Consider the following 57,671-nt stretch of genomic DNA (forward strand, 5'->3'; position numbering starts at 1 on the left):
TTAATTAGCTGGGCATATTTTTGCCCTGCTCCTTCAGCTCTTCTTGATATTCCTTTTGCATTTCGCGCAGACGTGCATCAATACTAGAAGCCTGATAAAAGTCAGCGCCACCAGAAGATCTAGCGATCTTGAGTTGCTCAATGGCGGATGGCCAAGCACCCTCTAACGCATACTTTTCTCCAAGAGCGTAATGGCGCATTGGCACATTCTTTGCCTGATCATAGGCATTCGATAGCATGGTCCACCAAACTACCTCACTAGGTTGCAACCTAGTGCGCGCCTTTAACCAGGTAATAGCGTCGTTAGTACGGCCTAGTTTCAGGTAAGCATTCATCATCGCTGCGCCAGCAGCATAAGATTGTGGAAAAGCCTTTAAAGTTGCTTGAGCAATTTGCAATGCCTCATCGCTTTTGCCTCTAGCTAATGCTAATTCAGAGGTAGTAATGTCTAGGGAGAGGCTCTGCCTCAGTATGGGAGACCCCGGTGCACTTGCGCTATTAGCTAGATTGCGTGCTTGCTGCAAATAGCCTGCAGCCTGATCAAACTTACCTTGCTTTTGAGCAACGAGCGCTAGCCCATAAAAACCTTCCATCTGTTTGCCTGGAGAAGACTGCTTACTCAAACTATCAAAGGTGTTTCTTAAGTCATACATTTGACTAGAGCTTCCAGACTGCTCGATACGAGCACGCGCTTTGATGAAATAAAACTCGACCGCAGTGGGCACATTTCGGCTGGTGATATTGCGAGCCCGATCTTGCATATCCGCAATACGATCGGTAGTTAATGGGTGAGTGCGTACATAGGATGGAACGCCGCTATCCATAATGCCAGTAGCTTTTTGTAATCGCTGGAAGAATCCCGGAGCACCATTCACGTCGTAACCGCTTGCCGCCAGAATCTGAAATCCAATGCGATCAGCCTCGCGCTCAGCATCTCTAGAGTAGGAGAGTTGATTATTCACTGCCACCGCCTGGCCACCCTGCATCAATCCAGAAGCAGCGCCTGGATTACGTGAGGCGGCTAAGGCGCCCAACAAGATACCTGCAAGAGCAATCATCGTGTTGGTGGTTTGCTTATCCATTTGACGCGCTAGATGACGCTGTAAAACGTGGCCGGTCTCGTGCCCCATCACTGAGGCTACCTCTGAATCTGTTTCAGCACTCACCAACAAGCCTGTATGAAAACCAATAAATCCACCAGGCAATGCAAACGCATTAATACTGCTATCTTTAACAGCGAATACCTCAAAGTTATAGGCGCCACTGCCCTGCTCATTAGCCCCACCCAATTGCAAACGTTTTGCAGCTTGCAATAAGCGTCGCTCCATTTGATTTAAATAATCATAGATAGGCAAGTCATTGGAATAATCTGGATCCGGACGAATCTGGCGCATGATCATCTCACCATACTTTTTCTCGTCCATACGACTTAAGCTATCGCCACCTGGATCACCCATATCTGGGAGCACAAAGCTTGGCTGAGTTAGGGGTGTGTTGCGTGAGGGCAGATTTGAAGAGCGGGCGTCGGGCGACTGAACTGCTCTACCCAGGTTCTGCAATGCTGCAGACTCACCTTGAACCGAGACATCCCCTGTGATTGAGGAAGTGGCAGGACCAGCGGCATAAACAAAGCCAGCGCTTGGCCAAGCTAAGCTCAGAATGAGCTGAGCAGCCAAAATTCGCTTAAATAGCGATGATTTTTGCGATGTCTTTATGACTTCCATCCCTATATGGTAAAACCTATTCCATGAACAAACTAACTCATTTTGATGCCTCCGGCCAAGCCCATATGGTTAATGTGGGGGACAAACCCAATACCCACCGAATCGCCCTTGCTGGCGGCAAGATTTCGATGTTGCCGAGCACCTTCAAAATGGTAGAGGAAGGAACGCATAAAAAGGGTGACGTTCTCGGTATCGCCAGAATTGCAGGTATTCAGGCATCTAAAAAGACATCTGACCTGATCCCGCTTTGCCACCCCTTGGCCTTGACTCATGTAAGCCTAGAATTTCTCCTACACCCAGAATCCAGCAGTATTAGCTGCCAAGTGAGAGCTGAAACCACCGGACCTACAGGCGTAGAAATGGAAGCCCTCACTGCAGTCCAAGTTACCCTCCTCACTATTTATGACATGTGCAAAGCAGTAGACCGAGGCATGGTCATGGGTGATGTCAAGCTCTTGGAGAAGAGTGGTGGCAAGTCTGGCGAATGGAAAATTGCCGAATAATTTTGGAGGATATATGGCAGGAAAACTCAGTAAAAACGGTATTGCAATCCTTGCCAGCTTAGGTGTTGGCATCACCATGACTATTTTGTACTTCAACGAAAACATCAGCTTATTTTTCGCTATTGTGTTTGCCTTGGTATTCAGCACAATCTCAAATTACGTCATCCTCGGCAGGGAAGCCTTCAAAGACAAATATGGAATGAACAAGAAGAAGAAATAAAAAATGCCCGTCAGGGCATTGATTTAACTCTTCTTTCTACCCCAAGGCTCCATATGAGCATGGCGGCGAATAATAAAATCGAAAATAATCTTCATCCACAAGGTTGAACCAGCAATTGCTGACCAGGTTTCATAAGGTAAACCTAAAACCACGACGCCAAAAATGGCGTAAGTCATGATTAAGCCCCCGAGCAAATTGAGAGCACCAACAATCAGGGCAAATTTATGAGGATTTTTAGGCGACTTGCCGCCCTTCAGCGCTACCTCTGAGTAGTCTTTCTTGACCAGCACCCTCCAGGCGCGGCGATACCAGTAAAACGCGATAGGGAACATGGCAAGAAATAAAATCCATGTCAGGGCTGTACTGATATCAAAAACCATTGAATACCTCTTTAATTAAAGTCGATTCATTTTAGACTAATAAAAAAGGCCCTCTTGCGGGGGCCTTTTTTATTAGTCGGCACTAGCGAACTAGTACCGACAATGACATGCACTCTAATTAGTGTGCGCCATCTACTGCTTTTGAACCACGTGGAATACGTACAGCTTCAACCATTGCTTGGATGTGTGCTGGTGGCTCTTTAGTAACTTTATCAACCATGAAGGCAACGATAAAGTTCACACCTGCACCAATCGCACCAAAGGCTTCTGGAGTAATACCGAAGAAGCTATTCGCACCACCAATGAGACCAAGATACTCAGTACCCTTGATGAAGAAAAGACCTTTGTGTGCGAACACATAGAACAAGGTGATGAATAGACCAGCAAGCATACCGGCAATTGCACCTTCTTTGTTCATCTTCTTGGAGAAGATACCCATCATGATTGCAGGGAACAAGGAGCTAGCAGCAATACCGAATGCTAAGGCCACAGTACCCGCCGCAAACCCTGGCGGATTCAAGCCGAGATAACCCGCAATGACGATCGATACTGCCATCGCAATCTTACCGGCCATCAACTCGCCCTTCTCACTAATCTCAGGCATAAATACGTTCTTGATCAAATCGTGAGAAATCGCAGCAGAAATCGCCATCAACAAACCAGCAGCTGTAGAAAGCGCGGCAGCTAAACCACCTGCTGCAACCAGACCGATAACCCAGTTTGGCAACATCGCAATTTCAGGGTTAGCCAACACGATGATGTCAGCATTCACTGTCAACTCATTGCCTTTCCAACCAGCAGCAGCAGCTTTGTCAGCAGTAGCTTGATTTTTGGTTTTGTCGTTGTAGTACTGAACACGACCGTCACCATTCTTATCTTGCCACTTCAACAAGCCAGTTTTTTCCCAACGAGACATCCATGCTGGACGAGCGTCAGCTTTGATGCTTGATTCAACAGCATATAAATCACCGTTAGTTGCAACAGCTGTATTTACTGTAGCAATCAAGTTGTACTTAGCCATTGCTGCAACAGCAGGAGCAGTTGTGTACAAAGCGGCAATAAAGATCAATGCCCAACCAGCAGATGAACGTGCATCAGCAACTGTTTTCACAGTAAAGAAGCGCATGATCACGTGTGGCAAACCAGCAGTACCAATCATCAATGAGAGTGTGTACACAAACATATTGAGCTTGCTACCAGCAGTTGTGGTTGTGTATTGACCAAATCCAAGTTCAGTTACCACCGTGTCAAGACGTGCCAACAAGGAAACATCTGAACCAGTCAAGTTTGAACCCAAACCAAACTGTGGAATTGCAACACCAGTCAATGCCAATGAAATGTATACCGCAGGGATGATGTAAGCAACGATCAACACCATGTACTGAGCTACTTGGGTATAAGTAATACCTTTCATACCACCGAACACAGCGTACGCAAACACAATACCCATACCGATATAAATACCAGTCTCAGAAGACACTTCCAAGAAACGAGCAAATGCGATACCTACACCAGTCATTTGACCAATAATGTAAGTTAAAGAAGCTACGAGTAAGCACAGAACTGCCACTGTAGACGCTGTCTTAGAGTAGAAGCGATCGCCAATGAACTGTGGGACTGTGAACTTACCGAACTTACGCAGGTATGGAGCCAGCAAAAGCGCCAAGAGAACGTAGCCGCCAGTCCAACCCATAAGGAAGAGACCGCCGCCGTAGCCCATATTGGAAATCAAGCCAGCCATCGAAATGAAGGAAGCAGCAGACATCCAGTCAGCAGCTGTCGCCATACCGTTCATTACTGGGTTAACGTCACCACCGGCAACGTAGAACTCACTAGTAGAGCCTGCACGTGCCCATATCGCAATACCGATATAGAGCGCAAAGCTCAGACCAACCATGAGATATATAGTTGTTTGTAATTCCATGAAAATCTCCTGTTAGTCTTCGTGAACGTCGAACTGACGGTCAATTTTGCCCATACTGCTCTTGTACCACCAAATTAAGGCGATAAAGATCACTATGGAACCTTGTTGAGCAAACCAAAATCCAAGTGGGTATCCACCAAGATGAAATGCATTCATTTGTTCAACAAATAAAATGCCGGCGCCGAAAGAAACTAGGAACCAAACAATCAGGATCTTAGTCAATAAGCTCAGGGTTGCTTTCCAGTAGCCGTGAGCGTCATGAGAATGTTGCATATTCCCTCCAGAGAATCGCTTTAGTTATAACCATAATTCCAGGTTTCCCCAGAGTCCTATCCGATCAATAACCGCAAAATACGCAGCTATTTATCATTAATCGCTAATATCGTGGGTATTGGCAAAAGAAATAACTAGTATTAACCCTAAAAATTGCTAGGTATTAACCCCTGATTTCCTTATAAGAAACAAGTACTTAATTGAGTCAAATCCCAGCCCTTCAGGGATTGCGCGGGGTTTACTAGTGACGAGGTAATTTGCGCAGACGTTTCTCGAGCTGCTCAATCTCTTCAATTGAGCTGGCATGCTGTCTTAATAGTGGCCAAATCTGCATCATGATTTCTGCAGTGGCAAAGGTATCAGCTGCAGCCTGGTGACGTACTGCACACTCAATCCCTAAAAACTGCATCCAGTCATCCATGTATTTAGCCTTTACTTCAGGGTGGCACTTCGCTACCAATGGCTCAATGTCAATCCAGGGATTCTTTAGCTTTCGCCCTAAGAATTGCTTAAAGGTTTTTTGAATCATCGCCTCATCAAATACCGCATGAAAGGCAAACAATGGAGCATTACCAATCCACTCCTCAAACTGGAGTAGCGCAGTAGCTGGATCAACACCCGCCTTTTGAGCCTGCACCCCAATGCCATGCAGCAAGATATTTTCTTTATCGGATGTTTTGCTGGCTTGCTGCTTGAGCACAATCTCAAAGCTATCAGCCAGGTCAATTTTTAGAGTTTGGGTCACTGGATCTAAATGAATGCAGATGGCAGCAATTTCTATCAAACTGGCTTTACGGGTGTTTAAGCCTGTCGTCTCTACATCCAGTACAACCCAACGGTAAGGATCCATGGGTGCCGCGCCCCACAAGCCCTTAATCCAATCGATATTCATGTTTATTGACCAAATGCGCGCTCGAGGCGCTGCTGGAAGTTTCGTGTGACGCTCAAGGATTCCTTCAAAATACGTCGATCAATATTATTCAAGCTATTGAGCTCAATGGCATTTGGATTGCCATCGATTTCATGACCATCAATCTGAATCGATAAACGCAGCATCTGCAGATATTCAAATGCCGTCACCCAGGACATGTACTCTGCCTCAGGGATTTTTAAAGCCTGGCCCACTGCTATGAGACGCTCTCTGGTATTGGTTTCAGGTATGGCGTTTGCCAAAGCATAAATTCGTGCCGCATCTACCAAGATAGCAGTGCCATGTTTTTTCAAATCGATGCACTGCTTACCATCGAGCTTAATCGTATCCAAACCGCCGTGCCAGGTAATAGGCACCTTCATACGTAATGAATTGTCTGCCAACTGCTTCAGGAAACGCAGATTGGGAGGGGCATGAGTCAGAATGATTTCCTTCATTTTCAGAAGTAAGTCGGGATTGCCCGCAACTCTTCTAAAGTCAAAGTAAATGCTGGCGTTTAATAAATTCTCACCAGAACCTTCATCAATCCAATGGGCAAACTTACGATTCCACTCGGCCTCACTTAAACAGATCTTCGGATTACTTGCCATCACATTGCCCTTGCACAATGGATAGCCACAAACGTCTAAGGCCTTATTCACATCTAGAGCAAAAGCAAGATACTTTTCCCGTACAGCATCGCTAGCCTCTCCCGCAAACACCAGGGCGTTGTCTTGATCGGTTGCAATGGTTTGCTCAGAGCGGCCCTCAGAACCCAAGGCAATCCAAGCAAAACTCTTCATATCAATGTTGTGCTGGTGTGCGTATAGCTCAATCAACCTGTCACACACTAAATCATTCAAATCGCTAATTAATCTGGTTAACTGCTTAGCCTGAACCCCTTGACCAATAAGGTTCTTCGCAAAACGTCGAACATCTTTTGCGCACAGCGCTACGCTCGCTAAATCTGGTGCAGAGCGGATCGCCATACTGATGTGCTTTAGCGAGAGTCTCTGCATCGCAAATAAATCTCTCTCCGAGAGAATATTGACCACCTCACTACCATCCATTACCGGAATATGTCTAATACCCAGCTGCAAAAATATTAAGGCTGCATCCTGAGCAGTATCGCGGATAGTGAGTGATTTCACCCCTTTGGTCATCACATCTTTTATGGGAAGTTGCACATCAATCTGAGGAATCGTCACCCTCCCCAAGATGTCATAACGCGTCAAGATGCCCTGCAGACCTTCTTCTGAGTCACCTACCAATATCGAACCAACTCTGCGCTCATGCATTAATGTGAGCGCCTCCTTGATGCTGGTATTAGGAGTGACACACAATGGTTTTTTACGAGGCAAATCTCCCAAAGGGGTTTCTAAAGACTGCTCTGAGAAAATTTGTGATGTATAGGTTCTCTGCAATACCTGCCAAGAACGCTCTAAGAATTTCATAATGCTTTGACTTAGAAAGTCAGCAAACTGGGGCGACATTTCTGCCAAGCGCCGCATCACATCGGTTGAAATGCTTAAACAGAAACAATCACCAATTGCGGCATATGTTGCAGTTGGGGGGCGCCCAGCCATTGCAGTACTGACCGGAAAGAGCTCGCCCGCTTCAAACTCATGCGCCTCGCCAGCTTCATTGGAAAGACCGCGACGAGAGACAACGCTGCCCTTACGAATAAAAAATAATCTATTGACAGGAGGGCTTTGCGGAGAGAGAAATACCTCTTCTGGCGCAAAGTACTCCTCCTGCGAATTTTCAATGAAGAAATCTACATGCTCTGGCTTCATTTCAGAAAACGGCAGAACCTGCATCATCTGCTGGGTCAGATTCACAATCAAACTGCGAGATGGGCTAGTTTTCTTCAAGGCTTCCTCTGTTCTTTGCTTCACTTTAACCACTCAATTTATCGCGTCATTAGGCTACTGTCTATACGATCTGACCTACTTATTTGATTACGATCAAATAAGTAGGTCATTCTCTTGTCCAAACCCCGATACCCTAGCTCTATGCAGCAAAGAAAGTTACTTAGTGAGTCGGCACTCTGAGGGCACTAATTGGGGAGATAAGTTGCTATCTGGGCTTCTACAAGACCATCCTCCTGACCATGATGAGGACTCAGGCCTCGATAAATCCATGGCACTTGGGATGATCGCATCCGGCTCATTTGTGGGAATGAGATACAAGGTGTTTTTACCCACAGGTGCCACATTGGCTTGATAACCAATGGCAATGGTTCCAGAAGGATCAATTTCAATGAACTTGACATTGCGAGTTGGTGCAAAAGTAAAGGCTCCTTGAGTTGCCTCATCCATTGGAACAGCGCCTCGACTGGAGAATACCTCCGTGACGGCGAGCTTAGCAGTGGAAGCAAGATTCAGACCCTCCACAACGCGACTTCGGGCAATGTAATCTTGATATTTAGGAACAGCTACTGCAACCAAGATGCCAATGATGGCTACCACTACCATCACCTCAATTAAGGTGAAACCGGATTCTTGTTGTTGATCTTGCGTAGACATTTTTATAAGCTCCTGAGGTTAAATACCCCATCATCCAGTCTATACCCAACAAGCTCAACACGTCCAAATGTAAGAAAAGCCGGCTTTAAAGGCCGGCTTTTTCTGATTAATGCTGAAGAAAATTAGTGTGCCTCTTTAGCGGCATTCTTTTTCTTAAAGTAGCTACCAACTAAAATCACAATCGCAATACCAACCACTTCAAAGGCTAGTTTTGCATCACCTAGTGCAGCTTGAATGCTATCTTTAATAGCAGGGTCATCAACTAACATGCCGCCGGCTAAGAAACCTAAAAGTCCAGCACCAAGAGTGATGATGATTGGGAAACGCTCCATTACTTTGAGCAACATTGCGCTACCGAAAATAATCAACGGAATAGACATTGCCAAACCAATGATGAGGAGCAATAGGCGAGTTTCTTCAGGTCCCTTTTGGGCTGCTGCTGCAACCGCCAAAACGTTGTCCAAGCTCATTACTAAATCAGCAATTAAGATTGTGCGGATAGCTGCCCAGATACTAGTCTTTGCTTCCATATGCTCTTCGCCGCCGCTATCAGACAAAAGCTGAATACCGATGTAGAGCAATAGCAAACCACCGACGATTTTTAAGTACGGTAAGGTTAATAAAGCAACTGCAGTAATAGTGAGCACCACACGCAAAATGATGGCTGCAGCGCTACCCCAAAAAATGGCTTTCTTTTGTTGAGCGGGCGGCAAATTGCGAGATGCTAAAGCAATCACAACTGCGTTATCGCCAGATAACAAAATATTGGCGATGATGATTGAGAGTAATGCTGCCCAAAAAGCGGCATCTGAAAATGCTGAAAAATCCATAATGTCTCCGTACTTTTATATTTTAGTTTTAACTACAAGGTGCTACAAAAAACATGCCGACGAATCGGCATGTCTCTTTGATTACAACATGGCTTTGAGCAAAGCAGCCATTTCTGAAGGGTTTCTTGTTACTTTAAAGCCACATTCTTCCATAACGGCAAGCTTGGCATCGGCCGTATCTGCACCACCAGAAATCAATGCGCCAGCGTGGCCCATACGTTTTCCAGGAGGCGCCGTTACACCAGCAATAAAGCCAACAACCGGTTTCTTCATATTGGCTTTGCACCAGCGAGCCGCTTCGGCTTCGTCCGGCCCACCAATTTCACCAATCATGATGACTGCATCTGTCTCAGGGTCTTCGTTGAACATGCGCATCACATCGATGTGCTTCAGGCCATTAATTGGGTCGCCACCAATACCAACCGCTGTGGACTGTCCTAAACCAATCGCTGTTAATTGACCAACTGCCTCATAAGTCAAAGTACCAGAACGGCTAACAACACCGATACGTCCCTTTTTATGAATATGGCCAGGCATGATGCCGATTTTGATTTCGTCTGGAGTAATGATTCCAGGACAATTTGGCCCTAGTAATAATGTCTTCTTACCACCAGCAGCTTCTTTTGCATGCATCTTATTACGCACTTCCAACATATCCTTGACTGGAATGCCTTCAGTAATACAGATAACAAAATCTAAGTCAGCTTCAACAGCTTCCCATATTGCAGCAGCAGCGCCAGGAGGCGGAACATAAATTACAGAAGTAGTAGCGCCAGTTTGTTGAGCGGCTTCTTTTACAGTTCCATAAATTGGAATGTTAAAAATAGACTCGCCTGCTTTTTTAGGATTTACACCCGCCACAAAACAGTTTTTACCATTTGCGTATTCCTGGCACTTCTCAGTGTGGAATTGGCCAGTCTTACCAGTAATACCTTGAGTAATTACTTTAGTATTTTTATTTACCAAAATAGACATATTGAAGTTCCTTGATTATTTGTTTTTCGCAACAGCAGCAACTACCTTGGTAGCAGCCTCTGCCATTGAATCGGCACTAATGATTGGTAAACCAGAGTCCGCAAGAATCTTCTTGCCCAACTCCTCATTGGTACCCTTCATGCGAACAACCAAAGGTACAGTCAAGTTCACCGCTTTACATGCTGTCACTACGCCATCGGCGATCACATCACAACGCATAATGCCACCGAAAATATTCACCAAAATAGCTTCAACACTCTTGTTTTTGAGCATGATCTTGAATGCTTCAGTAACCTTCTCTGCTGTTGCGCCACCGCCAACGTCCAAGAAGTTTGCTGGCTCACCGCCAAACAATTTAATGGTGTCCATCGTAGCCATTGCCAAGCCAGCACCATTCACCAAGCAACCAATGTTGCCGTCGAGTGAAATGTAAGCCAAGTCGAATTTAGAAGCTTCAATCTCAGCCGCATCTTCTTCATCGATATCGCGGTAAGCCACGATCTCTGGATGACGATAGAGAGCATTTGGATCAAAATTGAATTTAGCATCCAGAGCTTTGATCTTGCCGTTGCCTTCAAGAATTAATGGGTTGATCTCAACCAATGAAGCATCAGTTTCCCAGTAAGTCTTGTACAAATTCTTGAACACGTCACGTGCCATTGGAATAGAAGCATCAGGAACGCCAATGCCTTTAGCAATGATGTCGCAATCTGCATCTGTCAAACCAATCAATGGATCAACAAATACTTTGATAATTTTTTCTGGGTGAGATTCAGCAACCTCTTCAATGTCCATACCGCCTTCGCTGGACGCCATGATCACATTCTTTTGTGTTCCGCGGTCAGTAACGATACTGAAGTAATACTCTTTTTTGATGTCAGCGCCATCTTCAATCAAGAGGCGATTTACTTTTTGACCTTCTGGGCCAGTTTGATGGGTCTTCAACTGCATCCCCAAAATTTCAGAAGCGTACTTTTTCACTTCGTCCATACTGCGAGCTAATTTCACGCCACCACCCTTACCGCGACCACCTGCATGAATCTGTGCTTTAACAACCCAAACTGGGCCGCCTAGCTTTTCGGCAGCTTTAATAGCCTCATCAACGCTAAATGCAGGTATGCCATTTGGAACAGGCACATTAAATTGGCGCAAAAGTTCTTTGCCTTGGTACTCGTGAATTTTCATAATTACTCCGAAACGGTGTCTTTTTTAGCAAGCGATAAGAACGTATAAAACCAGCCGCCTGCTTTTGGTTTTTTCTTTCCAACCAAAAAATGGCGAGCGTTTTACCCGACTTTGTAAGTCTATCATGCTGCAATGCATCAACTTGGGGTTTTTGGCTCCGTAATTGCCCTAGTCAGGGCGTCCTGCGACCACCTTGGAGACTACATCAGAACTGAAGCCCTTGGAGGCCAGAAATCGATATTGCCGAGCCCGCTCTTTTTGTTCAATTGCCAATGCACCAAACTTGCGCAACCACAAGTCATGGGCACGCTGGTATTCGGTTTCCTTGAGATTCCTGAGGAGATCGATGGTCTTTGCACTATCCACCCCGGCCTGAGCAAGTTCGTCCTGTATTTTTCGTGTTCCAAAGCGCTCGCTACGGCGTCGGACCAGAGCCTCTGCAAAGCGCTGGTCAGACAACCAACCGCGAGCCTCAAAATCATCTAAAACGGCTTCAATTTGTGTGGTCAACGGAATGACTGGCTCAAGCACCTCAGAATCCTCTGCGGGACTCTGAAACTTCAACATCCTTGCGGCAGACTCTTCGAGCTTTGCGGCCAGCCCTTTGCGACTGTACTCTCGCATAGACAAAAGGCGCAAAGCCCGAGCTTTGAGACTCGGGCTTTGTTTTTTATTTTTCTTAACAGTGCTACCTAATTCTGACATTGAAGAATTACGCTTCCTCTTCTTCACTCAAAACATCGCTCACTACTGCTGTGCCAGCTTTGACACCCAATTTCGCACGAATCTTCGATTCAATATCTTGTGCAATGGCTGGGTTCTCTTTTAAGAACTCGCGCACATTATCTTTTCCTTGACCAATGCGATCACCGTTATAGCTATACCAAGAGCCTGATTTTTCTACGATATCGGCTTCAACACCCATATCAATAATTTCACCTTCTCTAGAAATGCCGGCGCCGTACATGATGTCGAAGATGGCTTCGCGGAATGGAGGTGAGACCTTATTCTTCACTACCTTCACGCGAGTCTCGTTGCCGACCACTTCGTCGCCCTTCTTAATACTGCCGATGCGACGAATATCTAGACGCATAGAGGCATAAAACTTCAGCGCATTACCGCCAGTAGTGGTTTCAGGGGAGCCAAACATCACACCAATCTTCATTCGAATTTGGTTAATGAAAATGACTGTAGTGTTCGTACGCTTAATTGCGCCAGTTAATTTACGCAATGCCTGACTCATCAAGCGCGCCTGCAGACCTGGCAATGAATCGCCCATGTCGCCTTCAATTTCTGCTCTTGGCACCAAGGCTGCTACTGAGTCGATCACGATTAAATCGATTGAGCCTGAACGCACCAATGCATCTGCAATTTCCAATGCCTGCTCACCAGTATCAGGCTGAGAGATCAATAAATTATTAACGTCTACACCTAAGCGCGAGGCGTACTGAACATCTAAGGCGTGCTCGGCATCAATAAAGGCGCAAGTTCCACCAATTTTTTGCATCTCTGCAATCGCATGCAGGGTAAGTGTTGTTTTGCCTGATGATTCTGGGCCGTAAATCTCAATCACGCGCCCACGTGCCAAACCACCAACGCCAAGGGCTATATCTAAACCCAATGAACCACTAGACACTACCTGAATATCTTGATGAATCTCTGCATCACCCAATCTCATGATTGAGCCTTTGCCAAATTGCTTTTCAATTTGCGCCAAAGCAGCTGTTAATGCCTTTTGCTTGTCTCCACTCATGCCGTCAAACTCTGATGAGGCTGATTTCTTCTTATCATCCAAGGCCATTTTTTAATTCCTTTTCGCTATGTATTGGGCTTTTTCCCGAAGTTTCTGTACTTTTTAACAACTTAGAAGTCACTGTATATAAAAACAGTAGTATTTGCAAGAAACTTTTTTGACTCTATGGCTGATTTTTATCTAGGGTCACTCTTACGCGATCCCAATATAGGAAAAGTGGCATTGCAGCGCCCCAAATAATTGCTAAAAATATGAGGCCGCCCACCTGCCCTTGTGGCCCCCATGCTCCAGCACCCATTTGGATGCCTGCCTCATAAGACATTGGGCCTGCAATTGCACCTAATACTGCTGCCAGAATGGGTCTTCCACGCAACCAGGATAGTGACCCGTTGATTGTGCTGGCAACCAAAGCCCAGAGCACCCACATCCAAACGGGTGACAAATAGCTGCTTGGCCAAGCATCCTCAAAGATTAAAAATCCTGCTAAAGATACAAGTGAGTCAGCGCTTACTCCGTATAAGGTTGCCTTTGATAATAGACTCATCTCCAACGATGGTTGATTGGAGCGTGCAATGTGGATAGTCAGATAGAGTAAGGTAATGACAACAGGCCAAAACACCTGATGATTGGCGGCGCCAATAATGCAGGCAAACCAACCAAGTTGGAAAAGCACAAAGTTCCAAAATTTAGCCATCGCTTACGCCCAAGCAGTCACACCTAAGAAAAAGGCCACTGCCGCTGGGCAATGGCCTGAAGATATGGTGGCGAATCAGGGATTTGAACCCCGGACCTGCGGATTATGATTCCGTCGCTCTAACCAGCTGAGCTAATTCGCCGAAGCTAAGATTTTAGCTTATTTGACTAAGTCGATCAATTTATTTAGTGCTGTGAGAGAGTTTTTTAAAGACCTCTTTCATGAAAATCCAAAGAGCTGGTAAGCCCGGAATGACAATCATTGCCAGCGCCACTAGAGAGAAATTGCTTTTTACCCAGGGGTGATCGCCAATGAAAAAACCAAGGCTGGTCAAACTGCAAACCCAAACAATGCCGCCAATCACGTTATAGAAAACAAAGACGGAATAGCGCATATGCGCCACCCCAGCTACAAAGGGGGCGAAAGTACGAATAAATGGCATAAAACGCCCCAGAACAATAGTGATTGGGCCATATTTTTCATAAAAAGCATGTGCCTTATCAAACGCATTCCGATTAAACCAACGTGAGTTTTCCCAAGAAAAAACCCGGTTACCAATCTTTCTACCGATGGAGTAATTCAGAGCATCACCCGTTACTGCAGCTGCAGTTAGCAGGGCCATCAAAGCAAATAAATCTAAGCCCCCTACTGCTGCAATGGCGCCTGCAACAAATAGCAGAGAATCACCGGGCAAAAAGGGCATCACTACTAAACCAGTTTCAACAAAAATGATGGCGAATAGCAGGGCATATATCCAAACGCCCCACTGGTTAGCGACTAATGCCAGATTTTTATCTAGATGTAGAAATAGATCGATGAGGTATGAAAAGTCCAAAAGGGCTCCAGAGTTTTAATAGGTGAGCTGATGTGAGGTCTGAGCTAGGATGCTACTTGATTTGAAAAGTGCTGGTGGCTTCATCTCGGTTATACCGAACAAAAACTTCAATCTTCTTAGCCAAAAAGAGTTTTTTAAGCACCTCATCCTTATTCTCAAAAGTAATTGCGGTTTGCTCAGGGTAGCGTGAGAAAGGATCGCTCATCACTTCAATAGCTTGATCGTCGATCTTGATTAAGCGGATTGTGCGCTTATGAAGGCGGTCGGGCCGAATAAAAATGAGGCGCTTAATATATTTATCGAGTACGAGCTTTTGCCCCTGCTCATTGGTTTTAAAGTAGTAGACAAGCTCATCTTTGCCGTTGACGGTGAGGTCGCGCTCTTCCTCCCATTTTGCTAGGGCGGACTGACTCAGACAAATACCCAGAATCACCCCTACTACGATCCTATACAGTTGCATTATTTGCTTTCTTCATGTGATCGTTCAATCTTATCAGCGAATCTCTATGCGACTACTATCAATCTCTATTGGCAAATCAGGCCCCTTATTTGGACTAAATCATCCCGATTACTCAAGCGTAGCTTCTGCGATCAATAAAAAGCCAGTGAGCACGCTAAGCCAGGCAACCCCAGTAGAAATCAAATCCTTAGGTGTTGTGGGCGACGAGCAAGCAGATTTATCAGTTCATGGCGGTCTTGAAAAAGCGATATATGTTTATCCAATCGAACACTATGCATTTTGGAATGAACTTCTCAATAGGGAAACCAAGAAAATAGTCAATCTCCAGCCAGGCTCTATGGGTGAGAACTTCACCATAGAAGGGCTTCTTGAAGATGCAGTATTTGTGGGGGATAAGATGACTATTGGTGAACTTGAATTTACAGTTGTCAAACTCAGAGAGCCATGTTTTAAGTTCAACGCAAAGATGAAATACAAAGGCGCAGCCAAGGCAATGCTGCAGTCCGGAAAAAGTGGCTGGTACTTGCGGGTTAATAAGCCAGGAATGCTTGCAGCAGGTGACAACATTACCCTCACTCCTGGACAAAGACTGACCTCGATAGCCAGTCAAAACAAAGCCCTCTTTCAGCGCGGCAATCAAAAAGATCTTTGGGATTAATTTGACAACAAAAAACCCGACCATAAGCTGATCGGGTTTTTGACAGAGCAAAAGATTAACTAATCGTTCGCATAAATATCAACATCTTTTGTCTCACGAATAAATAAGGTGCCAATCACCAATGTAATGGCAGCAATGATGATCGGATACCAAAGACCATGGTAGATATTGCCGTTTTGAGCAACCAAGGCAAATGATATTGTTGGCAGCAAACCCCCAAACCAGCCATTACCAATATGGTAGGGCAAGGACATTGAGGTGTAGCGAATACGTGTTGGGAACATCTCGACCAATATTGCTGCAATAGGGCCATAGACCATTGTCACCAAAATAACTAAATAGGCTAACAACAGGAGTACTGGAACGTAACTGATTTCTTCAGGATTAGCTTTCGCTGGATAGCCCGCATAATTTAGAGCGTTACGGATAGCATTTTTAAACTCTGCGTCTCTCGTCTGACTCTCTTCTAAAGTCATTCCTTTTGCTGAATACGCCTGAATTTCAGTTTCACCAATTTTGATGATGGCAGTACTTCCCACAGACCCAGGAATTGTTTTGTAGCTGGCAGAGTTTGATGCCATAACCTGCTTAGCAATGTCACATGAGCTCGTAAATTTAGCTGTGCCAGTCGGATTAAACTGGAAACTACACTCGCTCAGATCCGCAGTAATTGTTGCTGGCGCAGTAACCATTGCTTTTTCTAAGGCAGGATTTGCAAAGTGGGTTAATGCATTAAACACAGAAACTGGCGTGCCCGGAATGTAAGTCACAACAGCTAACAACAGGCCACCCATAATGATGACCTTGCGACCAATCATGTCTGACAAGGTTCCAAAAATAATAAAGAATGGTGTACCTATGATTAAGGCAGCAGCGATTAAGAGGTTAGCTGTCGTGGGGTCTACTTTGAGTACCTGAGTAAGGTAGAACAAAGCATAAAACTGACCCGTGTACCAGACCACTGCTTGACCAGCCACTAAGCCAAACAAGGCCAAGAGAACGATCTTTAAATTCTTCCATCGGGCAAACGACTCTGTCAGCGGCGCTTTAGATAGCTTGCCATCCTCTTTCATTTTTTTGAAAGCAGGCGATTCGTTCATGGACAGTCGAATCCAAATCGATATGCCAAGTAATGCAATGGATACGACAAATGGAATGCGCCATCCCCAAACCTCAAAATCAGAACCCGTTAACTCACGAGCGCCCAAGATCACTAACAGGGATAAAAACAAACCCAAAGTAGCCGTTGTCTGAATCCAAGATGTATATGCACCGCGACGACCATGGGGTGCATGCTCGGCAACATAAGTGGCGGCACCACCATATTCACCACCCAAAGCCAAGCCCTGCAGCATCCGCAATGCGATGAGGATGACTGGGGCAGCCACACCAATCGAATCGTAATTTGGCAAGATGCCAACAACAAATGTTGAGACACCCATTAGCAAAATAGTAACTAGGAAGGTGTACTTACGACCAATCAGATCTCCGAGCCGTCCAAATACCAAAGCACCAAAAGGTCGCACGATAAAGCCTGCAGCAAAAGCCAACAAGGCAAAAATAAAAGCGGAACCCTGATCTAGCCCTGAGAAAAACTGTTTAGCAATAATGGCGGCCAATGAGCCATATAAATAAAAGTCATACCATTCGAAAACCGTACCCAAAGACGAAGCAAAAATAACTTTGCGTTCCTCAGCAGTCATGGGGGCGACCTTAGTTGATCGTGACATCTACAACATTCCTATTAATTTTTTTCAGTTGCAGATTATCTCTTGGAAAATTACTTTCATTTATCAGAATTAGGGTAATTCCCCATCAAAGTAAAAAAATTTTGATCAAAAAAAAAGAGGAGGCATAGCCCCCTCTTTTCTTTAATTTACTTCTCTACCAACCAATTACTTTAGGCAACCAAAGTGAAATTTGTGGGTAGTAGAAAACTAAGAACAATGCTACGCCCTGCATAAACAGGAATGGCAAGACACCAATGTATAAGTCCCTAATCTTCACCTCAGGTGGAGCAACCCCTTTGAGATAAAAGAGTGCCCAACCAAATGGGGGAGTTAAGAATGATGATTGCAGGCAAACGGTGATCATCATTGCAACCCAAACAGGATCTGCACCTTGCGCCAAAAGAATGGGGAGGAACAATGGCACAGCAATATAACTAATTTCAATCCACTCAATAAAAAAGCCGAGTACAAAAATTAGCAAGAGCATGAACCAAATATCGCTATTAATTCCGCCAGGTATCACCTCAAACATCCCAGAGATAAGCTCTTCTCCGTTAAGCCCCCTGAAGGACAAGGCAAATACTTGTGCGCAAATTAAAATAAACATCATTAACGCGCTGATCTTGGTGGTGTCTATTGCAACTTGCTTCAAAATATCCCACTTAAAGCGACCAGATAAAAAAGTTACCAAAATTGATCCGACGGCACCCATCGCTGCAGCTTCGGTTGGCGCAGCAACACCACCAACGATAGAGCCTAATACTGCAACCACCAACATAATTGGCGGGACTACGACTTTCCAAAAACGCACCCAGAGTTCTTTACCCGAAACACGGCTGCGTTCTTCCTTAGGAATAGGTGGCATTAAGTCAGGCTTAAGCCAACCTAAAATCAAAATGAAGACTATATAAACCACTACCAAAATGAGCCCCGGTCCTACTGCAGCGGCAAACAAAGTACCAACCGACAACTGCATGATGTCGGAGAGCAAAATTAAAATGAGACTAGGTGGAATAATTTGACCCAAAGTACCAGAGGCGCAAATTGCACCGCAGGCAATACTCTTGTTATAGCCACGTCGTATTAAGGTTGGTAGGGTCAACAAGCCTAAGGTGATGACGGTAGCACCAACAATGCCGGTTGTAGCACCCATCAAAGCCCCGAACAAGATAATGCCAACTGCCATACCGCCCTTAACACCGCCCGCTATGTGCCCAATCACATCAAGCAAATCATCTGCTAGCCGAGATTTTTCCAGCATGATTCCCATAAAAATAAACAAGGGAATTGCAAGCCATTGATAACCCGCCACAATGCCAAATACTCTGGCTGGCAATAAGTTAAACAAGGATGTTCCGAATCCTAAAAATCCAAATACGAATCCGACTGTTGCCAAAGTAATGGCAACTGGAACCCCAACCATCAATAAAATGAAAAAGCCTATCAGCATCAGAATGGCCATCACATGCATATCAAACATGCTGACCTCCTTTGGTGCTATAGCCATTCAGAATCACCCGACAGAGCTCCCCGACGCCTTGCAAAGCCAGTAAAGCAAAGCCAATTGGAATTAATCCCTTCACAATCCAGCGATAAGGAATACCTCCTGGATCGGGCGACATTTCTCCAATCGAGAAAGACTGGACAACATATGATGAGGACAAGTAGATAAATAGCAGCGCCACAATTATTGTGAGGACTGCAGAAATAATATCGACACGATATTTAGTCTTAGGAGAATAATTGGCGTAGAACAAATCTACCCGAACATTATCGCCACGCAATAAGGCATAGCTCATACCGAATAAGATTAATGCCGCCAATAGATGCCACTCAAGCTCTTGCGCCCACACCGAACCAATGCTCATGGTGTAGCGTAAAAAAACGTTAACTGTTATTAATCCCACAATGGCCAAGGCCACGTAAGACGTGGCCTTGCCAGTGAAATCAATTAAGCCTTCGATACGCAATGCGATTTTTAATAACAAAGGATGCACTGATATTCCTAACTTAAATGATTAAAACGAAAATCAACCGCGAACTTTGCTGTGGTACGTTGCCTCGCTGTAAGAAGCCCAGGAATCGTAATTGCGCTTAAAGGCAAAATAAGAATCATGTACTTTTTTAGTCATAGGATCAGCAGCGGCAGACTCGTCCAAAATCTTTTTCGTTTCAGTGCGCATCGCAGCTACTACTGAATCTGGCAATTGCAGAGCAGTAACGCCTTGCTTCTCAACCAAATCTTTCATTGCCTCGGCATTGTTACGCTGACACCATGCCTCACCAATAACATTACAAGCAGCAGATGCGTTTTGCACAACTGCTTGAAGATCTTTAGGTAGCTTTTCCCAAGCTGCTTTATTAATCAAAAGCTCAGAAGTAGTTGCTGGCTCATGCCAACCAGTGGTGTAGTAGAACTTAGCTGCTTTTTGCAATCCAAGACGACGGTCTTGAAATGGGCCAACGAATTCAGCTGCATCAATCACGCCACGCTCAAGCGCCGGGAAAATCTCACCGCCCGGCAATACCTTCACATCAACACCCAACTTGGCATAGACCTTACCAGCAAGCCCAGGAATACGCATCTTCAGACCCTTGAGATCAGCAACGCTATTAATTTTCTTTTTGAACCATCCAGTCATTTGCACGCCGGTATTACCGCAAGGCATTGCAATCATGCCAAAAGGGGCATAGGTTTCATTCCAGAGATCAATACCGCCACCGTCATATAGCCAACCATTCATCCCTTGGAAATTCAGGCCGAATGGCACAGCTGTAAAGTACTGAGCTGCAAATGTTTTGCCGGTCCAGAAATAACTATTAGCATGATTCATCTCCACCGTACCAGAGCGAACAGCATCAAAACCCTCAAATGCGGGAATCAATTCCCCAGCGCCAAAAACTTGAATCTTTAAGCGACCATTGGACATTTCGCCAATCCGTTTCGCTAAGTCAGTTGCGCTACCTGGGCCGTCCATATAAAACGGTGCACCCTTTGGGTAGGCGCTGGTCATCTTCCAGTTAAAAGTTTGTGATGATTGCGCTCGCACAATGGCTGGAGCGCCCAAGGTAGCCCCAACAACACCTGCACCAATTCCTGTACTGAGAAACTTACGACGGTTTGTTTTCATAATTGACTCCTCCTAAAAAAATACTAACTACACACATATGGTTAAAAGTTGATGGACATCAAGATTTCCGAAATGACTTGTCAGCATTGCAATGCAATAAATGATATTTTTCCTACCAATCCAATGTAGAGCATATTCAACATGAGAAGGTCAGTACATTCCCTAATGCAGTGCATAAAGTGCACTTTATTTGGGATGATGGGATTTGATGCTTCAATTTGGTGTCTGCAAGAATCTAAACTACCTTTACTAAATTAATAACTCAAACCTGCAATAGGAGATATACAAATAATGCAACCAAAATGGGGTATTCGCGGAATGGCTGTAGCGCCACACTCACTTGCATCTGAGTCAGCCCTAGGGGTTCTGAAAGAGGGTGGGAACGCTTTAGAAGCAATGATTGCTGCTGCCGCAACGATTGCAGTGGTCTATCCCCACATGAATTCGATTGGTGGAGACTCATTCTGGGTAGTGCATTCACCCGGAAAGGCAATGGGGGGCATTGACGCTTGCGGAGCTGCAGCTGGATTAGCCACAAAAAACTGGTACGCAGAGCGTGGCATTACCAAAGCGATTCCATTTAGAGGTGCTGTTGCAGCCAATACTGTTGCAGGCACTATTTCTGGCTGGGGTGCTGCTCAGAAACTTTCTCAACAAGGTCTTCGCGGCAAGCTTCCGCTCTCCCGCCTCTTGGCAGATGCCATCTACTACGCAGAAGCTGGTGTGCCAGTTACCCACAGTCAATCAAGCTTAACTGCCAAGAAGCGTGCAGAGCTCATTGATATTCCAGGTTTTGCAAATACCTTTTTAGTAAACGGCCAAGCGCCTGCCGTTGGCAACATCTTTAAACAAGATCGCCTGGCTAAGACCTTGCGCCAAATTGCCCGCAAAGGAACTGAGGATTATTACCGCGGAGACTTAGCAGAGCTATTAGCTAAAGAACTGACTGAGCTAGGTAGTCCATTAAGACTGAGCGATCTGCATCGTCACCATGCAAAATTAATTGATCCACTGGAGTTAAAACACAGCCTAGGGAATGTCTACAACATGACCCCGCCAACTCAAGGTGTCGTGTCGCTGATGATTTTGGGAATCTTGGATCAACTCAACTTAAAGCGCTTCAAAGTAGACAGTGCCGAGTATGTACATCATTGTGTTGAAGCTACCAAGCAAGCTTTTAAAGTTAGGGATCAATATGTCACTGATCCGGCTTACATGACAAAGCACGCACAATCTTTCTTAGCGCCCGCTTTCTTAAAAAAACTCGCTAAAAATATTGACCCTGAAAGAGCCTTGCCTTGGGGTCAAGGTAAGGGCCCTGCCGACACGATTTGGATGGGCGTAGTCGATGGTGAAGGCAACTGCGTTTCTTTCATTCAAAGTATCTATCATGAATTTGGCGCAGGAATTGTGTTACCGAAATCCGGCGTCAATTGGCAAAATCGTGGCTGTAGTTTTTCATTGGATCCTAAAACACTGAATCACTTAGAGCCCTATCGCAAGCCGTTCCACACATTAAATCCAGCCATGGCTTTATTTAAAGACGGACGTTCCATGGTTTATGGAACGATGGGAGGCGATGGACAACCCCAAACACAATGTGCAGTATTTACGCGCACAGCCACATATGGACTTGATCCTCAAGATGCAATTAGTCGTCCTCGCTGGCTATTGGGACGAACCTGGGGACAAACCAGCGATAGCTTAAAACTCGAGTCGCGTTTTAACCCTTGGGTTGCTAAAGAGCTCCATGCTCTTGGACATGAAATTGAAATGCTAGATGCTTTTGATGAAACTGTAGGGCATGCAGGCTGCATTATTCGAGAGCCCTCTGGAACCTTGCGTGGCGGCTGGGACCCACGTAGCGATGGAGCAGTTAGCGCTTATTAGTAATAAATAATTTGGGTACGCGTAGATCCCAATGAATGGCAGCTACGCGTAATCCAAATATGGCGAGCATGCAAACAACCGAAGCTTCTAGCGTGTATTGCGGCAAATAATTCAGCGCTAATACATAGAGGGTGCATCCAATAGTCACAGGGATAGCATATAACTCATGGGACATGAGTAAAGTTTTTCTACCCGCCAAGATATCTCGCAATAGTCCACCGCCAATAGCAGTAACCACACCCAAAATGACAGGGGCTACTGGTAAACCGAATCCTAGATTCCAGACCTTATCCGCTCCTTGAATCCCAAATAAAGCCGCGCCTAGACCATCTATGTAAAGCATCGTCCGATAGATCTGCGGTTGAGTAAAAAACGATTCCGCCACAAACGTCAACACACAAGCACCAAGAGCAACCCAGATATAAATTTGCGAAATTGACCAAAAAGCTGGGACATCCAAAATCATGTCACGAATCGTACCGCCACCAATTGCTGTAATCACGCCCAAAACTAAAACGCCAAATAAATCGACGCCACGATCGGAAATTGCTAGAACCCCTGTAACAGCAAAGGCGACTGTGGCGATCATGCCAATCCAGAAATTAATTTGATCCATGACATTAAGTCTAAAGCACTCGAGTGAGACGAGCAATGAAGTCCTGAATATACTGAGACTTACGATCACAGGAAATTCTTATGAAAACCCAACTTTATAGTTTTTGGCGTAGCTCAGCAGCTTTTAGAGTGCGCATTGCCCTCAATTTAAAAGGGGTCGATCATCAAATCATTCCAATTCATCTTCTCAAGAATGGTGGCGAACACACTAGCGCTGAATACACCGCTAAAAATCCTACTCGCCTAGTGCCTCTTTTAATTGAAGGTGATCATGCCATTCATCAATCGCTAGCAATCATTGAGTATCTTGAAGAAACGCATCCCAACCCGCCACTACTCCCTAAGCATTTAATCGATCGGGCTTGGGTGCGCGCTTTAGCAATGGATATCGCTATCGATGTTCATCCTATTGGCAATTTGAGAGTACTGCGCTACTTAATGAAAAACTTAGGTGTTAGCGCTGAGAACAAAGATATCTGGAGTCGGCATTGGATGATGCTGGGTTTAGAGAACCTGGAGAAACAATTAAGTTCAGATTCTAGAGTAGGTCGCTTTTCTTTTGGAGATCAACCGGGCTTGATTGATGCTTGCCTTGTCCCGCAAATCTTTAATGCGCTCAGTGCTAAGTTGGATATGAAAACCTACCCCACACTTATGAAGATATTTGATGAATGTATGACCCTACCGGCTTTCATTGATGCAGCCTGGGAAAAACAAATTGATGCGGAGGGATTAAACCCCTCTATTCCACCAAAGGAATAGCGAGAGGGTCAGTAGTGATCCAACAGTAGTAACAAGCACTACACGAGAAATCACTCTGCCATCTGCCATGTAGTACTGAGCCAGCATGTATGGTCCTGTGCCAGTTGGCATGGCCGCTAAGATCACCGCAGCATTGACCCATAGCGTAGGCAATTCCAAAAGAGGGCCAGCAATTAACCAGGCAATGATTGGCTGAATAATCAGCTTGCCAAAGCTAATACCCCAAACTTTGCTCGAAGCATTTTCATCTTTACGAATTAGAAATAATCCGATTGATACCAATGCGCAAGGAGTTGCTGCTGCCGCCAAAAATGAAAGCACTTGCGCCAATGGATCGTAAATCACCCAACCAGAAGCAGCCCATGCTAGACCTAATACAGGTGATACCAAGAGCGGATTAGAGGCTAAAGATTTCAGCACACTAAAAACTATTTCATGGGACTTTTTATGCGACAACATGTCGATCTCAATCAGAATCGTCGCCAATGCAAACAGAATAAACACCAGGAAAGTAGCAATGATGGCGGGGGCTAGACCATCTTGACCAAGCGCTAGTAGACATAACGGAATACCCATGTAACCAGTATTCGAATAAGAGGCACTCAAACCAGCAAAGCTTGCTGCTGCCAAGTCGCGCCCTTGATACCAATAGAAGCTGAGTGCGAGAACAAAAACAATCAAGGCGCTAATTAAAAAGGCAGCAATAAATCCAGGCTGCCAGAGCCTCTCCCAGCCACTATTCGCTGCGAAGTTAAAGAGCTGCGCGGGTAACGCAAGCCAGATAACAAATCGATTGAGCTCAATAGATGCATTGGCGCCCAACTTACCACTTTTGCCACTTAAGTAGCCCAATGAGATGAGTGCAAATACGGGGAAGAGAACGTTAAATACGTAGATCACGGGAAAAGTCTTAATTACGCAATCTTGCGTAGTGTCGCTTGATAACGCAGAGCATTTTGTACATAGCGTCCTGCGATATCGTTAATGCCTGCAATTTGCTCTGGACTGAGTGACTTCACCACTTTTGCGGGCGTGCCCAAAATCATCGAACCATCTGGAAACTCTTTTCCCTCGGTGATTAAAGCGCCTGCACCCACAAGACAGTTCTTACCAATTTTGGCGCCATTCAAAATAACTGCGCCAATACCAATCAAACTGCCGTCACCAATCTGACAACCATGCAGCATCACTTTGTGACCAACAGTCACGTGTTTGCCAATGACTAAGGGATAGCCTGGGTCAGTATGCAAGACAGAAGCATCCTGCACATTACTACCCTCACCAATCTGAATATGGTCGTTGTCCCCGCGTACCACTACCTGAGGCCAAACGCTCGCATTTTTTTGGAGCTCAACCATGCCGATTACTTCAGCGCTCTCGGCAACCCAAGCCCCCTCAGCTAACTGGGGGGCATTTCCGTCTAGTTCAAATATAGCCATGACCCATTATAGGTAATGGCTATATTTATGAAAGCCTACCAGTTAGGCTCTCGATCCGGCGTAGAAGAAATACGATGAATACTCAAATCAGCACCGTCATATTCTTCTTCATGTGACATACGGATACCCAAGAATGCTTTCAAGAGGCCGTAAACCACAATACCCCCTACCAAAGCAATTGCCACACCCAGGAAGCTACCAATGAACTGTCCTAAGAAGCTAACGCCACCCATCCCACCAAGCGCCTTACTTCCAAAAATACCAGCCGCTAAACCGCCCCACAAACCACACAAACCGTGTAATGGCCAAACGCCCAATACATCGTCAATCTTCCAGCGGTTTTGCACCAAGGTAAACATATAGACAAATAGACCGCCAGCAATTAAGCCCACGACTAATGCGCCCAATGGATGCATTAAGTCTGATCCAGCGCAGACTGCTACTAAACCAGCTAGGGGGCCGTTGTAGGTAAAGCCAGGATCATTACGACCAATCACCCATGCAGCCAAAGTACCGCCAACCATTGCCATCAAAGAGTTCATCGCTACCAAGCCGCTGACCTTATCAATGGTCTGCGCACTCATCACGTTAAAGCCAAACCAACCTACCGCCAAAATCCAAGCGCCCAAAGCCAAGAAAGGAATGCTTGAGGGTGGGTGTGCAGCAATATGACCTTCTTTGGTGTAACGTCCACGACGCGCACCCAGCAAAATAATTGCCGGCAACGCAATCCATCCTCCTACTGCATGGACCACGATAGAGCCCGCAAAGTCATGGAACTCTTCGCCAGTCAACCCCTTAATCCAAGCCTGAATGCCGTAATGCTGATTCCATGCAATGCCCTCAAAGAATGGATAGACAAAGCCTACCAAGAGAAAGGTTGCAATTAATTGCGGATTAAATTTCGCCCGCTCTGCAATACCACCAGAAATAATGGCTGGAATTGCAGCAGCAAAGGTCAATAAGAAAAAGAATTTAACTAACTCATAGCCATTTTTCTCGGCTAATAATTCTGCCCCTGAGAAAAAGTTCACGCCATAAGCGATGCTGTAACCAATAAAGAAATAAGCGATGGTCGAAACAGCAAAGTCGACCAAGATTTTGACTAAAGCATTGACTTGGTTCTTTTTGCGAACTGTACCGAGCTCTAAAAAAGCAAACCCCGCGTGCATTGCCAAAACCATAATGGCGCCGAGCAATATAAATAGGACATCACTGCCTGATTTCAAGACTTCCATTGAAGTACCTCCCTGATATTTTGTGCATCATTATGGGGAATATATAGGGCACATTTTTCTGGAATTGCACTCATTTAGTGCAATTTATGCGTAGCAATATGGTTTATGATCAAAATATATACACCCGAGGGAGAACCCATGAAAAAAGTTTTATCAATTTTGGCTATTTTGGCTGCTTTTTCTGGCTTGGCACAAGCACAGGAAAAAATTCCTGTTCTGAGTACGCAAGAACTGGCAAAGGTCTGCAAATTACCAGCCAGCCCAGAATCCCGTAGCTTTTGCATTGGTTACACAACAGCTATTTATGACACTTACTTAGCAACACGTCACCCACAACGTGCCAAGCCTTACATTTGCGTTAAGCAACCAGCTCCAGCCCGTGATGAGGTTATTGGTGAGTTTGTAAAATTTGCTGATGCTAACCAACAGGCTGCAGACAAACCGGCAGCTGGCGTTTTCTTGGGCTTCTTGGCATCACGCTTTCCTTGCGCCAAAAAATAATCCAAGCTACTCAGCATATTTAATCTATAGACATAAGGAACAGTTGATATGAAAAAAATTATCGCTATTACTGCTGCAACCCTAGCAATCGCAGGTTGCTCAAATATGAGCAACACAGAACAACGTACCTTATCTGGCGCTAGTATCGGCGCAGCTGCAGGTGCAGTTGGTACAGCTATTTTTCACGGCAACCCAATTTGGGGTGCAGTTGGTGGCGCTGCAGTTGGTGCAGCATCTGGCTATGTATACGATGCCTACAAAAAAGAGCAAGCATCTGAATACAACTCTGGTTACAACGCTGGCAAAAATAATCAACCGGCTAAAGCACCAAACTAATCCGACATCATTCGTATTGGTAGTGCTGTAGATTTAGAGTGGTTAATAAAAAACCCGACTTGTTATTCGCAAGTCGGGTTTTTCTTTTAAAGCCTCAGTTACAGACTTAACTTAACAGCAATTGATTAATCCGTTTTACATAAGCAGCAGGATCATTTAATTGACCACCTTCTGCCAAGAGCGCTTGATCAAACAAGACCTGCGTCCACTCATCAAAATGTTGGTCATCTGATTTCAACTTGAGGAGCAAAGGATGCTCAGGATTGATTTCGAGAATAGGTTTTGTATCTGGCGCTTGCTGGCCTGCAGCCTTGAGCATCCGTAATAAATTACCGGAGAGCTCATTCTCATCAGAAACTAAACATGCTGGAGAGTCAGTCAAGCGGAAAGTGACACGCACATCCTTGACCTTGTCTTCCAAGGCAGCTTTCATTCGATCGAGCAAGTCCTTGAAATTCTTTTCAGTTTCTTCATGCTCTTTCTTTTCATTCTCATCACTAAGATTACCCAGATCAAGTCCGCCCTTAGCCACTGAAGTCATTTGCTTGCTATCAAACTCTGTAAAGAAAGAAAGCATCCATTCATCCACACGGTCAGAAAGCAGCAAAACTTCAACGCCCTTCTTGCGGAAGATTTCTAAGTGGGGGCTGTTCTTGGCAGCGTTAAATGAATCGCCAGTGACGTAATAAATTTTGTCCTGACCTTCTTTCATTCTGGATATGTAGTCTGCTAATGAAACTGTTTGATCAACTGAGTCAGAGTGCGTGCTTGCAAAACGTAAGAGTTTCAAAATACGCTCTTGGTTCACTTGATCTTCGCCAACACCCTCTTTCAGCACTTGTCCAAACTGCGCCCAGAAAGTGCGGTACTTTTCTTTTTTGGCCTCATCATCGCTATTAGCTAGCTCTTCCAGCATGCTCAGCACACGCTTAGTTGAACTCTCCCGAATAACCTTCACATCACGCGACTCTTGCAGAATTTCACGAGAGACATTCAATGGCAAATCTGTTGAGTCAATCACACCAGTGACAAAACGTAGATACATAGGCATCAGTTGCTCAGCATCATCCATGATGAATACTCGCTTTACATACAACTTGATCCCACCACGTTTATTTCGATCCCATAAATCAAATGGCGCTCGCGCTGGAACATATAACAGTTGTGTAAATTCGCTGCGACCCTCTACCCGATTTAATGAATAGCAGAGTGGGTTTTCATAATCATGGGATAGATGCTTGTAGAACTCGTTGTACTGCTCTTCGGTAATTTCTGATTTGGAGCGCGCCCATAAAGCACTGGACTGATTAATACTCTCAAGCTCATCCTTGATTACCTGCTCTTTTTTATCTGCATCCCACTCTTCTTTATTCATCTGAATAGGTAGCGAGATGTGATCGGAATATTTGCGAATAATTGACTTCAGCTTATGTGTAGAAAGGAAGTCATCTTCGCCTTCGCGCAAATGCATTGTGATGGATGTGCCACGTTGTGGGCGATCGATACTTTCTACAGTGAATTCACCGGAGCCATCAGACTCCCAACGCACACCGTCAGCTGCTGGTAAACCAGCTCGACGAGTTTCTACAGTAATGCGATCAGCAACAATAAATGCTGAATAAAAACCAACACCAAACTGACCAATCAAGGCTGCATCTTTTTGCTGATCACCGGAGAGTTTTGAGAAAAACTCTTTTGTTCCGGAACGAGCGATCGTTCCTAGATTGGCAATCACCTCATCTCGACTCATGCCAATACCATTATCAGAAATGGTGACGGTTCTAGCCGCCTTATCAAAACTGACCTTAATCTTTAAATCAGGGTCATCACCATACCAATCTGGATGCTCAATCCCCTCAAAGCGGAGCTTGTCTGAAGCATCAGACGCATTAGAAATTAACTCACGAAGAAAAATTTCCTTATTGGAGTACAAGGAATGAATCATCAACTGCAATAATTGCTTTACTTCGGCCTGAAAGCCCAAAGTCTCTTTACTAGCAACAGTCATGTAGCTACCCCCTTAATGAATACCAATCAACTAGATTGACCCTAGATGGGGTCAAAATCCAGCATTTCAAGGCTCAAAATGGGGTGGACTAGGCGGAATGGGGTTTTGGGTGCTTTTCAGCCACAGTAAGTCCCGCCTTTTTCCAGGCGCTAAAACCGCCCTCTAAGTGGCAAACACGGGGAACTCCCATTTTTTGAAGAGTTTCGGTGGCCAAGGAGGACCTCCAAGCCGAGGCGCAATAAAGCACTAAACGCTTACCCTCACCAAAAATCGGCTTGAAATAGGGACTTTTAGGGTCCACCCAAAACTCCAGCATCCCCCGAGGAGCATGAAAAGCACCGGGAATCATGCCTTCTCGCTCTAATTCCCGAACATCCCGAATGTCGACAAAAACAGTATTTTCATCATCAAGCAGGGTTTTGGCCTGATCCAAGGGCACCGTTTCAATCTGAGCCATCGCATTGGCGATTAAATCCTCATAACCCAGAATTAAACTCATATTTACCCCTGTATAGATAGTGATTAATGGCAGTCAAACAAAAATCGAATTAGTTAAAACTACAGTCTGATAATATCTTCCCATGAACTTTACCCCTACAGAACTCGGTGCCAGTATTATTTTTGCGATAGCAGTACTGCACACCTTTAGTACTTCCTATTTTGAAACTCTAGCCAAAAATTCTCGTCTGCATTCGGGCTTATGGCACCTACTTGGCGAAGTAGAAATTGTCTTTGGTTTCTGGGCAGCAGTACTGCTAATTTATATCGGTTTTACGACTGGCCTTGATAGCGCCAGAGAATACGCAAGCAAGCGTAATTTCACAGAGCCGCTTTTTGTATTCGCCATCATGGTGGCTGCCGGTAGCAAGCCTATCCTGACTTTTGCAACCCACCTTCTTTATAGCTTGGGTAAGTTTTTACATGTGGCCTTACGAACTCGTGAAGCCCCCATGTTGTACTTCCTCACCTTGTTCTTAACACCATTGCTGGGTTCATTTATTACTGAGCCAGCAGCGATGACTCTTGCAGCCTTCTTATTGCGTGATTTGGTATACAAACATAAATGCTCTACCCCCTTACTCTTTGGAACTTTAGGGGTACTTTTCGTCAACGTCTCGATTGGCGGTACGTTGACCAATTTTGCTGCGCCGCCCGTACTGATGGTAGCTTCTACCTGGGGTTGGTCAAGCAGTTTCATGTTCTTTAACTTTGGCCTAGCATGTAGTGCGGCGATCTTTATCAACTCACTAATCCTGACACTGTTGTTCCACCGCCAGCTCGTTGAACCAGAAGAGAAAAAGATTCCTGAAAAAATTCCGTTCACCGTTACTTCAGTTCATTTGCTGTTTTTAGCAGGCATTGTTTACTTCGCACATGACCCAGTTATTTTCATGTGGCTCTTGTTATTCTTTATTGGCTACACCACTGCTTATCCAAAACATCAAAGCCCGTTGATTTTGCGTGAGGCCTTATTGGTTGGATTCTTCCTTGCTGGCTTGGTAGTCTTAGGTGCCCTACAAGGTTGGTGGCTGCAGCCACTGCTCGAGAAAATGAGTCCAACAGCAGTCTTCTACGGAGCAACCGCGCTTACTGCAATTACAGACAATGCAGCATTGACCTACCTGGGATCCCTAGTCACAGGTACCTCGGATGAATTCAAATTAGCTTTGGTAGGTGGCGCGGTGGCTGGTGGCGGCTTAACCGTTATTGCTAACGCACCGAATCCAGCTGGTTTGGCGATCTTGCGCAGTCACTTCCCGAATGGCGCAGTTTCTGCACTGTATCTCTTCCTAGGCGCATTGCCTCCAACGATTGTTGCTATTTTGGCTCTGCGCTTGCTGTAATTTGTTTTTTGTAAAATTTGAGCTTGGCCCCCAGTTATAAACCTGAGAACGGCATATGAAAAAGCTCTATATCAAAACCTTCGGCTGTCAGATGAACGAGTATGACTCGGGCAAGATGGCCGACCTCTTGCATGCCGATGCGGGCATGGTCATGACTGACACGCCTGAAGATGCGGATGTCGTTCTACTGAACACCTGCTCTATTCGTGAAAAAGCAGAAGATAAAGTATTTTCTGATTTAGGTCGCTTGCGTGAACTCAAAAAAACCAAACCCGATTTATTAATTGGTGTTGGAGGTTGCGTCGCCAGTCAAGAAGGTCAACAAATTATTAGCAGGGCGCCTTATGTTGATGTCGTCTTTGGTCCGCAAACATTACATCGCCTATCTGATCTGATCGCTCAACGTCGCGAAACCGGTAGATCTCAGGTAGATATTTCTTTCCCGGAGATAGAAAAGTTTGACCACCTACCTGCCTCGCGCCAAACTCGTGGCTCTGCTTACGTCTCCATCATGGAAGGCTGCTCAAAGTATTGCAGCTATTGCGTAGTTCCTTACACTCGTGGCGAAGAAGTATCGCGTCCGTTTGATGATGTATTAACTGAAATAGCAGGCCTAGCTGCGCAAGGCGTAAAAGAAATTGTTTTACTCGGTCAAAACGTCAATGCCTATTTGGGCAAAATGGGTGATACGGAAGAAATCGCAGACTTTGCACTCTTGATTGAATACGTTGCAGAGATTCCAGGTGTCGAAAGAATTCGCTTTACCACCAGTCATCCCAAAGAATTTACCCAGCGCTTAATTGATGTCTATGCCAAAGTTCCCAAGTTGGTGAGTCATTTGCATCTTCCGGTACAACACGCATCCGACTCGGTTTTATCCGCCATGAAACGTAGCTATACCGCTCTAGAATACAAAAGCATTATTCGTAAGATGCGCGCAGTGAGGCCCGACTTGACACTCTCTAGCGACTTCATTGTGGGCTTTCCAGGCGAGACCGATGAGGATTTTGCAAAGCTCTTGAAGATGGTGGAAGAGCTTAATTTTGATAACAGCTTTTGCTTTATTTTCAGCGCACGTCCCGGGACACCTGCTGCCAACCTGAGTGATGACACGCCTTATGAGGTCAAACTCAAGCGACTACAAACATTGCTTGCCCTAGTGGAGTTACAAGCAAATCAAATTAGTAAAAACATGTTGGGCAATACTGAGCGAGTACTCGTTGAAGGCCTAGCAAAAGATGGTGTAAATCTACAAGGTCGCGCTGCTAACAATCGCGTGATTCATTTTGCTGCACCAAATGAAGATATTGAATCCCTCCTAGGTGAAATGGTAGACATACGCATTACCGAAGTACTCAATTACACTCTCCGAGGTGAGCTTATTAGCGAACTCGCTTCAACCCATACCCATTAAGATGGCAGTCAAGCAAGCGACTTCCTCAAAATTGGAAATTGATATTCAATTTGCTAGTGCTCCCATTGAAGATAAAGTGCTGACGATTGCCTCTTTAGCAGCAATTAAAAAATGGGTGAAATCTAGCACCCACCTGAGCGGTCTTATCACCTTGCGCTTCGTCAATGCTGCTGAGGGTAAAAAGTTGAATTTTGCTTTTCGGAACAAAGATTACGCAACCAATGTACTCACCTTTCCATATGAGCTAACTAAAAAGACATTGACTGCTGATATTATTTTTTGCCTTCCCGTAATTCAAAAAGAGGCAAAGGAGCAAGCTAAAACTACTAAGACTCACTTAGCTCACCTCATTGTTCATGGATGCTTGCATGCCCAAGGACTTGACCATGAGAGCAATGCTGAAGCAAGAAAAATGGAAAGCAAAGAAATCGCCATTCTCAAATCCCTGGGTTTCACAAACCCTTACGCACCCATTTAAAGCATCCTCAACACCTCGTTCACTGAATTTACATATTTTTACGATATTCTTATTACATGCCTGACCCCAATAAATCCCTTTTAGAACGCTTGGCCGATTTTTTAACGCCACAGCCAACCAGCCCAGCAGAACGTCGCCAAGAACTTATTGAGACCCTCAGAGAAGCACAGTCCGAGGGCTTGATTGATGCGGATGCCCTCTCCATGATCGAAGGCGTATTCCAAGTGGGGCAACTGTGCGCTCGCGATATTTTGATTCCTAGAGCTCAGATTGATTGGATTGACATCAACCAATCTCTGCCTGAAATTATCCAGAGTGTAATTACTGCAGCCCACTCACGCTTCCCCGTATTCGAAGGTAGTCGCGACAATGTCATTGGCACCTTGCTTGCAAAAGACTTATTGCGCCACTCTTCTGAAAAAGATTTTCAAGTACGCGATTGGCTCCGCCCCGCAGTTTTCATTCCAGAATCTAAACGTTTAAGTGTTTTGCTGCGCGACTTCAAAGACAACCGTAATCACCTGGCTATTGTTGTAGATGAATACAGCGGCGTAGCTGGTGTGATCACAATTGAAGATGTGCTCGAGCAAATTGTTGGTGATATTGAAGATGAGCATGATATTGATGAAGAGGCAGATAACCTGATCTCTTTAGATAATGGCGATATTCGAGTTAAAGGCATTACAGAGCTAGAACAATTTAATGAGGCTCTAGGCACTCAATTTCACGATGAAGATATTGAAACTATTGCCGGCTTAGTCATTCAACATCTTGGTCGAGTACCAAAGATGGGCGAACTGATTGAGATCGACGGAATAGAGTTTGAGGTTCAGCGCGCTGACCCAAGACAGATCCATATTCTGCTCGCGCGACAACTTCCTAAAAAACTTCCCTGAGAATTAATTTGATTGATCAGCAATCAACCAGGTTTAGTAATGGCATCAATGTGTTGCTGCTATTTTTTCTGGGAGCCTTGCTAGCCGCTGCTGCTGAGCTCACTTATGGTGGCTGGATACAAATCCCCATTCTCAGCTTGATTTGGTGGAGGATGAGTCAGCAAGCAAGATCGTCCATTAAAAATCAATTTATCTCCGGAATGTCTTTTGGTCTAGGCTACTTTGTTCTGGGCTTATGGTGGATCTACATTAGCCTGCATGATGTCGGTGGTATGCATGCAGCTCTTTCTGGGTTTGCCGTCCTGCTCTTATCTGCCTTTTTGGCCATCTATTTTTCAGTCGGCACCCTCTCGCTAGTCATCTTTAAACGCTCTCGTATCACTGGCTTGCTTCTAGCAGCAAGCTGGGTCTGCGTTGAGTATTTTCGTGGCGTGATATTTACAGGCTTTCCTTGGATGGGGCTTGCTGAAGCGCAATTTAACGGCCCCTTCGCGCCAGTTGCGCCACTCTTGGGCGGCCTAGCCTGCACATTTTTAGTGGTGTGGGTCTCTTGGGAAATCAGTCAGTTAAAGAAAAATATGTTCTTTAGCAGTGCTTGCATTATTTCTACGATTGCACTTGCACAACTCGCCAGCTTCTGGACCTTCACAAACCCAGTTGGCGAGCCACTGAGCGTTCGTTTAATTCAAGGTAATTTTGAGCAAAGCCTCAAGTTCAACCCCAAATCCATTGAAGACCAGTTTAGCTTTTATACCAATGCCATCGAAAGTCAGGCAGCCGACCTCATCATTACTCCAGAGACCGCATACCCTTGGCTACAAAGTAATCTACCTGCAGGATTATTGGGCTCGCTCCAACAATTTTCTACCAATACCTCCAGCAATATTTTGCTTGGTTTGATTGGAGAGGTGGCTGGCTCTAGTAATCCGAAGTACACCAATCGGGCTCTTGGACTCTCTCCTAATGCTCCAAGCTATCAATATGACAAATCCCACTTGGTACCCTTTGGTGAATTTATTCCGCCCGGCTTTCATTGGTTTGTGAATGCTTTCCATGTTCCTATGAGCGACTTTGCACGCGGCACATTAGATCAAGCCCCCTTCAGCATCATTCGTTCCGGCAAGGAATCAATTCATGCGGCCATCACGATTTGCTATGAGGACGTATTTGGCGGGGAGCTAGCATCCCGAATTGATCAGAGCAGTAAACCCGTTAACCTGTTGATCAATATGACTAATCTAGCTTGGTTTGGGGACTCTCAAGCACCAGCGCAGCAATTAAGACTATCCCAGTTACGCTCCCTGGAGACTGGCCTCCCAGCGCTGCGAGCCACAAATACCGGCATTACGGCAGCCCTTGGCCCAGACGGGAAAGTGCTATCTCAGCTTGGCGAATTTACCCAAGGCGCGCTCAGCCTGAAGATTCAAGCCTACTCTGGCAAAACCCCTTATGTCATTTGGGGAAATGCCCCCATTTTGAGCCTTTCTTGCCTCTTGCTCATCCTAGGTCTGATTCGCCATAAACGAAACTAATCGCGATTTCATGGTTCACCTGCTTAGCCATGTAAAATCAAAGGCTTAGCCAGGTAAATCATGCTTACTTTTCAGCAAATCATTCTCAAACTCCAAGATTACTGGGACCAACAAGGTTGCGCCCTATTGCAACCTATTGACCTTGAGGTCGGTGCCGGTACATCTCATACAGCTACTTTCTTGAGGGCCATTGGCCCTGAGCCATGGAAAGCGGCTTACGTCCAACCTTCACGCAGACCAAAAGATGGTCGCTACGGAGAAAATCCAAACCGTTTGCAGCACTACTACCAGTACCAGGTAGTGCTGAAACCTGCACCAGAAAATATTCTTGAGCTCTACTTAGGCTCGCTTGCTGCTTTAGGTCTTGATCTTCAAAAAAACGATGTTCGCTTTGTTGAGGACGATTGGGAAAACCCAACCTTGGGTGCCTGGGGCTTAGGATGGGAAGTTTGGCTTAACGGCATGGAAGTAACTCAGTTCACTTATTTCCAGCAAGTAGGTGGTATTGATTGCAAACCTGTTTTAGGCGAAATCACCTATGGCATTGAGCGCTTAGCGATGTACATCCAAAATTGCTCCAACGTATATGACCTCGTTTGGGCCGACGGCATCTCTTATGGCGACGTGTATCACCAGAATGAAGTGGAGCAATCTTGCTACAACTTCGAGCACTCGAATACCGACCTCTTGTTTACAAACTTCACCAATTACGAGAGTGAAGCCAAGCGTTTGATGGAAGTACCCTTAGCCTTACCCGCTTACGAAATGGTACTCAAGGCTGGACACACCTTTAACTTACTGGATGCGCGCGGCGCTATTTCAGTGACTGAGCGTGCTGCTTATATCGGACGCATCCGTAACCTATCTCGTGCAGTAGCGCAGGCTTACTTTGAGTCCCGTGAGAAGTTAGGTTTCCCGATGTGCCAACGTCAATCCAAAGCCTAATCAGCTCGATCTAATTATGAGTACACCGAATTCCCTCTCTCAATCAGACAATCTTCTGATTGAAGTATTTACAGAAGAGTTGCCACCAAAATCATTACGACGCTTAGGTGACGCCTTCAGTGATGGTATTTATTCCACACTGAAGTCCGCTGGCCTCTTAAGTGAAAATTCTGTTGCTACTGGCTTCGCTACACCGCGCCGCCTTGCTGTTCAAGTTACGAATGTCTTGAGCCAAGCGCCAGACTATCCAGTACGCGAAAAATTACTGCCAACCAGCATTGCTTTTGATGCTGAAGGCAAAGCTACTGCGCCCCTACAAAAGAAATTAGCCTCTTTGGGTTACGCTGATATCCATCTCTCCACCCTGGAAAAATCAGGTGAAGGAAAAAATGAAGCGCTATATCTCAATGTCGTCGCTAAAGGGGCAGCACTAGAACAAACCGCTCAACAAGCGCTTGAGCAAACACTCAGTAAATTACCCATCGCAAAAATGATGCACTATCAAGTGCTACAAAAAAATGGTGAATTAGCTGACGTTGAGTTTGCTCGACCTGCACACCGCATTATTGCCTTGCATGGCAAACAAGTCCTTAATATCAGCGCACTAGGAATTGATGCAGCCAATCAAACTGAAGGTCATCGCTTTTTAGCTCCAGGTCATATTACGATCGCCTCCGCAGATCAGTATGAATCCGATCTCAGCACTAATGCCAAAGTATTGCCAAGCTTTGATAAGCGTCGTGCATTTATCGAATCTGCATTATTAAAAGCTGCTGGTACTGATTTAGTGCTGATGCCAGATAGCCTATTGGATGAAGTAACCGCTTTGGTTGAGTGGCCAGCAATTTATGAATGTCATTTTGATCAGGAGTTCTTGGAGGTTCCTCAAGAGTGCTTGATTCTGACGATGCAGACCAATCAAAAATACTTTGCATTGACTGATAAGCAAGGCAAGTTACGCAATCGCTTCCTCATTGTTTCTAATATCGAGACTGATAAGCCAGAAGCGATTATTTCTGGTAACGAACGTGTAGTGCGCCCGCGCCTATCCGATGCGCGCTTTTTCTTCCAACAAGATCAAAAGCGCCCGTTAGCATCCCGTGTAGCTGATCTTGGAAAAGTGGTTTATCACAATCAGCTTGGCAATCAATTGGATCGCACTAAGCGCGTTCAAGGAATTGCAGTAGGTATTGCCAAAGCCTTATCAGCTAATGAGGCCTTAGCAAGTCGCGCCGCTGAAATTGCTAAAACCGATTTACTAACCGATATGGTTGGCGAGTTCCCAGAGCTTCAAGGCATCATGGGTCGCTACTATGCAACGCATGATGGCGAAGATGCCGAAGTCGCGTCCGCTTGCAGCGAACACTACATGCCCCGCTTTGCTGGAGATGCGCTTCCACAGACTCAAATCGGCACCATTCTCGCTATTGCAGACAAGCTAGAGACATTGGTCGGCATTTGGGGTGTTGGTCTTGCACCGACAGGTGACAAGGACCCATATGCCTTGCGTCGGCACGCTTTAGGTATTTGCCGTCTTTTGCTAGAGAAGAACCTGAGCCTTAGCCTGCCTGAATTAATTGAACTGGCTCGTAAACAATTTCCACAAAAAGATGTTCAAGAAAAAGCTAAGGGTGAAGATATTTACGCCTTCATCATTGATCGTCTGCGCGCTTACTTACGCGACCAAGCGGTTGCAGGCAAGCCATTCACGACCGAAGAGATTGATGCTGTATTAAGTCAGTCACCCGCTCAACTCAATGATTTAATTGATCGCTTATCTGCATTGCGTGAATTTAATGCCTTAGCGGAAGCTGCTCAGTTAGCAGCTGCCAATAAACGCATCAGCAATATTCTCAAAAAGAATGTAACTGCTATACCGGCGGCTTGTTCCGGCAATCTCTTACAAGTTCCTGCTGAAATCGCTCTCCATCAGGCGCTTGAGAAACTCACCCCAACACTGAGTACCGCCTATGAGCAGCGTCAGTTCGTAGATCTCTTGAAAGCACTCGTAGCTCTCAGCGCCCCGATTGATCAATTCTTTGCCGATGTGATGGTGATGGATCCAAATCCAGAGCTGCGTGATAACCGCTTGGCTCTCCTGCAACAACTTCACCAGAAAATGAATCTCATTGCCGATCTCGGCAAATTAGCATGAGCATCAGCTCTTCTAAACTCATCATTCTGGATCGCGATGGCGTGATCAATGAAGATCGGGATGATTATGTGAAGTCGAGCGATGAGTGGGTTCCACTGCCTGGCAGCCTTGAGGCAATTGCACTACTCAATCAAGCTGGCTATCAAATTGCTGTGGCGACGAACCAGTCTGGTTTGGCACGAGGCTACTTTAATATTAACGATCTCCATGCCATGCATGCCAAGATGGACAAGTTGCTCAAGCCTTTAGGTGGTCACATCGATAGTATTTTTTTCTGCCCCCATACCGATGCCAATGCATGCGATTGCCGCAAGCCTTTGCCGGGAATGATGAAAGAAATTGCATTGCGTTATAAAAAAAATCATAGTAACAGTCCTTTATTGGGGGTACCAATTGTTGGCGATTCCTTGCGCGACCTTCTAGCGGGCATCGCCTTAGGTGCTAGCCCGCATTTAGTCTTAACCGGCAAAGGTAATAAAACTTTGGAAAAGGGTGGCCTCCCTGAGGGGACACAGATTCATGCAGATTTGATGGCATTTGCGACCGCACTCCTGCTAGATAAGGTTTAATAGAAACATGATTTTTATTCGCTCAGCCCTATTTACGCTCTTCTTGCTGATATTTACGCCGATCTGGTCAGTGCTCTGCATTCTCGTTTTTCCTATCCTGAATCCTGAAAATCGCTATCGCTTTATAGGTCTGTGGAATAAGGTCGTGATCTGGATTTTGCAACCCCTCTGTGGCATTCGTTACGAAATTCGCGGCATGGAAAACATGATGGCGGTTTTGGATAAACCGGTTGTTGTATTGAGCAAACATCAGTCTGCCTACGAAACCATTTTTTATATTGCCAAGCTTCCTAAGCAAGTCTGCTTTGTTTTCAAAAGAGAGTTGCTTTGGATTCCTTTCTTTGGTTGGGCCTTGGCTTTGCTCAAGATGATTCACATTAATCGCAATAGCAAAGAAACTGCCGCCCTCTCCGTTGTTGGTCAGGGTAAAAAACGTTTGAGTGAAGGCAAATGGATTTTGTTATTTCCAGAGGGCACTAGAACACCGACCGGATCCCACCAGCCATATAGCAAAGGTGGCGCAAGACTGGCGAGTGCTACTGAGGCACTGGTTATACCCATTGCTCATAATGCAGGTCGATGCTGGCCCAAGAATAGCTTTCTAAAGCAACCTGGAACAGTCATCTTCTCAATCGGACCTGCCATCACCTCCGTCGGAAAAACGGGCGGACAACTGCATCAAGAAGTTGAGAAATGGATTGAGGCTGAAATGCGCGTGATTGATCCTAGCGCTTACCAGCAAAGCTAGAAACTTAGTGGGCTAAAGTTTTAGCCCACTCAATATAGCGCTCCACCGGAATATCCTGAGCACGCGCTTTCAATTCAGATTCAGATAAAGAGAGTCGATCAGCAAAAGCCGATAGGTTGGTGCGTAGCATTTTTCTTCTCTGAGAAAACGCTGCGGCCACGACCTTTTCCAAGGCATGCCACTGCGCATCACTTAAGTTGAAGTCGCGTCGCGGAATCATGCGCACGACTGCTGAATTCACTTTAGGTTGTGGGTCGAAAGCTTCGGGCGGGACTTCTAAAACTTGCTCCATATCGTAGCGAGCTTGCAGCATGACAGATAGCCGGCTAAATTCAGAACCGCCAGCCTTAGAGACCATGCGCTCAACCACTTCAGCTTGGAGCATGAATACCTGCTCATCAATCGCATGGGCAGCAGAAACAAGATGAAAGAGTAATGGCGAGGAAATGTTGTAGGGCAAGTTACCAACTACCTTACACAGGCCACTATTAGCTGGACGCGCTTTTGCCCATTCGAGGAAGTCAAACTTAAGTGCATCTCCCTCGATGATATTGAGACCCTTGAGATTCTCTTGCTTCCAGTACGCGACCAAGTCTCGGTCAATTTCTAGAAGGTCTAAATGATCTAGGTTATTTAACAAAGGTCTTGTGAGTGCGCCAAGACCGGGGCCGATCTCAATAACATGCATATTTTCGCTGGGATTGATTGCAGCAATAATGGAATAAATTATTCCAGAATCCTGCAGAAAATTTTGGCCAAATCGTTTACGAGCGCGATGCGTCATGTCTTTAGATTCTTTTCTTGATATTTACTGCCAATTGATAGGCAAGTCGCAAAGCCTCCAATATGCTACCTGAGTCAGCTAAACCCTTACCAGCAAGGTCTAGAGCTGTACCATGATCTACTGAAGTCCGGATAATCGGCAAGCCTAAGGTGACATTCACTCCACCACCAAAGCTCACAAACTTAAATGGTGCGAGACCCTGATCGTGATACATCGCAATGAATGCATCCACACTATCCAAGGCTTTGGCATCAAACATCGTATCACCAGGATAAGGCCCACTCACCTGAATACCTAGATCTTTAGCAGCTTTGATAGCAGGTTCAATGACATCAATTTCTTCACGACCAAGGTAGCCTGATTCACCTGCATGAGGATTTAGTCCCGCCACCCGAATCACAGGCTTAGCAATGCCAAATTTTGTCTGCAAGTCCTGATCGACAATCTGAATCGTTTCTAAAAGATACTGTTGATTTAACGCTCCGGGAACTTCTCTCAAAGGTAAATGGGTTGTAACTAAAGCCACTCGGAGGTCGCGACTTTTCTGCAAACCTAAAAAACCTGATGGTAATGTTGCGCATAACATCATGACAACATGCTCTTGATAGCAAAGCTGAGCTAGATATTCAGTATGTCCAGTAAATAAGTCGTCACGTGAAACATTGCCCTCGTTGATAACACTCTTTTGTATAGGCGCAGTTACCACCGCATCAAAACGACCTTCAAGACATCCCTTAACAGCGGCATCCAGAATATTCAGGACATACTGAGCATTTTTAGGATTGAGCTGACCTGCAATTGCTGGGGTAGCTAAGGCGATCGATTCCACCTGCAGGCGGTTCGATAACTCTTGAGGAATCTTACTCGCCGGAATCAAGCTGGGGTCAGCAAGCAAAGTAATCGTACTTGCGGGCTGCTCTTGCAAGAAGGCTAAAGCAGCTGCAAGAGAAACCTCTGGACCAACCCCTGCGGGCTCTCCAGAACTAATGACTAAATTAACGAGGGCTGGCTGCTGGATCATCTGCGTTAATGATCTTCACCGTAGCGGTGTCGCGTAATTCACGTAACCAATCTTGATAAGCCTGTTCGAACTTACGCTCACGGATTGCTGCGCGGGCAAATTGACGCTGCTTCTCCAGAGTTAATTGTGCTTCACGACGCTCGAGCACCTGAATCAAATGCCAACCGAACTCGGTCTTCACTGGGTTGCTGACTTCACCAATTTGCAAGCGGTTCATAGCTTGATCAAACTCAGGAACTAAATCACCAGGACCCATCCAACCCAGATTTCCACCGTTAGCAGCAGATCCATCTTCAGAATACTTTTTAGCCAGTTCGCCAAAATCAGCAGTCTTTGCGCGAACCTGGTCTCGATAGCCGGCGAGGCGTCTTTCAGCATCCTGATCCGTTAAACCAGCACGACTGCGCAATAAGATATGGCGAGACAAGGTCTGCGTCACCATAATGTTTTGTGGGGTAGTTGTACCTTCTTGGGGAGGAGCTTGCTGCGGCTCAGGAGCACCAGTAGCTAAGGCGCGACGATCAAGAACCTTGAGTACGTGATAGCCAGCCGGGCTTCTTACTACTGCATTAGCAAGTTGCCCGCTACCTGTATTTCTCACAGCCTCATAAAATAATTGCGGCAAGCGATCTGGTGTACGGTAACCTAATTCCTGAAACTTAATTTTTGGATTGTCTTTTGCAGCCATTGCACCCAGCTGCAAAAAATCGACATCACCACGCGCTTCTCGCAATAAAGATTCTGCTTGCTTCTTTGCTGCGGCCTGAGCACCAGCACCTGCACTCGCATCTACTGGAATAAAAATCTGAGCTACATCGATTTCCTCTGGCTCACCTTTAGCGGCTGGAGTAGATCGTGCCGCCCTTCCCCCTCCAGCTACTTCACGATTGCGGTCAGTAATGAAATTATCCACCTCTGCATCAGAAATCTTAATCTTGCCTTCTACCTCGCGCTCACGATAGCGACTAATGATTACATCATCACGCAACATTTCACGATAGCGATCATAGGTGCTTCCAGTCGCAGCAATTTTTACCTTCAGTTCAGCAACTGTTAATTTATTCTTAGCCGCTATATCACCAATAATCTTGTCGAGTTCCTTGTTGCTAACTGCAACACCTTCTTGCTCAGCATTTTGCAGTTGGATCTTTTCGACAATCAGACGCTCGAGCACGGTCTTACGTAAAGTCGCTGCGTCAGGAAGTTTGGTTCCCTGCTTTTGTAAGGCCGTAATGCGATCATCAATCTCTTTACGCGTCACGTAGCCTGTATTTACGACCGCTGCAACACCATCAATATTACGAATTTTGCTATCAGCCGCAGTCTTTGAGCCATCTTGTGCAAGCGCGAACTGAGTCATAAGAGCAGTGCCAGCCAAAATCATGGCTGCAAGGGCTTGGTTAAATCGATTCCTACGCATCATTGATAGTTCTCGTATATTGAAGGTGGTATAGGCTTGGAAGTAGGCATGTATCCAGGAACATTTAGCTTCATGATATCAACTGGATTACTACCAGCGCTACCAAATCCCCTAAATTCTATTTGGAATAAAACCTGGGTAGTGGTTATTTGTGAGGTATTGAGCATTTGAGAGTAAGCACCGCGTAAGGTCCAGCAATCGCGCATCCACTCTAAACCCACTAAAGTGTTAAGCGTTTTAGTTGTTAACGCGTCATAACCCCATCGACCCAATGCTGAAACCTCTCGGGTGAGAGGCCACTGCCCAGATATATTGTATTGATCAGTAGTCGTCTGAGCTAGTGTGCCCAGCGTATTATTTTGCACTGAAGCCTGTGTTGGAGGGCTCCAAACGTTTCTATACCCAAAATTCAAATTTCTACCAGGCGTAGGACGCCAGCTTCCACCAACGGTTGTCTGAACCAATTTATTTAACTGGGTGTTGTACTGCCCAAACATATCTGCACTAAAGTTACCTAGCAGGCGCACAGACGCTGAGCCCAAGGTATCGGAGTAGGTTGTTGGATTGGCAATGTTTCCATTAAGGCCAACTCGCTGCCCCGAAAATGCTTGGCGCTGTGCAAGGGTTACGTTAGCTCGCTCTGCGCCAGTATTAGCCTCAATCATCCGACTAGTTAAGCCACCAGTCAGCTTATTGTTATCCGCAATACGGTCATTACCAATAAATGTATTTTCACTAAAAATTTGGGTAACACCAAAACCCGCATCTGCCGTATCAAACAGTGGAGTTTGAGCCTGACTTTCATAGGGGGTATAAACATAAAACGCTCTTGGCTCCATGGTGAGCAACATATCGCGCCCAAAGAAGCCCTTTAATTCAGCGGCATCTCTTTCAAACGCCAAACCAGAATCAAGACTGAATGTGGGTATGGTAAAGCCTTGTGCAGCTGGCGCTCCCACAGGGTTATATGGGGTGGCATTATAAGTATTCGACTGAAAGCTGACCTTAGGAGTGATGTAATAACCGGGTGTAATCTGAGGTAGTGACATTGCACCTTTAATAACTGTTCGATCTGCTTGGCTAAATGCACCTGGAGCAGTTGCCTGTAGGTTTCCACCAATGTTGTAAGCAAATCGGGTGTAGTCAGTTGAAAACGTTGTTACAGGGCCTGATGGCAAGGTAATGTATTTACCGCTAGCGTCAGCCACCGTTGGAGTTAAACGGTTGTTATAGGTGGCAGTGATATTCGGCAAAATATTGTAGGGAGATTGCACAGTCACCGTTGGATCAGGCTGCAATGTCTGGAAAGTCATCGCTCTTGCGGCAACCGTCCAATTGCTTAAACTTCCGGTTAAGTTCTTAGTAGTACCAACCTCTTGACGAAATTGATTGGTAACTGCGCCGGCAATACTTTGTGAAAAGTCGGTCGGATACAGGTTATCTGAAACCCGCGCCACATTGGCATAACCAGTCCAAGCACCAGCAATGGGGACACCACCCATACCCACTAAATCACCACTAAAGTTCTGTCTTTGCTGCCAGTCATAGCGCCAACGATCCGTGCCAGTTTTGCGATCGTAAGGCAGATAGTCACCCATTAAGTTGCCAGAGTACTGCTTATCCAAAAACTGATACTTAGCGCCCAATTGCACTCCACGTTGGCCCATTACTCGAGGCAACAATAGCAAGTCACGATTAGGCGCAATATTGACGTAGTAGGGCGTCGTCACATCGATACCATTATTGGAGTTATAACCGGCTACCGGAGCCAGAATTCCGGAACGGCGTTGATTTGATGTTGGTGCAGTGAAGTACGGAACATAAGCAATGGGAACATCAAAGAATCGCATGACACCGTTTGTACCAACCATTTCTTTTTGCTCGTTATCAATCTCAAGCGTACTAGCCGTGAAATACCAATCTAAGTTTTCTGGGGTGCAAGTTGTATAAGTTGCTTTATCAAATACAAATACATCTGAAGTTTCAATCGTTAATTTTTTTGCATTGCCACTTGCTCTGTTATCACGCAATTCGTAATTCGGAGATTCCATTTCACCATCACGAGCATCTACCCGAAAACGCGCCTTTGGTCCTTTGAAAGATGCATTACCTTTTGAAAATTCAGTATTGCCCAATAAGTTAGCTACATCAGAATCAGGATCATATTTAATTTCATCGGCTTTGATCACTGCACCGTTACGTCGAATTTGCGCACGTCCCTTTAAGCGCATTTCACGATCGACAATTCCATCAATCGAATCACTGGAAGTAAACGTCAATGCATTACCATCAGCGATAGGCTTACCAACCCGTAATTGATCATCCAACTTTAAGACAGTGACATCGCCACGATCGGGGATTAATACGGAGTTAGCAGAGCTACCTAATGACTGTGATGAAGGAGGTAAAGGTGCAGGTGCCTGAGCCATACTTAAGTGGGCAAATTGCGACAATGCAACCCCCATCATTACGCGTAGGGTGACAGATAAAAAAAGAGGGGCACAAAGGCCAGCGCGACGGCGATAATGACTCATAGATCCAGACCCCGCTATTATACGAATCGACCATGACTGACTCTCGCTTAGACACCCTCCGTAACTGGCTAAAAGGCCTTGAACCTAGCTGGCAATTAGATCTCCCCACTTTAGCCCCCGCCTCGGCAGATGCCAGCTTTCGACGGTATTTCCGGATTGAGTCCAAAAACCCGGATTTTCCGACTTTGATCGTGATGGATGCCCCACCCCAACATGAACCCTTAGATGCCTTTATTAAGGTCGATTTATTGCTTGAAAATGCCGGTTTAAATGTCCCGAAAATTCTAGAAAAAAATGTCGTCGAGGGCTTTCTTTTACTCAACGATCTTGGCACTAAAACTTTCCTTGCAGAGCTCAATTCTCAGAGAGCGGATCATCTATACAAAGATGCGACACATGCTTTAGTACAGATGCAGTTAGCGAGCAAACCTGATGTCCTGCCAAACTATGATGAAGCACTTCTACAACGTGAGCTTGATTTATTTCCTAAGTGGTATTTAGAAAAGCATTTGCAGATGGAGTTAACTGAACTTCAAATCTCTCAAATGAAGCAAGCATTCGAACTCATTATTCAAAATAATCTTGCTCAATCAAAAGTCTACGTTCATCGAGACTATCACTCACGAAATCTGATGGTGACCGAAAAAAATAATCCCGGTGTTATCGATTTTCAAGATGCAGTTTATGGCCCGATTACTTACGATGCTGCCTCCCTCTGGCGTGACGCATACATTGCATGGCCCGAAGAACGCGTGATAGATTGGGTCATTAAATTTTGGGAAGCTGGCCGCAAAGCAGGATTGCCAATGCCAGATGATTTTGGTCAGTTCTATCGTGACTTCGAGTGGATGGGCTTGCAGCGACACCTCAAAATTTTGGGGATTTTTGCAAGGCTATTTCATCGCGATGGTAAAGATGGCTATCTCAAAGATATTCCATTGGTACTCGAGTACGCGATTGCAACCACAAATCGCTATATTGAATTAAAGCCCTTGGCACGTATTTTGGAATCGACACGCTCCAATCAGAATTAGTCATCATCAATCATGAATAAGCGCAATCTCGTTCCTTGCTTTTTACTGGCCGCAGGTCGAGGCGAACGCATGCGTCCACTAACCGATGAGCTGCCTAAACCACTCCTCACCATTAAAAACAAATCCTTACTCGCCTGGCATTTAGAAGCACTCAGTGCGGCAGGCATTGAGAATGTAGTGATTAATCATGCTTGGCTTGGCAATAAGATTGAGCAAGCCCTAGGAAATGGCAGTCAATTTAATTTGAATATTGCCTACTCTCCAGAAACTATCGCCTTAGAAACAGCAGGTGGCATTTGTAAAGCACTCCCCTTGCTGAACCCCAGCGATTATTTCTTAGTGATTAATGGGGATGTTTTTAGCCCAAATCTACCGATTGCGCAGCTTTTGGAACAAATTTCCAGTTTACGAAGCATGCCAAATCAACCTTTGGCACATCTTTTGATGGTTCCCAATCCAGTTCAACACCTCGAGGGGGACTTTTATCTAAAAGGCTCCCAAGTGGCCTCTGAATCTCTGGCCGATGCCGAAAAACTAACTTTTTCCGGTATCGGCATCTACCATCGAGACCTCTTTAAAGATGTAGAGTTGGGTGTACCTGCTAAGTTAGCCCCACTCCTCAGGGAGGCTATGGCCAAAAATCGAGTGTCTGGTGAAAAATATGCCGGTCCGTGGCACGATGTAGGTACACCTCAACGATTACAAGAGCTCAATGCAGCGCATGAATAAGTCCACTATTTACCAACAACGCCGGGTTGAACTCGCAAAGCTGATCTGCGCCAAAACTAGCGGCGGCATTGTCATCATCACTACAGCACCCGAGACTGCGCGCAATCGCGATAGCGAGTTTCCTTATCGTCACGACAGCGATTTTTTCTACCTCACTGGTTTTGAAGAGCCAGGTGCAACACTCGTATTAAAGATTGCTGGATCAGCATCACAAGCACAACTGGAATCACATCTCTTTTGCAGACCCAAAGATGCAGAGCGTGAGATTTGGGATGGCATTCGTTTAGGGCCAGAAGCTGCACCCTCAATCTTGGGCGTGGAATATGCCTACAGCAATCATGAGCTAGATAAAAAATTGGGTGAGTTATTAGCAGATCAAGATGCGGTCTACATTCGTCTTTCAGAAAGCGCTGAAACAGATCGTCGCTTACGTCATTGGATGAAACAAGTACGGTCTCAGGCACGTGCTGGAGTTAACCCACCATCTGAGTTTCATGATGTAGAGAGTTTGATTCATGAAATGCGTCTCTTTAAAGATGCCCATGAAATCGATATCATGCGCCGCGCTGCCGAAATTTCTGCACGCGCGCATATTCGTGCTATGCAAACCTGTAAACCCGGTATGCGTGAATATCATCTCGAAGCTGAGCTTCTTCATGAATTCCGCTATAGCGGTGCGCAAAGCGTTGCATACAACAGCATTGTTGCTGGTGGTGCCAACTCCTGCATTCTGCATTACCGTGCTGGTGATGCCGAACTACGTAGTGGTGAACTCTGTCTGATTGACGCGGGATGCGAGCTGGATGGCTACGCTTCAGACATCACCCGTACATTTCCAGTGAATGGTCGGTTCACAGGGCCGCAACGTACGCTGTATGACATCACCCTAGCATCACAAGAGGCAGCAATTGCAGCAACCAAACCTGGAAATACATTTATGCAGCCACATGAGGCAGCGTTAAAGGTGCTCACTCAAGGCCTGATTGATGAGAAGCTTCTCAAGCTTGCAGAAGTAGGTTCTTTAGACAATGCAATTGAGACTGGCGCCTATCGTCGCTTCTATATGCACCGCACCTCGCACTGGTTGGGTATGGATGTTCACGATGTCGGCTCGTATCGCGAACCACTGAGCACATCAACAGATTCCGCTGAAAAACCATGGCGTATTCTTAAATCTGGCATGGTCCTCACCATTGAGCCAGGCCTATACGTTCGCCCAGCAGATGATGTCGATGAACGCTTCTGGAATATTGGCATCCGCATTGAAGATGATGCAGTAGTGAATGACTCAGGATGTGAATTGATTTCTCGCGGCGTACCAGTCAAAGCTGATGAGATTGAAGCACTGATGAAGAATAATTAAGTTGCGAAGCATGTCAGCAAAGAGCTTCGATATTTTGATTCAAGGTGGTGGACCAGTTGGTCTAGCCTGCGTAGCATGGTGCTTGCAAAAATTTCCAGAAGCTAAGATTGTCTTGCTCGATCGCAACCCTATGAATGATGCAGATTTAGCTGCTGCCGATAGCAGAGGGATAGCCTTATCGCACGGTAGCAAACTCTTGCTCGACACCATCAAGGCATGGCCTACAGAGTGTGCGGACATTTATCGAGTTCATGTCTCACAAGCAGGTCGTTTTGGCCGCGCTCTGATGACTCGCGAAGAGCTTGGGCAAGATGCTCTAGGTCACATCGTTCGTTATCGAGATATTCATCTCACACTGCGTCAGGCTTTAAGAGTCATTAAAACAAAGAGTTCCAATTTTGTTTGGGAGCACATCAATGCTGATACCGATACTTCACATATTCTAGCCAAATGCGTAGTGCATGCTGAAGGCGGTTTATTTAAAACCCAAGATTGGGTTGAGTCCGGCAGAGACTATGAGCAGTCCGCTTTAGTTGGCTTAATCGAGGTTGAGGATGCAGTACCCCATCAAGCATGGGAACGCTTTACTTCCGAAGGGCCTTTAGCAGTTCTGCCGAGTCACTATGGTCGCAATATTCTGAATCTGGTTTGGTGTGGAACGCCAAGCTCTTCACAAGCACGTCTTGCTTTAAGTGATGCTGATTTTCTAAAGAGCCTGCAAGCCGAGTTTGGTTCGCGTATTGGTCAGTTCCTCAAAATCCAAGATCGCCGTCTTTATGATCTAGGCCTCAACTACCGCAAAGAAATTACTCAGGGCAATGAGGTTTGGATTGGTAATGCCGCCCAAACTTTGCATCCCGTTGCAGGACAAGGCCTTAACCTTGGATTAAGGGATGCCTATCTCTTGGCCGAAAAACTCAGCATCCTCTTCTCCAAATCTGAAGATCAAAAAACTGTAACGGCCATTGAGGCGACATTGCAGGACTATGCCCAAAGTCGGAAGGTCGATCGATCCGCCACCATTGGCCTAACCGACTTCATGGCCAGAATCTTCACTTCCAATCTATTGCCCATTGTGATCGGCCGTGGCTTGGCTTTATCGGCCCTCCAGTGGCTCCCGCCAGTTAAAACAGCCTTAGCCCGGCAGATGATGTTTGGCAGGCGCTAAGAGGCTTAAATAGACTCCAAAATACAAGCATTCATCATTTGATCTAAATCATGGAATCTGCCTATTTTTTAGGCAGATTTATACTGAGTTGTGCTAAAGTGACACCCTTTCCTAAGCACTAGAAGCCCTCCAGAATTCAGCCCACCCCATGAAGATCGGCCCACACCTTCTCGCGAATAGATTATTTGTTGCCCCAATGGCAGGGGTAACGGATCGCCCTTTTCGCCAGCTCTGTAAAAAGCTTGGTGCCGGCTATGCCGTATCCGAAATGATTGCCTCTAACGCTTTGCTGTGGAAAAGTGAGAAAACCCAACGTCGCGCTAATCACCAAGGTGAATTTAAGCCGATTGCAGTCCAAATCGCTGGTGCCGACCCCAAGATGATGGCGGCGGCGGCCAAACTTAATGTCGATCATGGCGCCCAGATTATTGATATCAATATGGGTTGCCCAGCCAAAAAGGTATGCAATGTTGCAGCTGGTTCTGCATTGTTAAGAGACGAGCCTTTGGTGCAGCAAATTTTGGAAGCCGTAGTACAGGCAGTGGGCGTAGGTCCTGATGCGGTTCCTGTGACCTTAAAGATTCGGACAGGCTGGGATCGCGAACATAAAAATGCGATTGATATTGCACGTCTGGCTGAAAAATCTGGCATCTCCATGTTGACCGTACATGGTCGTACAAAAGCCGACCTTTATCACGGTGAGGCGGAGTACGAAACGATTACCGCAGTGAAGAATAGCGTTGCCATTCCGGTGGTTGCTAATGGCGATATCACTACTCCAGAAAAAGCAGCGTTTGTTTTAAAAGAAACTAAGGCCGATGCCATCATGATTGGTCGTGCCGCCCAAGGACGTCCCTGGATATTTCGTGAAATCAATTATTTCTTGGAAACAGGGGGCAAATTACCTACACCGCAGATCAATGAAATTCAAGAAATTATGAATGCCCATCTCATCGATCACTATGAGTTCTATGGCGAGTATGTTGGCCTACGCACAGCGCGTAAGCATATTGGCTGGTACTGCAAAGGCTTACGTGACTCCCATGCCTTCCGCCAAAGAATGAATACCGCCGATGATTGCAAAACCCAATTACAAATGGTGAATGATTTTTTCAATGAAATGAAATCCCATTCTGATCGTTTGTTATTTTTAGAAGCAGCCTAATTTAGTTTTTTATTTAATTTATCCATGACGAATAAGCACCCCATCACTGAATGCATTGAGACCCAACTACAACGTTATTTGGATGATCTCAAAGGAACACCTCCATCTAACTTATATGAAATGGTTCTCGCAGTAGTTGAAAAACCGATGCTGGAATTGGTCATGCAGCATGCAAAGCAGAATCAATCTTTGGCTGCGCAGTACCTTGGCATCAACCGCAATACGCTTCACAAGAAATTGGTTGAACACCAACTCCTGAAATAAGCCGGACCCCATACGTAAATTCTTTATTAATTCAACCTTCTGAAAAATATGATCCGCACAGCCCTACTCTCTGTTTCCGATAAAAATGGCATTGTGCCGTTCGCTAAAGCCCTTCATGAGCAAGGTATCAAACTGATTTCTACTGGCGGTACTGCAAAGCTGTTAGCTGAAAATAATTTACCTGTAGTAGAGGTATCTTCACTCACCAAGTTCCCAGAGATGTTGGATGGCCGCGTAAAGACCTTGCATCCTATGGTGCATGGTGGCTTGTTGGCTCGTCGAGACTTCCCTGAGCATATGGCTGCTTTGAAAGAACATGGTATCGATACGATCGACATGCTAGTTATTAATCTCTATCCGTTTAATGAGACCGTTGCTAAAGCCGATTGCTCATTTGAAGATGCGGTTGAGAATATTGATATTGGCGGCCCAGCCATGTTGCGCGCTGCTGCTAAGAATCATCAAGATGTTACGGTACTCATTTCACCAGAAGACTACGCGCCTGTACTTGAAGAAATGAAAGTCAATCAGAACGTGGTTTCCTATAAAACTAATTTAGCTCTAGCTAAAAAGGTATTTGCCCATACCGCTCAATACGACGGCGCGATTGCCAATTATTTATCTGCATTAGGTGATGAGCTCGATCACAAGAAACGTTCTGCCTATCCAGAAACCTTACACCTTGCCTTTGAAAAAGTACAAGAGATGCGTTATGGGGAGAACCCACACCAATCAGCTGCTTTTTATAAAGATATCTATCCAGTCGATGGTGCGCTTGCCAATTACAAGCAACTACAAGGTAAAGAGCTTTCCTACAACAACATCGCTGATGCTGACTCTGCCTGGGAATGCGTCAAGAGCTTCACTGGCAGTACTGGTGGTGCTGCAGCCTGCGTCATTATTAAGCATGCCAACCCTTGCGGCGTAGCTGTTGCAGCTAACGGCCTCGAGGCTTATCAAAAAGCATTTAAAACCGACCCAAGCTCTGCCTTCGGTGGAATTATTGCCCTCAATGTGCCATGTGACGGTGCCACAGCTGAAGCAATTTCCAAACAGTTTGTAGAAGTATTAATTGCGCCTAGTTTTAGCGATGAAGCAAAGGCTATATTTGCTGCTAAACAAAATGTGCGTCTCTTAGAGATTCCTCTGGGTACCGCATTTAATACTTTTGACTTCAAACGCGTTGGCGGTGGATTGCTAGTTCAGTCTCCTGATGCGAAGAACGTCCTTGAAAACGAAATGCGTGTTGTAAGTAAGCGTCTTCCAACTCCAAGCGAAATGCATGACATGATGTTTGCATGGCGCGTAGCCAAGTTTGTGAAATCAAATGCGATTGTGTATTGCGCTAAGGGTATGACGCTTGGTATTGGCGCTGGACAAATGAGTCGCGTCGATTCCGCTCGCATGGCAAGCATTAAGGCAGAGAACGCAGGTCTGAGCCTGAAAGGCTCGGCAGTTGCTAGCGATGCCTTCTTCCCATTTCGTGACGGCTTGGATGTCGTTGTGAATGGTGGTGCAAGCTGCGCTATCCAGCCTGGTGGCAGCATGCGTGATGATGAAATTATTGCGGCGGCCAATGAGCATGGCATTGCCATGATCTTTACTGGCACACGTCACTTCCGACACTAAGCACCCATGCGCTGGATAGGAATCGACCCAGGTCTACGAACAACGGGTTTTGGCGTTATTGATGTTGATGGCCAAAAGCTGAGTTACGTAGCCTCTGGGACGATTGAGAGTGGCGACCCAGCACAAGGACTCCCTGATCGACTAGGAATCTTGTATGCAGGCATTAAAGAAGTTCTAGAGACATACCACCCAGAGCAAGCTGCTATTGAAGAAGTATTCCTGAACGTCAATCCTCGCTCTACCTTGATGCTAGGTCAGGCACGAGGTGCAGTGATTGCAGCTCTAGTGTCCAACAAGCTCCCAGTCGCTGAGTTCAGTGCACTTAGGGTAAAGCAGTCCATCGTGGGAACCGGCAGAGCCACCAAACCTCAGGTGCAAGAAATGGTCAAGCGTTTGCTACGCCTAAGCCGCGCCCCTGGTACAGATGCAGCCGATGCATTAGGGGTGGCGATTTGCGCTGCGCATCATGCCCAGATTCCGAAAGCCATTACTGCCGCCCTTGCGCCCAAAAAGAGTAGCAAGAAATAACAATATAAACAGGTTAAGATCTTTATATGATTGGTCGCATTCAAGGCATTCTCGTTTCGGTTCACCCACCTCGCCTCTTGGTAGATTGCCAAGGCGTTGGTTATGAGATCGATGTGCCCATGAGTACCCTGTATCAACTACCAGAGACTAATCAAAAAATTACACTTCTCACGCACTTTCAAGTACGAGAAGATGCGCAGCAACTTTTTGGCTTTGCTACAGAAACAGAACGTGAAGCTTTTAGACAACTGATCAAAATTAGCGGTGTTGGATCACGGACTGCCCTTGCAGTACTCTCTGGCATGAGTGTCAATGAATTAGCTCAAGCCATTGCAATGCAAGAAGCGGGACGCCTGACTCAGGTTCCTGGCATTGGGAAAAAGACTGCCGAGCGTCTTTGCCTCGAGCTCAAAGGGAAGCTAGCTCCAGATTTAGGAATTGTGGGTGGCAAGCCCCAGACAATTGAAGCCAGCAGTGAAATATTGCAGGCACTCTTGGCTCTGGGTTATTCAGAAAAAGAGGCGCATCTTGCCCTCAAACAAATACCGCCTGACACTACCGTTTCAGATGGTATTCGCATGGGCCTCAAATACCTCTCGAAGTCTTCATAACTAAGCACTCAAACACCACTACACTTGCAGTATGGCAATCCACACCGAAGATCTCAGCTCAATTCCCGAAGATTTACCTGAAGCCAATGACCGTATCGTTAGCGGCGCGGCAGGTAATTCTGAGGCCGTCTTTGAAAGAGCCTTGCGCCCAAAACAGTTGGATGAGTATGTTGGTCAAACCAAGGCTCGCGCTCAACTAGAAATCTTTATTACTGCAACGAGAGCCAGACAAGAGGCTCTCGATCACGTACTGCTTTTTGGCCCTCCTGGCCTTGGTAAAACTACCCTAGCCCACATCATTGCTAGAGAACTAGGCGTGAACTTGCGCCAAACTAGCGGCCCCGTTCTGGATAGACCTGGCGATCTTGCCGCATTACTTACCAATTTGGAAGCAAACGATGTGCTCTTTATTGATGAGATTCATCGACTCTCTCCAGTAGTTGAGGAGATTCTCTATCCAGCACTAGAAGACTACAGCCTGGACATCATGATTGGTGAGGGGCCTGCAGCGCGCAGCGTCAAAATTGATCTCAAGCCATTTACCTTAATCGGTGCAACTACTCGTGCCGGTATGCTCACTAATCCACTGCGTGATCGCTTTGGTATTGTGGCAAGACTGGAGTTCTACACTACTGAAGAGCTCACCAAAATTATTACGCGCTCTGCCGGCTTACTCAAAGCCGATATTGACCCAGAGGGTTCGATTGAGATTGCAAAGCGCGCTAGAGGCACACCACGTATCGCCAATCGCCTGCTACGTCGAGTACGTGACTATGCCGAGGTCAAGGGTACCGGCACCATTACCAAGCAAATGGCAGATGCAGCATTAAAAATGCTCGATGTGGACCCAAGTGGTTTTGATGTAATGGACAGGAAATTACTGGAAGCCATCTTGCATAAGTTTGATGGAGGGCCAGTGGGTATTGATAACTTAGCAGCGGCTATTGGCGAAGAGCGTGACACCATTGAAGATGTATTGGAGCCCTACCTGATTCAACAAGGCTACCTACAAAGAACCTCTAGAGGCAGGGTCGCAACACGTCAGGCTTATGAGCATTTTGGCCTAACGCCACCTGCTGGTGATGGCCAGATATCTTGAAATTATTCAGATAAGCTAGAAAAGTTATCAATCCTAGCTTGGTCTATTGGGGTAACTTTTACCAGTTAAATTGCTATAGGCTGCCGCAACCAAAACTAGTATTACAGAATCTATCATTATCGGAAATATTGCATACCGATAATGCATGACATTGCCAAGCACCACAATTAAAGCAATTGCAGCTGCAGGGGGGTGCAAGCAGCGCAAAATAAACATTCCTAAAATAGATAAGCTGGCTGCAAATGACATTGCCAACAGTGGATCGTCCACAAAATGAATTACTGAGATTCCGACTAAAGCAGATAGGGTGTTGCCTGCAATGACTGCCCAAGGTTGGGCCATAGGGCTCTGTGGGAGTACAAAAACCAGTAAAGCGCTGGCACCCAAAGAAGCCATAAGCCATTCATTTACACCACTGAGATCTCCAAGATATCTTGAGATAGTGAGTACAAGTAAAAGACCCGCAAATACTCCAAATACTGATCTAAAGCGCTCTAACCAAGAGACGTGTGGTTGATCACCGCCAAAATAAAAAGCATATTTCTTTAAAAGGTATTTAAGAGAATGTCTCATCATGATTCATATTTTTCTCTCAAACATTAATTTCATGTATTGAGGTCTACAGTCAATTTTTTAGTACTACTTAACTAAAGTTACCTTAGCAAACTTACGCTTGCCCACCTGCACTACGTAAGTACCAGCATCAACTTTTAACTGTTTATCGGTAACTGTTGTGCCATCAATCTTTACGCCGTTTTGCTCGATGTTGCGCATCGCTTCAGACGTAGATGGTGCCAAGCCTGCAGCCTTCAAAAGGCTAGCAATCCCCATTGGAGCTCCAGTGAGACTTACTTCTGGGATGTCATCTGGTATCCCGCCTTTAGCGCGATGATTAAAGTCTTCCAAAGCTTTTTCTGCGGCAGTTTGCGAATGAAAGCGTGCGACGATTTCTTGTGCGAGCAGCACTTTGCAATCTTTAGGATTCCTACCGGCAGCTACTTCTTGCTTCATCAGGTCAATTTCCGCCATAGGACGGAATGACAGTAATGTGAAGTAATCCCACATCAAGTCATCGGAGATACTCAAAAGTTTGCCGAACATCTCACCAGCAGGCTCGCTAATGCCAATGTAATTACCTTTGGACTTACTCATCTTATCAACGCCATCCAAACCAACCAGTAGCGGCATGGTCAAAATACATTGAGGCTCTTGGCCATACTCACGTTGGAGCTCGCGCCCAACTAAGAGGTTAAATTTCTGATCAGTGCCCCCAAGCTCTAAGTCGCTCTTGAGAGCAACTGAGTCATAACCCTGCATTAGTGGATACAAGAACTCATGCACAGAGATCGGTATCCCACTACGGTAGCGCTTGGTAAAGTCATCGCGCTCTAACATTTGTGCAACGGTATAACGTGCCGCTAACTGAATCATGCCGCGTGCACCGAGAGGGTCGCACCACTCACTGTTGTAGCGCACCTCAGTTTTAGCAGGATCAAGCACCATACTGGCCTGACGATAGTAGGTCTGCGCATTAACAGCAATTTCTTCGGCAGTCAGTGGGGGGCGCGTTGCATTACGTCCAGAGGGGTCACCAATCATGCTGGTGAAGTCACCAATCAAGAAAATCACGGTGTGACCTAAATCTTGAAGCTGACGCAATTTGTTCAAAACAACCGTATGACCCAAATGAATATCTGGCGCAGTTGGATCTAAACCCAATTTAATACGCAAAGGTGTACCAGTCGCTTGGCTTTTAGCTAGCTTCTGGATCCAGTCAGCCTCGACCAATAACTCGTCACAACCCCTTTTAGTGACTTCAAGGGCTGCAAAAACTTCAGGGGTCAGTGGGTATTTATGTTCTGGTTTAGCCGTCATGCTGATTGGGTTAGCTTAGTGACTTACTTAGTCGGTTAAATTAGTATTTAAATTGCTAAAGCATAATTGTCGCATTCCTGAGAATAAAGTCCTGATACTGCATGAATAAGCCTCAATCCCTCTTTATTGGCCTGATGTCTGGTACTAGCCTAGATGGGATAGATGCTGTTCTAGCGAAGATCGATGCCTCAGGGGAGGCTCGCCTCCTGGGCTCCGTAAGCACCCCATTTAGCTCGGAACTGCGTAAAGCCCTTGTTGATTTACAAAGTCCCGGCCCAAATGAAATCCACCGTGAAAATCAGGCTGCAAATGCCCTGGCAGCAGCCTATGCGGATGCGGTCAAAGAGTTGCTTGCTCAAGTCAAG

The 57,671-nt window shown here is 45.7% G+C and carries 59 protein-coding genes and 1 tRNA gene (2 of these 60 only partly in view); 28 read left to right on the forward strand and 32 right to left on the reverse strand.

Going from position 1 to position 57,671, the window contains the following annotated elements; translation table 11 throughout:
- Positions 1-4, forward strand: partial view of a DUF2946 family protein gene (locus FD975_RS08915; RefSeq protein ID WP_215302006.1) — the 3' end only. 611 nt of this gene lie to the left of the window's left edge; 4 of the gene's 615 nt are visible here — the last part of the coding sequence; its start codon lies beyond the left edge, outside the window; its stop codon occupies positions 2-4.
- On the opposite strand, the gene FD975_RS08920 is transcribed toward FD975_RS08915, so the two are convergent.
- Positions 5-1,723: a M48 family metalloprotease gene (locus FD975_RS08920; RefSeq protein WP_215302008.1), complete on the reverse strand. Its 1,719-nt coding sequence runs from the start codon at positions 1,721-1,723 to the stop codon at positions 5-7.
- A gap of 23 nt (positions 1,724-1,746) precedes the next feature.
- Between FD975_RS08920 and moaC the strand changes: the two genes are divergently transcribed.
- Together moaC and FD975_RS08930 are read left to right on the forward strand one after the other, a co-directional pair.
- Positions 1,747-2,226 carry a cyclic pyranopterin monophosphate synthase MoaC gene (gene moaC / locus FD975_RS08925; protein WP_215302010.1) on the forward strand — a complete coding sequence of 160 codons (480 nt, stop codon included), beginning with the start codon at positions 1,747-1,749 and terminating at the stop codon, positions 2,224-2,226.
- A gap of 13 nt (positions 2,227-2,239) precedes the next feature.
- The gene (locus FD975_RS08930; RefSeq protein ID WP_215302012.1) at positions 2,240-2,446 is read left to right on the forward strand and encodes a hypothetical protein; all 207 of its coding nucleotides are present in this window, start codon (positions 2,240-2,242) and stop codon (positions 2,444-2,446) included.
- A gap of 23 nt (positions 2,447-2,469) precedes the next feature.
- Here the strand turns inward: FD975_RS08930 and FD975_RS08935 are convergent, their stop codons facing one another.
- The 15 genes from FD975_RS08935 to FD975_RS09005 all read right to left on the reverse strand — a co-directional run bounded on the left by FD975_RS08935 (position 2,470) and on the right by FD975_RS09005 (position 15,193).
- Positions 2,470-2,826 carry a hypothetical protein gene (locus FD975_RS08935; RefSeq protein ID WP_215302014.1) on the reverse strand — a complete coding sequence of 119 codons (357 nt, stop codon included), beginning with the start codon at positions 2,824-2,826 and terminating at the stop codon, positions 2,470-2,472.
- A 118-nt stretch (positions 2,827-2,944) separates the two neighbouring features.
- Complete coding sequence (locus FD975_RS08940) at positions 2,945-4,750, reverse strand: sodium:solute symporter family protein (protein WP_215302016.1); 1,806 nt, start codon at positions 4,748-4,750, stop codon at positions 2,945-2,947.
- Between the two features lie 12 nt (positions 4,751-4,762).
- Positions 4,763-5,023, reverse strand: coding sequence for a DUF4212 domain-containing protein (locus FD975_RS08945; RefSeq protein WP_215302018.1), 261 nt, complete (start codon positions 5,021-5,023; stop codon positions 4,763-4,765).
- A gap of 241 nt (positions 5,024-5,264) precedes the next feature.
- Positions 5,265-5,915, reverse strand: coding sequence for a 3'-5' exonuclease (locus FD975_RS08950; RefSeq protein WP_215302020.1), 651 nt, complete (start codon positions 5,913-5,915; stop codon positions 5,265-5,267).
- 2 nt (positions 5,916-5,917) lie between these two features.
- Complete coding sequence (locus FD975_RS08955) at positions 5,918-7,831, reverse strand: DUF294 nucleotidyltransferase-like domain-containing protein (RefSeq protein ID WP_251371186.1); 1,914 nt, start codon at positions 7,829-7,831, stop codon at positions 5,918-5,920.
- Between the two features lie 132 nt (positions 7,832-7,963).
- Positions 7,964-8,461, reverse strand: coding sequence for a pilin (locus FD975_RS08960; protein ID WP_215302021.1), 498 nt, complete (start codon positions 8,459-8,461; stop codon positions 7,964-7,966).
- A 122-nt stretch (positions 8,462-8,583) separates the two neighbouring features.
- On the reverse strand, positions 8,584-9,291 hold the full coding sequence (locus FD975_RS08965) for a TerC family protein (RefSeq protein ID WP_215302023.1): 708 nt from the start codon (positions 9,289-9,291) through the stop codon (positions 8,584-8,586).
- 81 nt (positions 9,292-9,372) lie between these two features.
- Positions 9,373-10,266: a succinate--CoA ligase subunit alpha gene (gene sucD, locus FD975_RS08970; RefSeq protein ID WP_215302024.1), complete on the reverse strand. Its 894-nt coding sequence runs from the start codon at positions 10,264-10,266 to the stop codon at positions 9,373-9,375.
- A gap of 15 nt (positions 10,267-10,281) precedes the next feature.
- Positions 10,282-11,451, reverse strand: a complete 1,170-nt coding sequence (sucC, locus tag FD975_RS08975; protein ID WP_215302026.1) for an ADP-forming succinate--CoA ligase subunit beta — start codon at positions 11,449-11,451, stop codon at positions 10,282-10,284.
- A 168-nt stretch (positions 11,452-11,619) separates the two neighbouring features.
- Positions 11,620-12,156 (reverse strand): regulatory protein RecX, encoded by a 537-nt coding sequence (locus FD975_RS08980; protein ID WP_215302028.1) that lies wholly within the window; start codon positions 12,154-12,156, stop codon positions 11,620-11,622.
- A gap of 7 nt (positions 12,157-12,163) precedes the next feature.
- Positions 12,164-13,246: a recombinase RecA gene (gene recA / locus FD975_RS08985; RefSeq protein ID WP_371743409.1), complete on the reverse strand. Its 1,083-nt coding sequence runs from the start codon at positions 13,244-13,246 to the stop codon at positions 12,164-12,166.
- A gap of 121 nt (positions 13,247-13,367) precedes the next feature.
- Positions 13,368-13,898, reverse strand: coding sequence for a DUF2878 domain-containing protein (locus FD975_RS08990; RefSeq protein ID WP_215302032.1), 531 nt, complete (start codon positions 13,896-13,898; stop codon positions 13,368-13,370).
- Positions 13,899-13,963: 65 nt separating this feature from the next.
- Positions 13,964-14,040, reverse strand: a tRNA-Met gene (locus tag FD975_RS08995).
- A 39-nt stretch (positions 14,041-14,079) separates the two neighbouring features.
- A complete protein-coding gene (locus FD975_RS09000; RefSeq protein WP_215302033.1) occupies positions 14,080-14,733 on the reverse strand; it encodes a VTT domain-containing protein in 654 nt (217 codons plus the stop codon).
- A gap of 52 nt (positions 14,734-14,785) precedes the next feature.
- Positions 14,786-15,193 (reverse strand): hypothetical protein, encoded by a 408-nt coding sequence (locus FD975_RS09005; RefSeq protein ID WP_215302035.1) that lies wholly within the window; start codon positions 15,191-15,193, stop codon positions 14,786-14,788.
- 46 nt (positions 15,194-15,239) lie between these two features.
- Between FD975_RS09005 and FD975_RS09010 the strand changes: the two genes are divergently transcribed.
- Positions 15,240-15,851 (forward strand): MOSC domain-containing protein, encoded by a 612-nt coding sequence (locus FD975_RS09010; protein WP_215302037.1) that lies wholly within the window; start codon positions 15,240-15,242, stop codon positions 15,849-15,851.
- Between the two features lie 59 nt (positions 15,852-15,910).
- Here the strand turns inward: FD975_RS09010 and FD975_RS09015 are convergent, their stop codons facing one another.
- The 4 genes from FD975_RS09015 to FD975_RS09030 all read right to left on the reverse strand — a co-directional run bounded on the left by FD975_RS09015 (position 15,911) and on the right by FD975_RS09030 (position 20,712).
- A complete protein-coding gene (locus FD975_RS09015) occupies positions 15,911-17,581 on the reverse strand; it encodes an MFS transporter (RefSeq protein ID WP_215302039.1) in 1,671 nt (556 codons plus the stop codon).
- 154 nt (positions 17,582-17,735) lie between these two features.
- Positions 17,736-19,061, reverse strand: coding sequence for a TRAP transporter large permease subunit (locus FD975_RS09020; RefSeq protein WP_215302041.1), 1,326 nt, complete (start codon positions 19,059-19,061; stop codon positions 17,736-17,738).
- The gene (locus tag FD975_RS09025; protein ID WP_251371187.1) at positions 19,054-19,578 is read right to left on the reverse strand and encodes a TRAP transporter small permease subunit; all 525 of its coding nucleotides are present in this window, start codon (positions 19,576-19,578) and stop codon (positions 19,054-19,056) included. Before FD975_RS09025 ends, FD975_RS09020 begins: the two co-directional genes overlap by 8 nt.
- 33 nt (positions 19,579-19,611) lie before the next feature.
- Positions 19,612-20,712, reverse strand: coding sequence for a TRAP transporter substrate-binding protein (locus FD975_RS09030; protein WP_215302043.1), 1,101 nt, complete (start codon positions 20,710-20,712; stop codon positions 19,612-19,614).
- Positions 20,713-21,003: 291 nt separating this feature from the next.
- On the opposite strand from FD975_RS09030, the gene FD975_RS09035 reads away from it, so the two are divergent.
- Entirely contained in the window at positions 21,004-22,602 is a 1,599-nt protein-coding gene (locus FD975_RS09035) for a gamma-glutamyltransferase family protein (RefSeq protein ID WP_215302044.1), read from the forward strand.
- On the opposite strand, the gene FD975_RS09040 is transcribed toward FD975_RS09035, so the two are convergent.
- Positions 22,589-23,218 (reverse strand): trimeric intracellular cation channel family protein, encoded by a 630-nt coding sequence (locus FD975_RS09040; protein WP_215302046.1) that lies wholly within the window; start codon positions 23,216-23,218, stop codon positions 22,589-22,591. The genes FD975_RS09035 and FD975_RS09040 overlap by 14 nt on opposite strands.
- Before the next feature lie 80 nt (positions 23,219-23,298).
- On the opposite strand from FD975_RS09040, the gene maiA reads away from it, so the two are divergent.
- Positions 23,299-23,979, forward strand: coding sequence for a maleylacetoacetate isomerase (gene maiA / locus FD975_RS09045; protein ID WP_215302048.1), 681 nt, complete (start codon positions 23,299-23,301; stop codon positions 23,977-23,979).
- Here the strand turns inward: maiA and FD975_RS09050 are convergent.
- From FD975_RS09050 to FD975_RS09060, 3 genes are read right to left on the reverse strand one after another with little or no spacing between them, the layout of a single operon-like run.
- Complete coding sequence (locus tag FD975_RS09050; protein WP_215302050.1) at positions 23,950-24,879, reverse strand: AEC family transporter; 930 nt, start codon at positions 24,877-24,879, stop codon at positions 23,950-23,952. The genes maiA and FD975_RS09050 overlap by 30 nt on opposite strands.
- A gap of 14 nt (positions 24,880-24,893) precedes the next feature.
- Positions 24,894-25,418: a gamma carbonic anhydrase family protein gene (locus tag FD975_RS09055; RefSeq protein ID WP_215302052.1), complete on the reverse strand. Its 525-nt coding sequence runs from the start codon at positions 25,416-25,418 to the stop codon at positions 24,894-24,896.
- A 35-nt stretch (positions 25,419-25,453) separates the two neighbouring features.
- Positions 25,454-26,656: an ammonium transporter gene (locus FD975_RS09060; protein ID WP_215302054.1), complete on the reverse strand. Its 1,203-nt coding sequence runs from the start codon at positions 26,654-26,656 to the stop codon at positions 25,454-25,456.
- Positions 26,657-26,794: 138 nt separating this feature from the next.
- Between FD975_RS09060 and FD975_RS09065 the strand changes: the two genes are divergently transcribed.
- Positions 26,795-27,157, forward strand: a complete 363-nt coding sequence (locus FD975_RS09065; RefSeq protein ID WP_215302056.1) for a Rap1a/Tai family immunity protein — start codon at positions 26,795-26,797, stop codon at positions 27,155-27,157.
- Between the two features lie 48 nt (positions 27,158-27,205).
- Entirely contained in the window at positions 27,206-27,493 is a 288-nt protein-coding gene (locus tag FD975_RS09070; RefSeq protein ID WP_215302058.1) for a glycine zipper domain-containing protein, read from the forward strand.
- A 106-nt stretch (positions 27,494-27,599) separates the two neighbouring features.
- On the opposite strand, the gene htpG is transcribed toward FD975_RS09070, so the two are convergent.
- Both htpG and FD975_RS09080 read right to left on the reverse strand, forming a co-directional pair.
- Positions 27,600-29,501: a molecular chaperone HtpG gene (gene htpG, locus FD975_RS09075; protein WP_215302059.1), complete on the reverse strand. Its 1,902-nt coding sequence runs from the start codon at positions 29,499-29,501 to the stop codon at positions 27,600-27,602.
- Between the two features lie 88 nt (positions 29,502-29,589).
- The gene (locus FD975_RS09080; RefSeq protein ID WP_215302061.1) at positions 29,590-30,000 is read right to left on the reverse strand and encodes a rhodanese-like domain-containing protein; all 411 of its coding nucleotides are present in this window, start codon (positions 29,998-30,000) and stop codon (positions 29,590-29,592) included.
- Positions 30,001-30,082: 82 nt separating this feature from the next.
- Between FD975_RS09080 and FD975_RS09085 the strand changes: the two genes are divergently transcribed.
- The 9 genes from FD975_RS09085 to FD975_RS09125 are packed head-to-tail and all read left to right on the forward strand — an operon-like array spanning position 30,083 to position 40,082.
- Positions 30,083-31,345, forward strand: a complete 1,263-nt coding sequence (locus tag FD975_RS09085) for a putative Na+/H+ antiporter (RefSeq protein ID WP_215302063.1) — start codon at positions 30,083-30,085, stop codon at positions 31,343-31,345.
- A gap of 55 nt (positions 31,346-31,400) precedes the next feature.
- The gene (gene miaB / locus FD975_RS09090) at positions 31,401-32,759 is read left to right on the forward strand and encodes a tRNA (N6-isopentenyl adenosine(37)-C2)-methylthiotransferase MiaB (protein ID WP_215302065.1); all 1,359 of its coding nucleotides are present in this window, start codon (positions 31,401-31,403) and stop codon (positions 32,757-32,759) included.
- 1 nt (position 32,760) lies between these two features.
- The gene (gene ybeY, locus FD975_RS09095; protein ID WP_215302072.1) at positions 32,761-33,237 is read left to right on the forward strand and encodes an rRNA maturation RNase YbeY; all 477 of its coding nucleotides are present in this window, start codon (positions 32,761-32,763) and stop codon (positions 33,235-33,237) included.
- 56 nt (positions 33,238-33,293) lie between these two features.
- Positions 33,294-34,133 (forward strand): HlyC/CorC family transporter, encoded by an 840-nt coding sequence (locus tag FD975_RS09100; protein WP_215302073.1) that lies wholly within the window; start codon positions 33,294-33,296, stop codon positions 34,131-34,133.
- A gap of 8 nt (positions 34,134-34,141) precedes the next feature.
- Positions 34,142-35,665, forward strand: coding sequence for an apolipoprotein N-acyltransferase (gene lnt, locus FD975_RS09105; RefSeq protein ID WP_251371188.1), 1,524 nt, complete (start codon positions 34,142-34,144; stop codon positions 35,663-35,665).
- A gap of 60 nt (positions 35,666-35,725) precedes the next feature.
- Positions 35,726-36,610 (forward strand): glycine--tRNA ligase subunit alpha, encoded by an 885-nt coding sequence (glyQ, locus tag FD975_RS09110; protein WP_215302074.1) that lies wholly within the window; start codon positions 35,726-35,728, stop codon positions 36,608-36,610.
- Positions 36,611-36,626: 16 nt separating this feature from the next.
- Positions 36,627-38,765, forward strand: coding sequence for a glycine--tRNA ligase subunit beta (gene glyS / locus FD975_RS09115; RefSeq protein ID WP_215302075.1), 2,139 nt, complete (start codon positions 36,627-36,629; stop codon positions 38,763-38,765).
- Positions 38,762-39,334: a D-glycero-beta-D-manno-heptose 1,7-bisphosphate 7-phosphatase gene (gene gmhB, locus FD975_RS09120; RefSeq protein ID WP_215302076.1), complete on the forward strand. Its 573-nt coding sequence runs from the start codon at positions 38,762-38,764 to the stop codon at positions 39,332-39,334. The genes glyS and gmhB overlap by 4 nt, the downstream gene beginning before the upstream one ends.
- Before the next feature lie 7 nt (positions 39,335-39,341).
- A complete protein-coding gene (locus tag FD975_RS09125) occupies positions 39,342-40,082 on the forward strand; it encodes a 1-acyl-sn-glycerol-3-phosphate acyltransferase (RefSeq protein WP_215302077.1) in 741 nt (246 codons plus the stop codon).
- Positions 40,083-40,086: 4 nt separating this feature from the next.
- Here the strand turns inward: FD975_RS09125 and rsmA are convergent, their stop codons facing one another.
- From rsmA to FD975_RS09145, 4 genes are read right to left on the reverse strand one after another with little or no spacing between them, the layout of a single operon-like run.
- Positions 40,087-40,866 (reverse strand): 16S rRNA (adenine(1518)-N(6)/adenine(1519)-N(6))-dimethyltransferase RsmA, encoded by a 780-nt coding sequence (gene rsmA / locus FD975_RS09130; RefSeq protein ID WP_215302078.1) that lies wholly within the window; start codon positions 40,864-40,866, stop codon positions 40,087-40,089.
- A 4-nt stretch (positions 40,867-40,870) separates the two neighbouring features.
- Positions 40,871-41,887, reverse strand: a complete 1,017-nt coding sequence (pdxA, locus tag FD975_RS09135) for a 4-hydroxythreonine-4-phosphate dehydrogenase PdxA (RefSeq protein WP_215302079.1) — start codon at positions 41,885-41,887, stop codon at positions 40,871-40,873.
- Positions 41,862-43,310 (reverse strand): peptidylprolyl isomerase, encoded by a 1,449-nt coding sequence (locus tag FD975_RS09140; RefSeq protein ID WP_215302080.1) that lies wholly within the window; start codon positions 43,308-43,310, stop codon positions 41,862-41,864. Before FD975_RS09140 ends, pdxA begins: the two co-directional genes overlap by 26 nt.
- Positions 43,307-45,841, reverse strand: coding sequence for an LPS-assembly protein LptD (locus FD975_RS09145; protein ID WP_215302084.1), 2,535 nt, complete (start codon positions 45,839-45,841; stop codon positions 43,307-43,309). The genes FD975_RS09140 and FD975_RS09145 overlap by 4 nt, the downstream gene beginning before the upstream one ends.
- A 32-nt stretch (positions 45,842-45,873) precedes the next feature.
- Between FD975_RS09145 and FD975_RS09150 the strand changes: the two genes are divergently transcribed.
- The 10 genes from FD975_RS09150 (at position 45,874) to ruvB (ending at position 55,431) form a co-directional block, all read left to right on the forward strand.
- Entirely contained in the window at positions 45,874-46,875 is a 1,002-nt protein-coding gene (locus FD975_RS09150) for an aminoglycoside phosphotransferase family protein (protein ID WP_215302085.1), read from the forward strand.
- 12 nt (positions 46,876-46,887) lie between these two features.
- Complete coding sequence (gene murU, locus FD975_RS09155) at positions 46,888-47,604, forward strand: N-acetylmuramate alpha-1-phosphate uridylyltransferase MurU (RefSeq protein ID WP_215302086.1); 717 nt, start codon at positions 46,888-46,890, stop codon at positions 47,602-47,604.
- The gene (locus FD975_RS09160) at positions 47,597-48,967 is read left to right on the forward strand and encodes an aminopeptidase P N-terminal domain-containing protein (protein ID WP_371743376.1); all 1,371 of its coding nucleotides are present in this window, start codon (positions 47,597-47,599) and stop codon (positions 48,965-48,967) included. Before murU ends, FD975_RS09160 begins: the two co-directional genes overlap by 8 nt.
- A 10-nt stretch (positions 48,968-48,977) precedes the next feature.
- Positions 48,978-50,135: an FAD-dependent monooxygenase gene (locus FD975_RS09165; RefSeq protein ID WP_215302088.1), complete on the forward strand. Its 1,158-nt coding sequence runs from the start codon at positions 48,978-48,980 to the stop codon at positions 50,133-50,135.
- Between the two features lie 148 nt (positions 50,136-50,283).
- A complete protein-coding gene (gene dusB, locus FD975_RS09170; protein ID WP_215302089.1) occupies positions 50,284-51,300 on the forward strand; it encodes a tRNA dihydrouridine synthase DusB in 1,017 nt (338 codons plus the stop codon).
- 24 nt (positions 51,301-51,324) lie between these two features.
- Positions 51,325-51,564, forward strand: coding sequence for a helix-turn-helix domain-containing protein (locus tag FD975_RS09175; RefSeq protein ID WP_215302090.1), 240 nt, complete (start codon positions 51,325-51,327; stop codon positions 51,562-51,564).
- Between the two features lie 48 nt (positions 51,565-51,612).
- A complete protein-coding gene (gene purH, locus FD975_RS09180) occupies positions 51,613-53,193 on the forward strand; it encodes a bifunctional phosphoribosylaminoimidazolecarboxamide formyltransferase/IMP cyclohydrolase (protein ID WP_215302091.1) in 1,581 nt (526 codons plus the stop codon).
- Positions 53,194-53,199: 6 nt separating this feature from the next.
- The gene (gene ruvC, locus FD975_RS09185) at positions 53,200-53,721 is read left to right on the forward strand and encodes a crossover junction endodeoxyribonuclease RuvC (RefSeq protein WP_215302092.1); all 522 of its coding nucleotides are present in this window, start codon (positions 53,200-53,202) and stop codon (positions 53,719-53,721) included.
- 26 nt (positions 53,722-53,747) lie between these two features.
- On the forward strand, positions 53,748-54,332 hold the full coding sequence (gene ruvA / locus FD975_RS09190) for a Holliday junction branch migration protein RuvA (protein WP_215302093.1): 585 nt from the start codon (positions 53,748-53,750) through the stop codon (positions 54,330-54,332).
- Between the two features lie 31 nt (positions 54,333-54,363).
- Positions 54,364-55,431, forward strand: coding sequence for a Holliday junction branch migration DNA helicase RuvB (gene ruvB / locus FD975_RS09195; RefSeq protein WP_215302094.1), 1,068 nt, complete (start codon positions 54,364-54,366; stop codon positions 55,429-55,431).
- A gap of 33 nt (positions 55,432-55,464) precedes the next feature.
- Here the strand turns inward: ruvB and FD975_RS09200 are convergent, their stop codons facing one another.
- Positions 55,465-56,007 (reverse strand): HPP family protein, encoded by a 543-nt coding sequence (locus FD975_RS09200; RefSeq protein WP_251371189.1) that lies wholly within the window; start codon positions 56,005-56,007, stop codon positions 55,465-55,467.
- 63 nt (positions 56,008-56,070) lie between these two features.
- Positions 56,071-57,306 (reverse strand): tyrosine--tRNA ligase, encoded by a 1,236-nt coding sequence (gene tyrS, locus FD975_RS09205; RefSeq protein ID WP_215302095.1) that lies wholly within the window; start codon positions 57,304-57,306, stop codon positions 56,071-56,073.
- A gap of 101 nt (positions 57,307-57,407) precedes the next feature.
- Between tyrS and FD975_RS09210 the strand changes: the two genes are divergently transcribed.
- Positions 57,408-57,671, forward strand: partial view of an anhydro-N-acetylmuramic acid kinase gene (locus FD975_RS09210; RefSeq protein WP_215302096.1) — the 5' portion only. It continues 867 nt past the right edge of the window; only the first 264 of its 1,131 coding nucleotides appear in the window; its start codon is at positions 57,408-57,410; its stop codon lies beyond the right edge, outside the window.

The organism is Polynucleobacter sp. AP-Jannik-300A-C4 (assembly GCF_018688335.1).
Taxonomy (GTDB): domain Bacteria; phylum Pseudomonadota; class Gammaproteobacteria; order Burkholderiales; family Burkholderiaceae; genus Polynucleobacter.

Coding starts and splice junctions, on each gene's coding strand:
- FD975_RS08920 (WP_215302008.1), bottom strand. CDS start 1,723: ATGGAAGTCATAAAGACATCGCAAAAATCATCGCTATTTAAGCGAATT.
- moaC (WP_215302010.1), top strand. CDS start 1,747: ATGAACAAACTAACTCATTTTGATGCCTCCGGCCAAGCCCATATGGTT.
- FD975_RS08930 (WP_215302012.1), top strand. CDS start 2,240: ATGGCAGGAAAACTCAGTAAAAACGGTATTGCAATCCTTGCCAGCTTA.
- FD975_RS08935 (WP_215302014.1), bottom strand. CDS start 2,826: ATGGTTTTTGATATCAGTACAGCCCTGACATGGATTTTATTTCTTGCC.
- FD975_RS08940 (WP_215302016.1), bottom strand. CDS start 4,750: ATGGAATTACAAACAACTATATATCTCATGGTTGGTCTGAGCTTTGCG.
- FD975_RS08945 (WP_215302018.1), bottom strand. CDS start 5,023: ATGCAACATTCTCATGACGCTCACGGCTACTGGAAAGCAACCCTGAGC.
- FD975_RS08950 (WP_215302020.1), bottom strand. CDS start 5,915: ATGAATATCGATTGGATTAAGGGCTTGTGGGGCGCGGCACCCATGGAT.
- FD975_RS08960 (WP_215302021.1), bottom strand. CDS start 8,461: ATGTCTACGCAAGATCAACAACAAGAATCCGGTTTCACCTTAATTGAG.
- FD975_RS08965 (WP_215302023.1), bottom strand. CDS start 9,291: ATGGATTTTTCAGCATTTTCAGATGCCGCTTTTTGGGCAGCATTACTC.
- sucD (WP_215302024.1), bottom strand. CDS start 10,266: ATGTCTATTTTGGTAAATAAAAATACTAAAGTAATTACTCAAGGTATT.
- sucC (WP_215302026.1), bottom strand. CDS start 11,451: ATGAAAATTCACGAGTACCAAGGCAAAGAACTTTTGCGCCAATTTAAT.
- FD975_RS08980 (WP_215302028.1), bottom strand. CDS start 12,156: ATGTCAGAATTAGGTAGCACTGTTAAGAAAAATAAAAAACAAAGCCCG.
- FD975_RS08990 (WP_215302032.1), bottom strand. CDS start 13,898: ATGGCTAAATTTTGGAACTTTGTGCTTTTCCAACTTGGTTGGTTTGCC.
- FD975_RS09005 (WP_215302035.1), bottom strand. CDS start 15,193: ATGCAACTGTATAGGATCGTAGTAGGGGTGATTCTGGGTATTTGTCTG.
- FD975_RS09010 (WP_215302037.1), top strand. CDS start 15,240: ATGCGACTACTATCAATCTCTATTGGCAAATCAGGCCCCTTATTTGGA.
- FD975_RS09015 (WP_215302039.1), bottom strand. CDS start 17,581: ATGTCACGATCAACTAAGGTCGCCCCCATGACTGCTGAGGAACGCAAA.
- FD975_RS09020 (WP_215302041.1), bottom strand. CDS start 19,061: ATGTTTGATATGCATGTGATGGCCATTCTGATGCTGATAGGCTTTTTC.
- FD975_RS09030 (WP_215302043.1), bottom strand. CDS start 20,712: ATGAAAACAAACCGTCGTAAGTTTCTCAGTACAGGAATTGGTGCAGGT.
- FD975_RS09035 (WP_215302044.1), top strand. CDS start 21,004: ATGCAACCAAAATGGGGTATTCGCGGAATGGCTGTAGCGCCACACTCA.
- FD975_RS09040 (WP_215302046.1), bottom strand. CDS start 23,218: ATGGATCAAATTAATTTCTGGATTGGCATGATCGCCACAGTCGCCTTT.
- maiA (WP_215302048.1), top strand. CDS start 23,299: ATGAAAACCCAACTTTATAGTTTTTGGCGTAGCTCAGCAGCTTTTAGA.
- FD975_RS09055 (WP_215302052.1), bottom strand. CDS start 25,418: ATGGCTATATTTGAACTAGACGGAAATGCCCCCCAGTTAGCTGAGGGG.
- FD975_RS09060 (WP_215302054.1), bottom strand. CDS start 26,656: ATGGAAGTCTTGAAATCAGGCAGTGATGTCCTATTTATATTGCTCGGC.
- FD975_RS09065 (WP_215302056.1), top strand. CDS start 26,795: ATGAAAAAAGTTTTATCAATTTTGGCTATTTTGGCTGCTTTTTCTGGC.
- FD975_RS09070 (WP_215302058.1), top strand. CDS start 27,206: ATGAAAAAAATTATCGCTATTACTGCTGCAACCCTAGCAATCGCAGGT.
- htpG (WP_215302059.1), bottom strand. CDS start 29,501: ATGACTGTTGCTAGTAAAGAGACTTTGGGCTTTCAGGCCGAAGTAAAG.
- FD975_RS09080 (WP_215302061.1), bottom strand. CDS start 30,000: ATGAGTTTAATTCTGGGTTATGAGGATTTAATCGCCAATGCGATGGCT.
- FD975_RS09085 (WP_215302063.1), top strand. CDS start 30,083: ATGAACTTTACCCCTACAGAACTCGGTGCCAGTATTATTTTTGCGATA.
- miaB (WP_215302065.1), top strand. CDS start 31,401: ATGAAAAAGCTCTATATCAAAACCTTCGGCTGTCAGATGAACGAGTAT.
- ybeY (WP_215302072.1), top strand. CDS start 32,761: ATGGCAGTCAAGCAAGCGACTTCCTCAAAATTGGAAATTGATATTCAA.
- FD975_RS09100 (WP_215302073.1), top strand. CDS start 33,294: ATGCCTGACCCCAATAAATCCCTTTTAGAACGCTTGGCCGATTTTTTA.
- glyQ (WP_215302074.1), top strand. CDS start 35,726: ATGCTTACTTTTCAGCAAATCATTCTCAAACTCCAAGATTACTGGGAC.
- glyS (WP_215302075.1), top strand. CDS start 36,627: ATGAGTACACCGAATTCCCTCTCTCAATCAGACAATCTTCTGATTGAA.
- gmhB (WP_215302076.1), top strand. CDS start 38,762: ATGAGCATCAGCTCTTCTAAACTCATCATTCTGGATCGCGATGGCGTG.
- FD975_RS09125 (WP_215302077.1), top strand. CDS start 39,342: ATGATTTTTATTCGCTCAGCCCTATTTACGCTCTTCTTGCTGATATTT.
- rsmA (WP_215302078.1), bottom strand. CDS start 40,866: ATGACGCATCGCGCTCGTAAACGATTTGGCCAAAATTTTCTGCAGGAT.
- pdxA (WP_215302079.1), bottom strand. CDS start 41,887: ATGATCCAGCAGCCAGCCCTCGTTAATTTAGTCATTAGTTCTGGAGAG.
- FD975_RS09140 (WP_215302080.1), bottom strand. CDS start 43,310: ATGATGCGTAGGAATCGATTTAACCAAGCCCTTGCAGCCATGATTTTG.
- FD975_RS09145 (WP_215302084.1), bottom strand. CDS start 45,841: ATGAGTCATTATCGCCGTCGCGCTGGCCTTTGTGCCCCTCTTTTTTTA.
- FD975_RS09150 (WP_215302085.1), top strand. CDS start 45,874: ATGACTGACTCTCGCTTAGACACCCTCCGTAACTGGCTAAAAGGCCTT.
- murU (WP_215302086.1), top strand. CDS start 46,888: ATGAATAAGCGCAATCTCGTTCCTTGCTTTTTACTGGCCGCAGGTCGA.
- FD975_RS09160 (WP_371743376.1), top strand. CDS start 47,597: ATGAATAAGTCCACTATTTACCAACAACGCCGGGTTGAACTCGCAAAG.
- FD975_RS09165 (WP_215302088.1), top strand. CDS start 48,978: ATGTCAGCAAAGAGCTTCGATATTTTGATTCAAGGTGGTGGACCAGTT.
- dusB (WP_215302089.1), top strand. CDS start 50,284: ATGAAGATCGGCCCACACCTTCTCGCGAATAGATTATTTGTTGCCCCA.
- FD975_RS09175 (WP_215302090.1), top strand. CDS start 51,325: ATGACGAATAAGCACCCCATCACTGAATGCATTGAGACCCAACTACAA.
- purH (WP_215302091.1), top strand. CDS start 51,613: ATGATCCGCACAGCCCTACTCTCTGTTTCCGATAAAAATGGCATTGTG.
- ruvC (WP_215302092.1), top strand. CDS start 53,200: ATGCGCTGGATAGGAATCGACCCAGGTCTACGAACAACGGGTTTTGGC.
- ruvA (WP_215302093.1), top strand. CDS start 53,748: ATGATTGGTCGCATTCAAGGCATTCTCGTTTCGGTTCACCCACCTCGC.
- ruvB (WP_215302094.1), top strand. CDS start 54,364: ATGGCAATCCACACCGAAGATCTCAGCTCAATTCCCGAAGATTTACCT.
- FD975_RS09200 (WP_251371189.1), bottom strand. CDS start 56,007: ATGATGAGACATTCTCTTAAATACCTTTTAAAGAAATATGCTTTTTAT.
- tyrS (WP_215302095.1), bottom strand. CDS start 57,306: ATGACGGCTAAACCAGAACATAAATACCCACTGACCCCTGAAGTTTTT.